The organism is Paenibacillus sp. FSL F4-0236 (genome assembly GCF_038000135.1).
Lineage (GTDB): Bacteria > Bacillota > Bacilli > Paenibacillales > Paenibacillaceae > Paenibacillus_AQ.
The window spans coordinates 5131977-5189647 of record NZ_JBBOBK010000001.1 but is presented as its reverse complement, the minus strand read 5'-3'; the positions used below and the strand labels follow the sequence as shown (position 1 = coordinate 5189647).

Genomic DNA, 57671 nt, shown 5'->3' with positions numbered 1-57671 from the left:
CGCTGCTCGTGTGAATCTGTGATTGCAAGTGATCAAACTCCTTATACGATAGAAATTCGTTTATATTCATTGGGTGTAACGCCGACTACACGTTTAAAAAGCTTATTGAAATAGGCAGGATCACCATATCCAACTTCTGCTCCAATCTCGTGAATCTTTAGGTCAGGGGCATTCTTAAGCAGATGCTTGGCTTTACGTAGCCGGATTTCCGTGATGTAGTCCGTTAATGTAAGTCCAGTCTCTTGTTTGAACAGCTTACTTAAATAGCTTGGTGTCAAAAAAACCATATTCGCTAAGGTGTTCAGATCCGCATGTTGATTATAGTTGGCTGATATCCAGCGCTTTATGGTTTCTACAGCTGTACCGGACATCTCTAGGCGATGGGCTCTGATCTCAAATAGAATGCTTGAGAAATGGTTGGTAAAACTACGCTCGATTTCACTGAAGCTCATACTGGACGCGATGCTTTCATCCAGCCCATGATAGGGTGCACCTTTGTAGAGGGCCTCAAATTCTTGCAATTCTTTCTGCGCAGATTCAATAACCCATCGACAGACACGGAGAATTTGATCGGGCACAGCTTGTTGTGATTTCAGCACTGAGAATAAGTTATGCACGCGTTCTAAAGCACCCTCCATATTCAGGATCTGCAGATCATGGATTAATGGTTCCTTGATCGCATTAAAAGGCTCAAGGATATTTATCTCAGACTGCTGAATGTTCTGAATATTTGCATAGTGCAGTCGGTCAGGATTATAGATGCCGACGCTGCAGGCTAACTTAGCATCTAGATATGCTTGTCTAAGCTTGGCGGTATCATTATAGGAACTGCTAGTACCTACATGCAGTATCATACCATTGGCAGAGATACGGATTCTGTCGCCGATTTCATTCCTATCGCTGTCTGAGAGTTGCTTTGTAGAATACAGGATACAGACATGCAGTCCATTTTGAATCTCTAAGCTGTCGATACTAAATGCCATCACTTGCCGCAGACTGTCTACACAAAAACAGACGGGTTCTCTTGATCTTCCTTTGAACACAAAGACTGAGAAATAAGGCTGGGGCAAAGTAAGGCTCGACAAAAGCAAGGGTGAAGGGGGCTCGTCGCCTTGAAGAAGGGTCAGTAAGAGACCAGAACGGTGACGTACCTCCTTGTCACGAGAGAACTGCTGCTCTTCCTCTAATTGATAAAGCAGCTCGAATAATTGCTCCTTATCGATTGGCTTTAATAAATAGTCTACTGCAGAGCTGCGTATGGCTTCTCTGGCATAATTAAATTCAACAAATCCACTCATTAGAATGGAGCGGATTTGTGGGTGACTGGCTTTTAATTGTTTAATTAATTCCAAGCCGTTAATTTGCGGCATACGAATATCAGTAATCACAACATCAAGTTGAAGTGAAGGTAACTCGTCAAGTAGATGTTTCCCATCGGAGTAGGTGCCGATGACCAGAAATTCAGTGTTTTCTTTGCTGATCATTCGGGCCAGACCTTCGCGGATCAGGATTTCATCGTCAACAATTGCAATATGCAGCAATCAGAGCATCTCCTCTCCGTAATTCATATCATCTTCACTATGAGTAGTGAAGGTAATGTCCTCAATGCGCAGCGTAACACGAGTACCCACTCCGAGCTTACTCTCTACAAGGAGCCCGAATGAGCTGCCGTAATGCAGACGGATCCTTTCATTCACATTTCGTAGGCCAATACCAAACATTTCACTTTCAGTCCCATTTTGCAGACTATTATTTAAGGAACGAAGGGTAGCTGCATCCATACCGATGCCATCATCTTCTACACAGAATACGACTTTTCCATGCTCACTCCATGCGGTGATGCTTAAGGTACCGAGACCTATTTTTTGATCTAAGCCATGAAAAACTGCGTTCTCCACAATGGGTTGGAAGACAAGCTTGATTACAGGAAGATGTAGAAATTTCTCTGGCACATCAATGTGTAGATTGAACTTATCTGGAAACCGGATTTGTAGCAGATGATAATAATTTCGTACATGATCCAGCTCTTGTCTGATCGTAACGGCTTCTTCGCTTCGGACAATACTGTAACGCATCTGAAGTCCAAGCAAATAGGTGAGTTTCGCTACACGGGGGTCATCATTGCTCTCTGCCAGCATACGGATAGACTCCAACGTATTATAAATAAAATGGGGATTGATCTGATTCTGAAGTGCCTTCATATCAGCCTTCTGCTTACGCTTCTCAGTGAGGGATACTTCCTGTAGCAGATCCTTGACCCTTATGATCATTCGATTAAAATGACTGCCAAGCATTCCAATCTCATCATTATATTTGGAGTGCTGCCAGACATCTAGATTACCGTGCTGTACCCGTTTCATTAGACGGACTAAAGATTTAAGGGGTTTGGTCAGCGCATGTGAGATGAACGTCGCAACACAAAGTGCAAAAGCAATAATGATCAGTGTAGTTAATATAAGAGCATTGCGATTCTTCTGTACAGGTGACAGGATCCGGGCCAAAGGAATCGTAACCATAGTCGTCCAACCTGTCTGTTTCGAGACAGTGTACACTGCAAGATAAGACTGGCCATTCATTTCTATTTGAAAATGATCCTGTTGCTGATTCACATGCTGCAGCAAAAGCTGCGTGTTCAGACTTTGCCCCTCGCCAGTTTGTATCGAGTCTGAGGCGTCTTCGCCGTCATAGATCAGTTCTCCGGTATTATCTACAATTAGTGTGTTGCCTTGTGTAACTGCGTTTACGGGATCAATGATCCCCTTAAACAAATTGATGTCTACATCAAATACGAGAATTCCTATATTATCTAGCGTGCTTACAGAATTAATGGTGCGAAGTACACTGAAAACCTCTCTATGGACATTGGAGTTTATACGTATTGTATGTCTGCCTTGAATGACAGGAGCGGACCCGGCTTCTTCACTTAAGGTCCTCCATTCGGCTAGTCGTTCTTCAGGATACAGCTCGTGGATCCCGGGGACTCTATCATAAAAAACAGAGCCATACTGATCCACCATGTACACGGCGATGATCTCTTCCTTCGTATGCTTCAAGTAGCTCAGGAACATCGCCATGCCAGTACTTTTATCCCAGTCGGTATTTTGCTGAGTTAGGTAGAACTGTACATCGGTGTTATACAGCGGTAGGGCTGTGTATCTTTTTAGATCGGCAACATAACGGTCAATGGTATCAGAGGCATTCGATGTCATTTGGTTCGCGCCTTCCGTTGCATTCACAAGAACAGAGTTGAACATGGAGCGGGAGGACAAATAACTAACATAAGTGATTGGAAGCGAGATCAGAAAGACAAATACGACGATCAGTTTTCGCTCCATCGGAAGATTGGCAAGGAACAACCACATTTTTCTTAAGGCTAGCCGGATGAATGATACCATTTGCGTTGTCCTTTCTTAAAGTGAACTGCCTTATTTAACTGCGCCGCTGGTTACGCCTTCAAAGATGTAACGTTGTAGGAAGAAATATAGAATTATTGTGGGGAGCAGGATAAGCAGAATGGCCGCACAGATTAAATTCCATTCGCCCGAATTGACCCCTTGAAAACGCATCAGGATCGTCGTAACTACGCCCAGGCTTTGTTTTGGCATATATAGATAAGGGATGTACATGTCATTATAGATACTAATCGTCTTCAAGATAATCAAAGTAGCCGTAGCCGGCGTCAATAATGGAAAAATAATCGAGCGATAGATTTTAAAAAGAGATGCACCTTCTACCATCGCGTTCTCATCTAGATCCACGGGAATGTTACGGATAAATTGCAAATAAAGAATAATTTGAATCACATCTGCTCCGATATATAGCACGATAGGGGCGCCGAGTGTATTATAAAGCCCCATGCTTTTGATGATACCAAAAGTGGCTACTTGCGTCGTGATGCTAGGAATGATAGTGGCTATTAGATAAGCACCAAAGACAACAGGCTTTAATTTAAAAGAGAAGCGTCCCAGTACAAATGCTACCATAGTTCCAAATAGAATGTTCAGAATTAAAGTAATAGCTATAATAATTAATACGTTACCAAATCCGTTAAGTAAACCTCCACGTTGGAACACCGCAATGAAATTATCGAAATTAAAAAAGCTTTTTGGCAGTGCCATGGAGCTACTACTGTTAAATTCATCAGTCGATTTGAAGGCATTTACGATAACTACATAAGGAGGGAAAAGCACGACAAATACGCCGATGATTAGCGAGAAGTATTTAATAACATCTGTAAAGCGGAATTTGGAGTTTGTCATGTCTATTTGTCTCCTCCCCGGCTAAGAACTAGTTGCTGTACTAATAGTACGATGACGACAAAGAAGAGCAAGATAATACTCATGGCAGAAGCGAGACCATAGTTGTTGTAAGCAAATGCAGTGTCTACAACTTTCTGTACGTAAGTTTCGCTGGCGCCTGCAGGACCACCCTTGGTCAATACGAATGGGAGATCAAAGACTTCCAGTGCTCCTGTGACGGTAAGAAATAAGTTAAGCTGAATGACTGGCTTCATATTCGGTAAAGTAATTCTCCAAAGGGTTTGGAAAGGTCCAGCACCATCAATCTTTGAAGCCTCATAGATATCGTTTGGTATGGCCTGCAAGGAGGCGATGTAGATGACCATGTTATAACCCATGAAACGCCAAAATCCTGTGGATGCCAGAGAATAGTTGACCAGTCCTTCTGTTCCAAGCCAGCTGGTCTGTCCTAGTCCGGTTAGACCGATGCTATTCAGGAACATATTCAGAGATCCGTTAGTAGTGTCAAAGACATAACCAAACATAAAAGCAACGGCAACTCCGTTCATGATGTAAGGAAGGAAAAGTAAGATTCGGAATGCGTTTTTCCCTTTGAGCTTACTATTCAGAACAACCGCAAAATAAATGGCGACTATGTTCTGAACAATTCCCATAGCGAAGTAAGCAAAGTTATGTGTAAATACTTTGAAAATATCAGGATTAGAGAAGACCTCGCGGTAATTAGCAAGTCCGACCCATGGTTTCTCAGGGCTATAGCCATCCCAATTGGTGAAACTGTAATAGATCAGCTTAAGCGCTGGATAATACGTGAATGTCGCAAGGAGCAACAATGGGATCGTAAGGAATGATACAATGATTATCATTTTTTGTTTGTTATAGGAAAGTGTTCCGAACATCGCTAGCCCTTCTTTCATAAAAGCTTGGTATGGAAAGGCAAAATGGACTATCCGTAAGGGCGATAATCCATTTTGCACCGTGTTGTACTTCTGGTCAAAAGTTTGTATTAATAGCCGAGATCTTTCTTAGCTTTAGCCCAGGCTTTATTCCATTTGTCTAATACAGTTTGCGGATCTTTGGCAAGCACAAATTCCTGTACAACAGCAGGGAGATCTAATTGTGCCTTGTTGCCGATTTCTGTAACCTTCGCATCGTCAACAGTTCCTTCTACTAACTCTACTCCGGTAGCTTGGAATTCTTTTAGCTGAGCCAGATTAGATTCTTTTCCTTTTAGTGGGGAGATAAAGCCCGCGAAGTCCTCATAGCCGGAATCCTCAATCATCCATTTTACGAAATCTTTGGCAGCTTCTAAATTTTTGCTGTTTTTAGCAACAGCATAGAAGAAGTCAGGGCTAAGAGTAGCGGATGGTTTACCTGAATTGTCATAAGGGAACGGGAAGAAGCCAACATCGTCTGAAGGAGCTCCTACTCCAATAACTTGGTTAATGACCCAGTTGCCGAGATAGTACATGGCGAACTTACCAGAAGCGATGTCTTTTTTCGATTGCTCCCAGTTGGTGGAGTTGATGTCTTTTTCCAGATACCCTTTTTCGTTGAGCTCCTTGAGCAGGCTAAAGGCTTTACCATAGCCGTTGTCCATGGTAAATGGTGTTTCAGAGTTCAGCTTCTCATTAGGGAAGTCGGGGGTGCCTGCAATTAGGCGCGGAGTATCATAAGCCCATGTACCCAGTGGCCATTTATCTTTGAAGTTAGAGGACAGTGGAATGACACCTTTTGCTTTCAGCTTTTCGCAGGCAGCCAGGAATTCATCCCAAGTCTTAGGGGTTTCTGTGATGCCAGCATCCGTAAATGCTTTTTTGTTATAAACAATCCCGGATGTAGAGTTCCCTGTGGTAATTCCGTACAGCTTGCCATCAAAGGATTTGAAGTCTTTAAAGGTGATTTGATCGTTCAGGCCGAGATCATCCAGTGAAGCGAAGTATTTTGGTAAGTCGGAGTTAGGAATGGTAGGAATGAACATAACGTCAGGAAGCTCGCCGCTGGCCATTCTGACTTTAGCCTGTTGATTATAGTCGGTCTGGGAAGCCTCGAATTCGACTTTAACGTTCGGGTATTTTTCATTAAAGCGCTTTAAATATTCATCGTATTCTTTGCCAATCATGTCTGTTCTGTTAGTCAGGAAGGTGATTTTGCCGCTAATGTCAGCTCCTGCTGCAGGTTCGGCTGTTGCGTTGCTTGTCGTGTCACCGCCGGTAGTCTCTGTGTTAGTCGCTGCGGGCTTATCGGTTGCAGAAGCCCCGTTATTGGTGCTGTTGCCATTGTTCGAGCCGCAGCCAGCAAGCGTTGATGATAAAATCATAACCATAACAAAAGATAACGAAAATAACTTATTTCTCATAACTTAATCCCCTTTTCATTATTTTGTTAGCGTTTACATGAACATTATAGCTTTAAATAAAGCGTTTAGAAATGTATTGTATTATTATTTATTGTCTTTATTTGTTTTGTTTGAACGATTATAATTAGTGTATACCTAACGAATGGATAACAAAATACCAAGAATAACAAGTGGATTCAATGAAATGCTAGAAGAGGTATGTTATTTTGAAAGATGAATAGGCTTACAAAACTTAAGCGAACGCTTCCGAAGTGAGTTTTGTACGAAGTCACTTGGAGAAGCATATGCTCTACAAAACTTTTAGCAATTAGGAGGATATTATGAAACATCTAGAGATGAATCTTGCGAAGTGGGAATTTAGAAGCTGTGGTGACGAGGAGTGGCTTCCGGCTACTGTGCCAGGCACGGTCCATACGGATTTACTGAAGAACGGAAAGATTGAAGATCCCTTCTATGGAACAAATGAACATAACCTACAATGGATTGATAAGAAAGATTGGGAATATCAAACCACTTTGCAGCTTGGTGAAGAGTGGTTGGAGCTTACTTGCACAGAACTTATTTTTGAAGGTCTTGATACATATGCTGACGTGTATGTGAATAATGTACATGTGCTCGCTGCAGACAATATGTTTTTGGCGTGGAGAGTGGATGTTAAAGATCAGTTGAAGATTGGTGAAAACCATATACTAGTGAGATTCCGCTCTGTAGTTAAAGAGGATCTACCTAAGCTAGAGAAGCTGGGGTATGCGTTACCTGCACCGAATGATCAATCCGAGCTTGGGGGACTAGAGGACCAGCGGATTAGTGTTTTTGCCCGCAAAGCACCTTATCATTACGGCTGGGATTGGGGTCCGCGTTTCTTGACCAGTGGAATATGGCGTAAGGCGGCCCTTAAGGGACGTGATTCAGTTCAAATCATAGATCTCTATATCCGCCAAAATGTGATCACAAAGGAAGAGGCTCAATTAACCGCAATTATTGAAGTAGATGCTCCTGCGGCATGGCAGGGAATGCTGCGAATGAGTGCTGATGGTTTAGAGTCGATGCAAGCGGTTTCCTTAAAGAGTGGCAAGCAACAAATAGAGATGGATATCGTGGTAGATCAGCCGCAGCTCTGGTGGTGTAGAGGGCTGGGCGAGCCTCATTTATATACATTCCAAGCGGATTTGGTGAAAGGTAAGGAAGTTGAAGTTAGCAAAAGCGTAAGAACTGGACTCCGGAGCATTCAATTGATTCGGGAGCATGATGCGAAAGGGGCTTCATTTTCTTTTGTACTGAATGGTGTGTCGGTCTTCGCCAAAGGTGCCAATCATATTCCGAATGACAGCTTCATCACAGAAGTTACCGAAGAGCGGTATCGGCATGAAATTGCCACGGCCGCAGAATCAAACATGAATATGCTGCGAGTGTGGGGTGGCGGTTTTTATGAAGAGGAGATATTTTACAAGCTCTGTGATGAATACGGGCTGTTGGTCTGGCAGGACTTCATGTTCGCTTGCAGCATGTATCCGGGGGATGAAGAGTTTCTTGCGAATGTGAAGAAAGAGGCTGAGTATAACGTCAAAAGATTGCGCAATCATCCCTGCATCGCCTTATGGTGTGGCAATAACGAGATTGATTCGGCCTGGTCACAGTTCGAGGAAAATATGGGCTGGGGCTGGAAAGAAAAACTCAGCGCGGAGCAAAGAGCTACAATGTGGGCTGATTATGAGGAAATATTCCACCGGATTCTACCGGAGGCTGTAGCCGCGCTCCATCCAGGTGTGGACTACTGGCCGTCTTCACCGATGCGGAATTTGACTGGAGATATGAATCAACACGCGACGCGGATTGTGGGCGATGGGGATGTGCATTACTGGGGCGTGTGGCACGGGATTGAGCCTTTTGAGAATTATAATACCAAGGTTGGCCGCTTTATGAGTGAATACGGATTCCAGTCGTTCCCGGAACTAAAGACCGTAATGAGCTATGCTGAAGAGCAGGATTTGGAGCTTACCTCAGAGGTGATGCTGGCGCATCAGAAGAATGGACGCGGAAACCTGCTGATCAAGGAATACATGGATATGTATCTGCCGCAGCCGAAGGATTTTAAAGCATTTCTGTATATGAGTCAAATCCTCCAGGCCGAAGCGATTCGAATCGCGATTGAAAGTCACAGAAGAAATAAACCTTATTGTATGGGTACTTTATACTGGCAGATGAATGATTGCTGGCCAGTCGCTTCTTGGGCGGGGATGGATTACAACGGACGCTGGAAAGCATTGCAATATACCGTGCGCTCAAGCTTTCAAGATGTTCTGTTGTCTATTGACGGTACCGACCACGAGCGGATTGACGTTCATGTCGTATCTGATTTAAGAACAGCAGTCACCGCTGATTTGGGGCTTAAATTGTATCAGTTTAACGGTTCGGTACTGCGAGAGTGGACATATCCCGTTGAGCTGGGAGCCGATTCAGCGGCTATCGTATTCTCGTCTCCAGTGACGGAACTGTTAGAAGGTCATGGATCGAACGATGTATTGCTTGAGATCAGCTTGCAGGCTAATGGTGAGATGATAGATCGTAAGGTGCACTATTTTATCCCGGAAAAAGAAATTCGGTTGCAGCGTTCAGTAATTAACATAATGGAAACTCCAGATAGCGGAGGTCTAAGCTTCACTGTGACAAGCGATGTATTAGCTAGAGGCGTATACCTGACCTCAGAAGATGAAGGAATATTCTCTGACAATTACTTTGATCTTCTCCCAGGGCAACCCAAGACGATAACGTTCTCGGAACGCGGGAACGATGGAAGGGACTGGATTCCAGGCGCTCCTAAGGGATTGAAGGTTCAATCGATGGTTGATTTTGTGAGCGAAGATTTACTGTAAATCTTAAGGAGAGATAATTTATTTCAAAAGGAAACAAGCCATGAGCTCGGCTCTTGGTTTGTTTTTTTGTGTGCTGGTATAAATGTTGTTTTTCCTATTCATACTCCGTTCATGTTAACGTCATAGAGAGTACATCTTCATTGGTTAATCTTAGCTTAGCAGTTAGTTATGGTAGTCCAAAACACAGCTGATGACAGGAGAAGATACGAGTGGAAATAAAAGAAAGAATGAAAATGAAGGCGGGCACGAGAACGAGTAGAATACTAAACATACTACTTAAAGTAGTAGGAGCAATAATCATCGCAATCGTGCTTTTTCTCGCTATTGTCTATACAGTTAATTTGATCAGCAATAAATCGGAACAAAATAAAATAGAACCCTATGGTCAGTTAGTACCCGTAGATGGGAAAAACATGAATGTTTATATTCAAGGAAAAGGTGAAGAAACAGTCGTGCTACTACCGGGTTATGGCACAGCAGCGCCAGCTCTTGATTTTAAAGCATTAATAGATGAACTGTCGCCGTTTTACAAAGTTGTCATGATTGAGCCTTTTGGGTATGGATTAAGTGATCTGACCAAAAAGGAGCGCAGCACGGAGAATATTGTAAGTGAAATTCATGAAGCTTTACAGGCTCTTAATATTGACCGTTATATTCTAATGGGCCACTCTATTTCAGGCATATATGGACTAGATTATGTTAACAAGTATGAAAATGAAGTGAGTGCATTTGTCGGGCTTGATAGTAGTGTTCCATCGATAAGCGAGAGGAAGATCGAAGCTTCGGAATTAAGAACTATAAATCTGCTCAAAAAATCCGGTTTAATCAGATTGCAAATGAAATTTAGTGCTGACCCCATTGCTGAACTACCATTTGATGATAAAACAAAAGAACAAATGAGACTGATCAATCGCAAAAACATATTTAATCCCACCCAATTAAATGAAGCTGGAATGATGTATTCTAATTTTAAATCAGCTGAAAGCTTAACATTTCCTAAAAATCTTCCTCTTATTTTCTTTATACAAGCGAATCAACCAGCAACGGATAGATGGATACCAGAGCATGAAAAGCAAGTAAAAGACTCTGTACATGGAAAAGTGCTGACATTTGAAGAAGGACATTATTTATATCGTACTAAAGCAAAAGAGATCGTAGAAAACTTCAGAGTATTTATGGAAGAAGCTAAGTAAATGACTCTTTGAGCCGAACGAACTTCAGGGTTTTCTCTGATTGTCGTTCGGTTTTTTCTCGTTTAAGGAATTATGATCCAAAAGCCTGACGGTACTTTACGGGGGACATCCCCTCGAACGTTCTGAACACTTTAATGAAATAGCTGGACTGGGCAAAACCGGACTGAGTCGCAACCTGAGCAATGGAGAGTCCAGTAGAAACCAGTAGAAGCTTGGCTCTGGCCAGTCGACAATCCGTTAAATAACGGTTTGGTGTTTTGCCCATAACCATTCGGAACAGCCGTAGAAAATGATAGCTGCTATACCCGGTTAGTCTTGCCATCGACTCCAGTGACCAAGGACGGGCACATTCGACATGAATGATATCTGCGGCACTGCGGATAGACTGCCTGACCTCGTGCGGTACTGAGCCGTGAAGCGGTTCGGAATTCTGTAGCAATTTCACTAGAAGCTCATACAGAAGCGCGGATAGCCTTGGCTCACTACGTGTTACATAGGAAGCGCTCAGCAAGTACATTTCCTCGAATAGCTCGTCCAGCTTAGCGTCCAAATCAAAAGTGAACAGGTATGCACTAGACTGGTCCACTTCTTCTAATAAGGGGAGTACAATTTGAGTGCTAAAATGAACCCAACGAACATCCCAAGGCTCTCCGGGATCAGAGCCGTACTGCTGGTAGGCGCCTTTAGGGTAAAGAAACCCTCGTCCTCTGCTCATTGGAATACGTTCGCCCTCATGGAATACATAACCCTTCCCACCAAAGATTAAATGTAGGTTATAGCTTCCCAGGAATCCTTCACTTCTTCTCTCGGTATGCTGTGGAAAGTGACTGTAATGTCCCAAAAATTCAGGATAACAGACATATTTTGAAAAAGCTGGTGTCGGTAAATACCATTGTTTCTTCATGTTATATGGCACTCATTTCTGTCGCGCATCAGAGCGCTAGTTGGATTAAGGTAATTAACGCAAGATAGTTATATGATCGCAATATTTTGTTATATAAGCCTTATTAATACTGATACTACAATAGAATTATAAAATACTGAAAGCATATTTTTAATACTTTGGAGGTAATCATGAAGAAACCTGTCGCAACAGAAAAATTCGAGCTTGGCGTCTGTTATTATCCGGAACACTGGCCGGAAAGCATGTGGGAGGACGATTATCGCCGGATGAGGGAACTAGGCTTTACAATCATTCGGATTGGGGAGTTTGCTTGGTCTATTTTTGAACCTGCTCAGGGTGAATTTCAGTTCGGGCTCTTTGATCGGGCGATTGATTTAGCTCATAAACATGGTCTTCAGGTTGTGCTCGGTACGCCGACGGCAACACCTCCAGCTTGGCTGACCCATAAGTATCCAGAAGTATTAAACGTGACGTATGAAGGTGTTACCCTACAGCATGGCATGCGCCGTCATTATAATTACAGTAGCCCCAAATACCGTGAGCTGTGTGCTCGGATTACGGAACAGATGGCTGAACATTATGGCAATCATCCAGGTGTGGTCGGTTGGCAAATTGATAACGAGCTCAACTGCGAGATCAGTGAATTTTATTCAGAGAGTGACCATAAGGCTTTCCGGGAATGGCTGCAGCAGAAATATGTCACGCTTGAGCGGCTAAACGAGGCTTGGGGGGCTGTTTTTTGGAATCAGAGTTATAGTGATTGGTCTCAAGTGTATCTTCCGCGTCCTACCCCGTCACCCAAGCAGCCCAATCCCCATCAGGCTTTGGATGAAAAGCGGTTTATATCGGATAATACGATTTCTTTTGCCGAAAACCAAGCGGACATCATCCGTAAACTTGCCCCTAAGCAGTGGGTAACAACGAACGGTCTGTTCGGGCATCTCGACAGCCATGAATTGACGGATGAATTACTGGATTTCTTCAGCTATGATTCCTATCCGCAGTTCTCGACTATTTTTTATGATCCGAATGAGCGGAATCCGCTGAATGACAGAGGCTGGGGACTTTCATTATCTGTTGTCCGTTCTATTTCCCCTAATTTCTGTATTATGGAGCAGCAGTCGGGACCGGGTGGCTGGGTGAACCGGATGGATATGCCATCTCCGAAGCCGGGACAGATGCGGTTATGGACCTATCAATCGATCGCTCATGGCGCAGATATGGTGCTGTATTTCCGCTGGCGGACAGCCACGATGGGCAATGAAATTTATTGGCATGGCATTAACGACTACCATAACCAGCCGAACCGAAGAGTACGGGAAGCGGGACAGATTGGTCAAGAGCTGGCGGGGGCAGGGCAAGCACTTATCGGCACCCGTAATCAGGCTAACGTTGCTATTGTTCGTGATTATGCTAATGAGTGGGATGGAGAGTATGATGTGTGGCATGGTCCATTTATGTGGAAGAGCAATAAGGAGTGGTACAAGGCACTCCAGCGGAAGCATATCCCGAATGACGTACTCTATTTACGCAAAAAGACGACGCTGGAAGAGCTCGCACGGTACGATGTGCTTATCTATCCTCACCCGGCAATTATGACAGATGAGACAGCGTCGCTTCTGGATGAATACGTTCAGCAAGGTGGAAAACTGATCTTCGGATGCAGAACCGGCTATAAGGATGAACGCGGTCAATGTTATATGCGTCCTTTCCCAGGTGCTGCTAGAGATCTATGCGGGATCACAGTCGAAGAATTCACAATGGTTAAAGGTAGTCGTCAGCCAACGACGATTAGCTGGTCGGGTGCGGCAGAAGGGGTTACTGGGGCAGATGATTTTAATGATATTCTCCGGATTGAGGATGATTCGGTCGAAGTCATGGCGGTCTATGCCTCGGACTATTATGCGGGAAAACCGGCGGTTACAAGAAATCGTCGCGGCAAAGGCGAGGTTTGGTATTACGGAGCAGTCTTTAATGAACAAGCAGCGTCCATAATCATAGATCAAGTCAGCCTGCAGTCGCCAGTAGATTGGCTGGTGCTCCCTGAAGATGTAGAGCTGCAAGTTCGTAACGGGACTTCTTCCAGTTATACTTTTTTGCTTAATTATAGTGAAGCTCCTGTCGCGATCCATCTTCATGAGACCAAAATGGATTTACTGAGCGGGACAACGTTATCGGGTGAGGTTACTATGGAAGGCTTTGGTGTATTGATATTACATTAACGCTATGAATAAATAATGATATTAATGGAGTTGCGTATTAGAGAACTAATATGTAACTCTATTTTTTTATAGAAGATATTCAAAAGGATACTTTTTAAATATAGTTATTAATTCCAACAAAATACAACGAGCAACAGGTACAATATAAAGAATATTCTAGATTTGAAGGAGGGAAGTCTTATGATCATTGAAGCTGAGAAAGTATTGTTGCAGTATTCGTTCATCGATCCCATCATTGAATTCATTAGACATAATGAGAATATTACATTTAAAGTGACCGACAAAACGGATAACAAGAATTATTTGTTGCGTATACATAAACCAATATCGGAAGGGTTCTCAGGCTTACAACATACTCGAGATGGATTACAGGCAGAAATGTTTTTTCTGCGAGAAATCGATCAGAAGAACATACTAAAAGTTCAAAGACCTGTTCTAAATCAAAAAGGGGAACTGGTTACTGAATATAGTTCGGAGCAATTTGGGGCTAGTTTGGCCACTCTTTTAGAATGGATCGAAGGCTCGACGCTAACCCAAGATGAAGATAACATTGAACAGATTGTTTATAGATTGGGTAGAAATCTTGCTAGTTTACATGAATTCTCACGAATGCTAATGCCCTTGGAGTTACATAGACCTGTATACAATGTCACAAAGATTGATGAAACTTTAATAGAACTTGGAAAGGGAACAGACAATGGAGCCCTTATTCAGGAGGATTACGAAGTTATTAGTAGCGTTCTACTCGTAGTAAAAGAACAAATTGCAGAACTAGACGCTAGGGACAACTCATGGGGATTCATTCATGCTGATTTTCAACTGGGCAATGTCGTTGTGTCAGAACAAAATCCTATCTTAATAGATTATTGTTTATTTGGTTATGGTTACTACCTGTTTGATTTGGGCTCTGCATCTTCCATGTTGAAAAGTGAGCTCCGCAAAACGCTTTTGGAGGGTTATGCTTCTAAATCAAGCTTTTCGCTTGATGAGATTCGGTACATTGAAGGACAAATATTTATGGATATTTTTATTAGTTACGTATTTTTTATTCATGACTCTGAGAGGAACGGTTGGATAAAAGAGCACGCCTCCAAAATATGCAGTACCCTATGCCTCGATTTTCTTGAGGGAAAAGAGGTATATTATTCGTTTTAACGATGGTGTGATATTCTAATGGGGAATGAAAAATGAAGGGACTGAACTATGCGCAGAGATCATTATTTTTAAACCAACTATTAAAATTTAATGGAGGTAAAAATAATGTTAACTACAGAGTTGCACACAGAACGATTACATTTAAGAAAAATGAAGGTATCGGATTCGCCAAGTTTGTTTAAAATTTGGTCTGATCCAGAGGTTACCAAGTTCATGAATATTGATAGTTTTACTGATGGAAATCAGGCAAAAGATATGATAAAACTTCTTGATGAATTTTCTCTAGATAATAAAGCTATTCGTTTCTCTATCATTGAAATGGAATCCAATGAAATCATAGGTTCTTGTGGTTTTAATTCCTTAGACTTTGAAAATGAGAAAGCGGAGATTGGATATGACATTGCTAGAGCATTTTGGGGAAGAGGCTATGCTTCAGAAGCTATAAGTGCTTTGTTAGATTACGCATTCTCAACTTTGAAGCTGAATCGAATCGAAGCAAAAGTGGAACCCGAAAACGTGAATTCAGTAAAAGTCTTGCAAAAGCTGAACTTTATGTTTGAGGGAACCTTAAGAAGGTATGAAAGAGTAAACGGAAAGTTTATAGATCTCAATATGTATTCAAAATTAATAACAGATTGATTATTTAATCCCAGAGGTTATATAGGTCTCCATAAGGAATAAAAACTTATTCACTATAAATATAGGAGTTGACCAGATGGAGACAATATTAACAGAGGAAATGATCTTGGATGACCTACTAAAAACATTTCATCGTTTATTCGGTATGAATGTAATTGAAACTACTTCGATAAAACGAGGCTGGTTAAACTTAAAGTGGAAAGTTACGACGGATGCAGGGGAATTGTTACTTAAACAATACAACAAAGAAAGATATAAATTATATAAGTCAGAGGAGATATTGTTAGCACTCTCTCAACAGATTAGATTGTATGACCAAGATCTAGCGTGCCCCAAAGTGTTATCACAGAATGAAAGTATTTTGCTTGAATCTGATAATGGAGAACGCTTCCTGGTGATGGAGTATTGCCAGGGAAAATTAATTTCACCAGGTAAAATCAATGTCCATCAAATATATGATTTAGGTCGAGCAACAGGAAAAATGCATCGATTGTTAAATGACGGGACACTTGGCATTAAAAATAGTCCGCAATTTATTCCTCCAAGTCGTGAGGAGCGTTTAGCACATTGGAACTCCGTTTGGGAAAAGACTAAGGGACTTGGTAAACCTCAGCTGCTTGCTGATATAGAAACTCAATTTAAAGCTACTGAAGAAATGAATATAGAACTACTCGACTTACTTCAAACAGGCTGGGCACATCGTGACCTTTGGGTAGATAATCTTTTATTTAATGATAACGGTTTATCTGCAATTCTAGATTTTGATCGACTAAAATATGACTATCCGCAACTTGATGTAGCTCGTGCTGTGATGTCATGTGCCTTAGATGATAATTTAGATGTCTCCCTGGCTTCGGCGTTTATGGAAGGGTACAGTGAGGAACGCGACGTGGTAGAGGGCTATTTAACACATTCATTACAGTTGTTGTGGTATATGGAAAGCACATGGTGGATTAATGCTAACATGGATCAACATAGTGTACCGCCAGCTCGCTTTGCGAAGGAAATGATTTGGCTTGCAGAAAATCAAAAAAATATGTCCGCTTTGTTAGGAAATCTTTAGAATCTCCATAATTAGCAGCGACAGTTTAGGGCTTGCTTTTCCACGTCCATGACTGCCGCTGTTTCTATTATTGAGGTAATTCGATAAGAACATGACCTTTTTCCCCATAATCTACATTGACTTGGGTTTGTCTCACCCCTATGATGATTATTAATATAAAATAAATGGCACGAAGAGGAGCGAAACATCATGGCTTTGGAGATCGAACGCAAGTTTCTGCTGCCGGAATTTCCGGAGCAGCTTATTCAAGAAGGCGAATTGAAGATTGTGACCCGGCATAATATCGATCAGACCTATCTGGCGATAGACGGCGGACAAGAGCTGCGTGTGCGTAAAATTACGGATCTGGACTCAGGTGAGGTAACGTATACACACACGTTTAAGGATGGCAAAGGGATCAAGCGCGAAGAGATCGAATATTTTATCTCAGAGGGTTTATATAATCAGATGATTGAGGCGGTTAATGCGGTAGCATTGGTCAAAGAGCGGATTACGGCGGTGTGGAATGGCACAACGGTTGAGATCGACGTCTATTCTCAGTTGAAATTGTCCGTTCTGGAGGTTGAATTTGAATCTTTGGAGGAAGCGGAAAGCTTCAAGGCGCCGGAATGGTTCGGCAAGGATGTCAGCACGGAACGGCAGTACAGCAACAAAACCGTCTGGAAAGAGCTGCAAAATAAGACAAAGAATTAACGGACTTTAGCGCGTAAACGTGGTAGTATATAGGGAAAACAGGCAACGATTAAGTGAAACTTATATTTATATATAGTATATAGAGGGGTTCAGGAGGATGAGCATGAAGTATATAAGCACAAGAGGCAATGTGGAACCTAAAGGCTTTATCGATACGGTGTTGATGGGACTTGCCGATGACGGCGGATTGATGGTTCCTTCCGAGATTCCTGTCGTTTCAGCAGCTACTTTAGAAGAGTGGAGAAGTCTTAGCTACCAGGAATTGTTCCTGAAGATTTTCGCCTATTACATTAATGATGAGATTCCTTTAGAAGATTTGCAGGAAATGGTCAATACTAGTTATGGCAATTTCCGCACGCCGGAAGTAACGCCTATTCACCAAGTGAATGATTCCCTGTATGTACTGGAATTGTTCCATGGCCCTACATTTGCCTTCAAAGATGTAGCACTGCAGTTTATGGGTGAGCTGTACTCGTATATTTCCAAAAAGCAGAACAAGATCATCCACATCCTCGGAGCAACCTCGGGGGATACTGGGGCGGCTGCGATTCAGGGTGTCCGCGGCAAAGAAGGAATCAAGATCTGTATTCTTCATCCGCATGGTAAGGTTAGTAAAGTGCAGGAGCTACAGATGACTACGGTTGATGACAGCAATGTACTGAACCTGTCTGTTCATGGTAACTTTGATGATTGCCAAAAGGTGATTAAGGATCTGTTCGCGGATCTCGACTTTAAGAGTCGCTATCATCTGCGTGCGATCAACTCCATTAACTTTGTACGTATTCTGGCGCAGACTGTCTATTATTTCTATGCATATTTGCATGTCGATGGCAGCAGTGAGAAGAAGATTAACATCAGCGTGCCTTCCGGCAACTTCGGTAATATTTTCTCCGGATATTTGGCGAAGCAAATGGGATTACCAATTAACAAACTGATTATTGCTACGAATGAAAATAACATCTTGGAGCGTTTCGTGAACACGGGTGAATACAAACCGGGCAGCTTCACAAGCACATACAGTCCTTCGATGGATATCCAAGTGGCGAGCAATTTTGAGCGTTATCTATATTATTTGGTAGGCGAGGATTCCGAGAAACTATCCGCGTATATGTCCAAACTGCAAACCGAGGGCAAGATTACGGTTGAAGGCGAGGCGCTTCAGCAGGTGCAGAAGGATTTTGCAGCGCTTGGCGTGAAGAATGACCAATGCTTGAATACAATTGCTAAGTTTCAAAAAGAATATAGATACCTACTTGATCCGCATACTGCATGTGGAATCGCAGCTTACGAAGCTTTTAATGGCTCGGATGAGATTGGGATTACCTTTGCGACCGCACATCCAGCTAAGTTTGATGAGGCGATTACTCTGATTGACATTAAGCAGGAATTCCCGGCACAAATTAAAGCGTTGTTCGAGATGCCACAACACCAAACCGTAGTGGATCATGACAAGGATGAAATTGTGCTTCAATTGCAGGCTTTTTATGAATAATTTGTAAATCCATATGGCTCAGCAGGCTCCTGTTCTTAAGTTAAGAATGGGAGCCTCTTTACTGCATCTTTCGACAAATAATGTCGCTGTTTACTATGAATAGTTTGATATCGACAAAAGATGAAGGAGTGGTGCTTTTTTTCACAAAGTGGATCTATCGGAATTTGTCGGAAATTTGTCCTGAAAAGTAGACATGACTACCCTGAGAGTGAGAAAATAGCATATAGAGCTTTAGTAAGAACTAAAAAGGACGGGATTATCATGACAATTCGTTTCGGGGTCATTGGAACAAACTTTATTACAGACCGCTTCGTGCAAGCCGGCTTGGAGAATGAGGAGTTTATCCTGACAGCCGTGTACTCCCGCACAATGGAGAAGGGTCAGGCCTTTGCTGCAAAATATGCTGGAGCTACAATTTATACGAATTTGGAAGATATGGTTTCCAGTAAAGATGTCGATGCTATTTACATTGCAAGCCCGAACTCCATGCATGCTGAGCAGGCGATTATGTGCTTAAATCATGGCAAACATGTGCTCTGTGAGAAACCAGCTGCCTCAAACAGTGCGGAGCTTAGAGCAATGATTGAAGCCGCTCAGAACAATGATGTGTTGTTGGTAGAAGCAATGAAATCGACCTTCATGCCGAATTTCGGAGTGATCAGAGACAATTTGTATAAGATTGGTCAAGTACGTCGTTATTTTGCGAGCTATTGTCAATACTCATCGAGATATGACGCCTATAGACAGGGAACGGTATTAAATGCTTTTAACCCAGCCTTCTCTAATGGCTCGTTGATGGATCTTGGTGTTTACTGTCTGTATCCTATGGTAGTGTTGTTCGGGAAACCGAAGTCTGTAAAGGCCGTGGGTCTAATGCTCTCTTCTGGAGTGGATGGAGAAGGAAGTATTGTCATGCAATATGATGATATGGATGCAGTTGTGATGCATTCCAAGATCGCTGATTCCTATTTGCCAGCCGAGATTCAAGGGGAAAGTGGTACAATGGTGATCGATAAGATCAACCAACCTTACCAAGTGAAGATTCATTATCGCGACGGAACCGTTGAGGAACTTACGCAGCCTCAGGTATTCGAGTCTATGTATTATGAGGTTGAGGAATTTATCAACTTAATTAAGAATGGTGAACGGGAAAGCAGAGTTAATACACATGCGAATTCCTTGGCAGTAGCAGAAGTTATGGAGGAAGCCAGAGCACAGATCGGCCTCCGCTATGCCGCAGATCTATAAATAGAATGGGGAGCAGCACTTGAAGACTTTTAAAAAGGTATACATTGAGATAACAAGCGTCTGCAACCTGGCCTGCAGCTTTTGTCCACCAACCGCCCGAACGAAGAACTTTATGAAGCTCGATACTTTTAATACGATATTAGATGAAATTAAGCCACATAGTAATCATATTTACCTTCACGTAAAAGGTGAGCCATTGCTGCATCCCAAGATTGGTGAGCTGCTGGATGCGGCACATGCCAAAGGGTTCAAGGTCAATATTACTACCAATGGTACGTTAATTCATAAGGCTGGCCCTAAGATTCTCGGCAAACCTGCACTTCGACAGATGAACTTCTCTCTGCATAGCTTTGATGGGCATGAAGGATCTGAGAACCGCGAAGGGTATTTGTCGGAGATTATTTCTTTTGTACGGGAAGCCTCCGCGCAAGGGGTCATTATTTCCTTCCGGCTGTGGAATTTGACGGAGGATAATCTGACCAATCTGGAGAAGAATCGGAACCGTGAGACCCTTGCTGTGCTGGAGGAAGCCTTTAACCTTGATTTCAAGATCGAAGAAAAGGTTGTACCTGGCAGCGGCGTCAAGGTTGCTCCACGGGTATATCTCAATCAGGACCATGAGTTCCGATGGCCTGCACTGAATGAGCCGGAAGATGACGGAAAAGGGTTCTGTCATGCACTACGCAGCCAAGCGGCAATCCTTGTGGATGGTACCGTTGTACCGTGCTGTCTGGATGGTGAAGGAGTCATTAACCTCGGAAACATTCATGAGACTCCTTTCTCAGAAATCGTAGAGGGTGAGCGAGCGAACAATCTGTTTTACGGGTTCTCTCGTAGAGAGGCAGTAGAAGAGCTGTGCCGCAAGTGCGGATATCGGCAACGGTTCGGAACTTGAGGATTGGAATATAAACAGAACCGGGACATGGCAATTTCATGAATCCTGGTTCTGTTTTTTAATTAACGGGAGTGTATATATAATAATAAGTCTTTATAGTCTCCACTTTGGAGCGAAGGAGGAGTATATGCTGAAATCGTTGGAAGCCATCACCTTATACCGTGAAGGAATACAAGATCATTTGGAGGATAACCTCTGGCTGAAGCTTATTGTCCAAGCCGAGGAGCAGATTGTAAATTTGGAGCGAGTGGAATCTCTGGAGGAGTTGGACCGCAGGAATCCCGTGCTGGATTATGTGGAACGCAGTTTGCAGCTGCTAGACCAGCTTCCCCGTTCGATTTGGATCAAAGAGCTTGTGGAAGAAACATTAATCTGGTCAGAAGCAGCTAAGGGTGGCACATTGAAGGAGCGTTTACTTTGGCAGGAGGAAGGCATTAACTGTTTTGTACATAACATTGGCTCCGCACAGTTATACGGGAAATATTTGAGCGGTACGGTCTCTGACAAAAGCGCACTGGTTCATCGGCTTATTGAAACCCATGGACTGATAGGACAGCAAATCCGTGGGGAGGTGCCTCCGGAAGTAAATAAGCCGCTTCGTGATCTTGTGGAGGAACAGTTACTGACTGCCGAGGAACTTGAACGTTTGCTAACCGTACTCAATCATTGCATCATCGGAGCTGTATCTCCCGAGCTATGGCTGAATGTAGAGCATGAAGTGAAACAGCTTATCGCTCTGATTTCATCCGGTGAACTTGCTAGTCCAATGCCGATGAAAGAAAGACTGCGCAGAATGCGGCTAGGTCCGATCTCTAGAGGAGAGGATTTCACTACGGAGTGGGCAAAGCTGACACAGGAAGGCTTCCATGCGGAACGGTTGGAGTCTTTAAGTAACACTATCTTCTGGTATGTGGAATCTGCAATGCAGACTTTCTCGTTGGAGCAATTTCTGAAGGTGATGTTGCTTGCAGCTCAAAGGGCTCAGAATGAACCCCTACGTCATATCAGCTTCGAGCAGGTTATGAACAGCATTTACTATGACTACAAGGGTGTTAAGAAGATCAATGTTTATAAGAAGCGGATTATAGAAAAATATTTATCGGAGCTTAGATGGGAGGATATCGAAAAAGGGATTTTACCTGATGAGAATCCTCATCTAATGCCTCGTCCATATGCTAAGGAACATCTGCCAGACACGGTGTTTTTTCAGTTTCAATTCTCGGCAGCGGCAGAGAAGCTGATCGAATTCTGTATGGAAGCTGAAAAATCGCCCTTGTATGAACGTGCTGTGTTGCTGTTATTCGACTTGTTCGAGCTACGCAGAGACGCCTTCGACCGTTTTCATAATGAAGATACCTACTTAAGTCAAATGAATAATACCGCAGATTATAAGGCTGTGATTCTGGAGCATGTCATTGGGAAAAAAGTGCTGGATATCGGCCCGGGCGGCGGTGTGCTGCTGGATTTGCTGGAAGAGCGGATGCCAGAGGTTACCCCTATCGGCATTGATATATCGAGCAATGTAGTGGAAGCTCTGCGGCAGCGCAAGCAACGGGAAGGTCGTCAGTGGGAGGTCCTGCAGGGAGATGCGTTGAACCTTGAAGATTTCGTGGAGGCTGGAACGGTGGGTACGGTAATTTTTTCTTCGATTTTGCATGAGCTATATTCTTATGTGCCGCTTAATGGTAAAAAGTTCAATCATGACACCGTCTCGGCCGCCCTGCGAAGTGCTTTTGATGTATTGTCAGTGGGCGGGGTTATCATTATCCGCGATGGGATAATGACCGAACCCACAGCATTGCTGCGGAAAGTTCGTTTTCTGGAGGAGGACGGTATGGCGTGGCTGGAGCGTTATGCGAAGGATTTTGCCGGACGTCAGCTTCAGTATCAGAGATTAGGGGAAGAAGAAGTACTCATGCCTGTTAATGATGCCATGGAGTTTTTATATACGTATACCTGGGGCGAAGAGGCTTACATTCATGAAGTACAGGAACAGTTTGGTTATTTTACCCCTACGGAGTTTGCCTCATTTATTGAACAGACTTTAGGAAAGCAAGCGAAGATTGAAGTCTTCCGGCATTACTTGCAAGAAGGTTATACCGAAGCGCTGCGCGATAGAGTAAGGTTCATGGATGAGAGCGGACAGGAAGTGGCCTTGCCAGACAGCACCTGCTTTATCGTGATTCGGAAGGAATAGTTGTTGAAAGATAACATCATCTGCATATAAAAAAGCAATCGGCAACCCCTTTGATGTGGTAGAGGTCCGATTGCTTTTTCTATATAGAGAATTTTGTCTTTGTTAGATTAGTATTTCTAGCTGCGACTTATCAGAATCTTCGGCTAAACGCTGAATTTCTTGGTAGGTGGCTAATTTCTCAGTCCGTTCCTGATCTTTAATTTTATCTCCGGTGTCTTTTATGGTATCGCCTAACGTTTCATTCATTTCCGATATTCTATCTTCGATTTTGGATAACTGCTCACGTTTGGCTGTTGCAGAATGAGTAGAACGAGCTTCATCCGATTCGATTTCCTTGGTCAGAACTCTTGCCTCGCCATGCATCTTAGAATGGGTAGAAGAAACTACCTCCATTTGTGAAACATTTTGGCTTATAGCAACAATCGTATTCAATCTTTCGTTTTGTATCTCTTGCTCGGTTTTAGGTTTATCCGATAGATCTTCTTTTTGAGCTTTTTCTAAGTTCTTTTGTTGCTCTTCAAAGGTGTACTTCGCAATTTGTTGGTCAATCGTTTGGAGCTGTTTATCGAATTCCTTAAGTTGATCTTGAATAGAATCAAGGTTATGTGAGCTTTTGGTGGTTCTTTCAATTAGGCTGTTCTTGCTATCGATGATACTCTGTTTTTGTTTAAGTAGAGAATCAACCATTCCGCTCATTTTAGATTGATTATGAAAAGCTGCTTTTGCAGATTTGCTTATCGATAAGTGGTCTCCGCTACCACTTGTCTTGCTGTTTGAATTTATGGTTTTATCGTTAGTTTGGTGACTAACAGCTACATTAAGTCTCGTTCCCATAGCAGAGGTCATATTCGTTATATGCATAGCTCATTCTCCTCCTACGACGATAAGATCTATCTATAATATATCGGTAGATGAACAGGAAGAATTAATAAAGAAATTGTGGTTGGAAATTTTAAAAAAGTAGTTCAATATCTTGATATTCATTCCACACTGATGTTGTTAATATTAGTTATATAGCGCTTACTTGTAGGTTGTAATTGTTTAAGTAGTGGAACTAATCAACATAACTAAAGACGAGAGAGAGTGATGACCATGTCGAAAAAGGCCAAGATGACCATAGAAAAGGAATTCAAACTGGCTGAGGTAGATCCTAGAATTTATAGCTCGTTCATTGAGCATTTGGGCCGTGCGGTATATGGAGGGATATATGATCCGGGCCATCCTTCAGCAGATGAACACGGATTTCGGCAAGATGTAGCTTCAATGATCGGAGAGATTGGTGTGCCGATGATTCGTTATCCTGGAGGTAATTTTGTATCCGGTTACAATTGGGAGGATGGAGTAGGACCAGTAGCAGATCGTCCTCGAAGACTGGAATTAGCGTGGCGAACGACAGAACCCAATGAAGTAGGCACGAATGAATTTATTCGCTGGGCAAAAGGAATCCGTTCGGATGTTATGATGGCGGTCAATCTAGGGACGAGAGGCGTAGATGCGGCACGAAATCTGCTTGAATATTGCAATCATTCCTCTGGCTCTTATTATAGCGATTTGAGAAGATCTCATGGCTTCGAGGAGCCGCATGGCATTAAGACTTGGTGTCTTGGCAACGAGATGGACGGTCCTTGGCAAATTGGCCAGAAGACAGCAACCGAATATGGGAGACTAGCAAGCGAAACCGCTAAAGCGATGAGACTGGTTGATCCGAGCATAGAGCTGGTGGCTTGCGGAAGTTCATTCCGTTCCATGCCTACCTATGCTGAGTGGGAGGCTACTGTGCTGGATCATACTTATGAGCAGGTTGATTATCTGTCCCTGCATACCTATTACGGAAATGCAGAGAACGATACGGCAAACTATCTTGCTAAATCACTGGATATGGATCTTTTTATAAAAGAAATCGTCGCTGTATGTGATTATATCAAGGCAAAAAAACGCAGCAAGAAGACGATGTATCTTTCCTTCGATGAATGGAATGTCTGGTTTCATACCCTGGAGTCAGACAAGCAGATTGACCCTTGGCAAGTAGCACCAGCTCAACTGGAGGACCAGTATACATTTGAAGATGCACTGATGGTCGGAAGTATGTTGATCACGCTACTGAACAATGCCGACCGAGTAAAGATTGCTTGCTTGGCTCAGTTGGTTAATGTGATTGCACCTATAATGACCGTAAGTGGAGGCTTAGCTTGGCGTCAAAGTATTTTCTATCCCTATATGCATACGTCCTTGTATGGCCGGGGAACGGTGCTGCATCCTATCGTGTCTTCACCTTTATATGACAGTAAGGATTATACGGATGTACCGCTGCTAGATTCCAGTGTAGTTTATAACGAAGAGAATGAGGAACTGGTTATTTTTGCGGTAAATAAAAGTCTGGAAGACATGTTGCTGCTGGAATGTGATATTCGAGGATTTGAGGGATATCGTGTGATTCAGCATACCGTGCTGGAGAACGCGGATGTAAAAGCAGTAAATACAGTAGCACAGCAAGCTATGGTAACACCACATGATCGTGGGGATGCAAAAGCGGTCGACGGGCACCTCACGGCGTCCTTATCTAAATTATCTTGGAATGTTATTCGCTTGCAACGTGCTTAAGTGAATAATTGAAGAAACGGTTCACGTCCTTTTAAGGGCGTCAACCGTTTCTTCTTGTCTATTTACAGGTGAATTTTCGTCTGAAATTTGAGGGAGAGATCCCTTCTTTCTTGGAGAAGCAGGAAGAGTAATAAGTAATATGATGAAAGCCAACCTCTTCAGCAATACGTGCAATGGACCAGGAGGTCTGGATTAACAGTCTTTTGGATTGCTCCAGGCGATAGGACAGAAGGTATCCCATAGGCGTTACACCGTATATTTTCAGCATATTTTTGGCGAGGTAGTTGGGATGATAGTTGAGCTCCTTTTGAAGGAGGGAGTTGGTCACCTCACGTGTGTAGTTTTGCCGAATGAACAGCTCAATCTTCTCAGCCAGTTGAATGGCGGTTGCATCTGACGCCTCTGCAAGATCACGGTCTAAGAATTGCAGGAACTGTTGGAAGGAGGCTTGACGCTTCCAGTTACGCATCGACTGGGGCTCCTGTTCCAGCTGAAAAAAGAACTCCAGCACCTCCATTGCTTTTTGTGAGATCTCCATATGTTTCGGAATAAAGATCGAACATACATCACAGTGATTCAAATATGCTTTCTGTTTATGGTTCTCGATGAGCTCGCTCTGATTATCCAGACATTCGTTCATATCCTGACACTCTTTCCAGCTACCAAAGGTCTGAAAATGAATCCAAATGATTTCGGTTTCTATAGGACAGGGGGCGAAGCCATAATGATGTGCGTCTGGACGAAGGATGAGAAATTGGCCTTCTTTTAATTCCCACTGCAAATCGTTCTCTGCGATTGGCAGGATGCCCTTCTTAACGATGATGAGATCAAACACACCGATGCAGTTTCGACTGATATGATAGTCTCCAGCATCGTAATGGGCACGGCCACAGTCTATGAAATAAGGAATAGGTGGTGTGATAAAGTGGAGAATCGGGGAGCTCATCTTACACCTCCAAAAGGTTGTAATTTTTAAAAATCAGGTTGTAATCGATCGTTTATTTTCATGATATAACATGTATTATTATAAATAAAGCGTTTCCTTTTAATGTTGTAATAATGTAATCCAATGCACAATGTTGAAGCGGTACTTTGGTACAAGCTACGTTGTGTAAGCGCTACCCAACTTACTCCCTAAGGGGTTAAGTATATAAATCATTCAAGGAGGAAGCTGAATGAAAAAGGCATCACTTTTCACGATGGTTATATTGTTGATTGTAGTTATGGGGCTCAGCGGTTGCGGTGGAGGAAATAAAGAAAAAACTTCAAACAACCAGCCAGCAAAAACGAACGAAAGCAAGGGGAGTACAGATACCGCCACTAAGACGGAACCGAAAAAAGTCATCTTCTGGACCTTTGTGGATGCGCACCAAAAATTCTATGAGAGTATGGCGGACAGCTGGAATGAAAGTCATCCGGATGAACAGATTGCTCTAGAAGCTACAACCATTCCTTATGATGACATGCATACCAAGCTACTGTTGGCACTGCAATCAGGCGTGGGTGCACCGGATTTAGTTGATATTGAGCAAAGTAAATTTCCGAATTTCATGAAAGGGAAACCGCAGCTTGTATCTCTGAACGACATACTGGAGCCTGAGCTCGGAAATATCGTCAAATCGAGAGTAGACATATACAGTAAAGACGGCACTTATTACGGGATTGATTATCATGTAGGCGCAACTGTAATGTACTACAACAAGGAAATCCTGGATCAAGCCGGTGTGAACGCAGATGATATTAAGCTGTGGAGTGATATGGAAACTGCAGGTAAACAGGTGCTTGAGAAAACAGGCAAGCCGATGATTACTTTTGAAGGGAACGGAAACTGGTCTTGGTGGCCAGCGATTAGTCAACAGAGTTCAGACCAAGTGGATGCGGACGGAAATGTAACCGTTGACAATCCGATTAATGTGAAGACGATGGAGTTCTTTCAAAAGCTAGTGAAGGAGGGTGTTGCTGCTGTAGCTCCGGGCGCGGGTCACGATACTGAGGAGTATTTTGGATACATGGATTCCGGCAGTGCAGCTTCGGTATTTATGCCTTTCTGGTTTATGAATCGCTTTACAGACCATATTCCTGATCTGAAGGGAAAAGTGATTATTCGTCCAATGCCAGCATGGGAAGAAGGCGGTAATCGTTCAGCAGGGATGGGCGGTACAGCAACTTCTATTACGAACCAAACCAAAGAAGAGGCTTTACTAAAGAAATTCTTGTCTTATGCCAAATTGTCTAAAGAAGGCAACATTCAAATTTGGAAGCAGCTCGGGTTTGACCCGATTCGTACGGATGTATGGACAGATCCGGCGATGAAAGAAGCGAATAAATTCACTGATTATTTTGGGACTGATATTTTTGATACGCTCATTAGCGTTAAAGATGAGATCGCTCCAGTCAATATCCGTGAGAAATCACCTGAAGTATTTGATGCCGTTCGCAATAAGGCGATGCCAGAAATTTTTAAAGATCTGAAAGATCCGGCCCAAGTACTTAAAGACGTGCAGGCCAGTCTGAAGTAGGAATCATAAAGCATCATGTTCTATTGGTTGTCTGTCATCCCCTGCACGATAAAGAGTACCGTTATAAGTGAGCGAGTACGAGACCCGGGGTGACAGACAATAAGTAGACGAAAGAACCCGCGGATGTGGGGGGATTTAACCCGACTGGAGGTAACGTTATGCAAATAGAAAGGGAGATCGTTCGCACTACAAAGCGAAGATATCAACTGGGCAATTCGCAAAAAATAGCGCCTTATGTATTCGTGTTGCCCTTTATTTTGTCTTTTCTTATTTTCTTTGCTTATCCACTGGTTAACGCTGTCATCATGAGCTTTCAGGAAGTATTACCCGGAGAAACATCCTTCGTGGGTTTAGATAATTATGAAAAGCTATGGAATGAAAATTTCGGGGCAGCGTTGTTTAACAGCACGAGGTATACACTCTGGACGTTGCTTCTTCTGATACCAGTTCCGATGGTGCTGGCTGTATTTTTGAATTCGAAGAAAATGGTAGCAAGTAATTTTTTTAGATCGACTATATTTATTCCTGCTTTGACTTCCGTAGTTGTTGCAGGTGTGATCTTCCGTCTCATTTTCGGTGAACTGGATGGGGCTTTGATGAACACGATTCTTCATTTGTTTAAGCTCGAGAGCAAGCAGTGGTTGTACAGTTCGAATCTAGCAATGTTTGCACTGCTTGTGCTGGCGGGCTGGCGATGGATCGGCATTAATGTACTGTACTTCTTATCTGCACTGCAGAGTATTCCCGGTGAACTCTATGAGGCAGCTGAAATCGATGGTGCAGGTAAAATGCGTAAATTCATGAGGATTACGGTTCCACTTTTGAAACCGATCACGGTGTATGTCGTGACGATTACTATATATGGCGGTTACGCCATGTTTACAGAAAGCTATATGCTATGGGCGGGTAAGCCATCGCCGCAAAATATCGGGCTTACAATGGTAGGTTACATCTATCAACAAGGTTTCCAGTATTTCGATCTCGGTTTTGGGGCGGCAATTGGCATTACACTGCTGGCGATTACACTGGTGGTCAGCTTGGTGCAATTAACACTTACCGGCTTGTTTAAGAAGGAGGAATAAGATGATGCAGGATAACAAAAAAAATAAATTTTCTGCGGCCTCCATACTACTATTACTCTTGTTCCTTATTCTTGCAGTGTTCATGCTGTTTCCATTGTATGCATTATTTCTAGCATCCCTTAAACCGGCTACAGAATTATTCCGCTATGGATTGAATGTCAGGCTAGATTTCAATCTGATGAGTTTGGATAACTATAAGAGTATTTTTTCAGGTGTGGGTGCGGCAGGTAATTATTTTGCATGGTATAAGAATAGTGCAGTGATTACAACACTCTTTACATTGTTGAGCTTGCTGCTCTCCTCCATGGTAGGTTACGGGCTAGGAATGTACCGATTCAAAGGCCGGAGCCTGATCTTTACGCTCGTTCTTGTTGTAATGATGATTCCGGTGGAGATTATTATTCTTCCACTTTATAAATTGACCATCTCACTGAAGCTGATTAACACCATTTGGGGCGTTATCTTGCCGTTTGTGGTGGCGCCGCTGCCGATATTCTTCTTTCGCCAGTTTGCACTGGGTCTACCGCGAGACTTCATGGATGCTGGTCGAATAGACGGATGCACAGAATACGGGATCTTCTTCAGAATCATGGTGCCGCTGATGGCTCCGGCCTTTGGTGCAATTACGATTCTGCAAGCGATGAACAGCTGGAATAACTTCTTGTGGCCACTTATTGTGCTACGGACAACCGAACAATTCACTCTGCCCATTGGGCTCGCTTCATTTGTGTCCCCACTAGGTAACAATTATGATGCGCTGATTGCGGGTGCGGTGCTAGCCATCCTGCCTATTTTACTTCTGTTTCTGTTCTTCCAGCGTTTCTTTATTGAAGGATTGACGGTTGGCGGAGTCAAGGGATAGACCAGATGTAGTGTGAATTTACACCCTACAGAGAAGAGAGGAGATTCTAACATGAGTCAGTCAGTTGCAACACACGAGGTAAGAAAAAATCAAATTCAGGACCCGTTCTGGTCAGAATATATTCGTCTAGTGCGTGAGGTTATGGTTCCCTATCAATGGGAGGCGCTGAACGATCGTATACCAGGTGCAGAGCCAAGTCATGCCATTCACAATTTTAAAATCGCCGCTGGACTTGAGCAGGGCGAATTCTACGGCATGGTGTTTCAGGACAGCGATGTGGCCAAGTGGTTAGAAGCAGCAGCCTATTTAATAGAGGAAAAACGTGATCCTGTGCTGGAGAAGGTCGTAGACGGTGTTATTGATATTATCGTCAAGGCTCAGCGGGAGGATGGGTATCTTAATACTTATTTCACGCTTAAGGAACCAGGTCGTGAGTGGAGTAATTTGGCGGAATGCCATGAGCTATACTGTGCAGGGCATATGATTGAAGCTGGGACAGCCTATTATAAGGCAACGGGTAAAAGAAAGCTGCTGGATGCCGTTTCGCGGTTTGCGGATTACATAGATACGGTATTTGGACAGGAGCCAGGGAAGCTGAAGGGTTATGATGGGCATCAGGAAATTGAACTGGCTCTCGTCAAACTGTACCATGCCACAGGTAATGAGAAGTATTTGAACCTGAGTCGCTATTTCTTGGATCAGCGGGGGGAGAAACCTCATTATTTTGAGCAGGAGTGGGAGAAGAGGGGAAGAGGATTACATTTTCCTCAATTGTCGATGGTTCACGATCATCAGTACAGTCAGTCTCATCTGCCTGTGAGAGAACAGGGCAAGGCTGAAGGACATGCGGTACGCTTGGTTTATATGTGTACAGCGATGGCAGATATCGCTGCTGAAACCGGGGATGCTGGAATGCTGGCAGCTTGCTGCGAATTATGGGATAACATCGTCAATAAACGAATGTATATCACCGGCGGCATTGGCTCAATGGAGCAAGGAGAATCTTTTACTGCCGATTATGACTTACCAGGTGACTTAGCTTACGCTGAGACTTGTGCATCAGTTGGACTGATATTTTTCGCCAAGCGTATGCTGCGTCTGCACCAAGACTCCAAATATGCAGATGTGATGGAGAGGGCGTTATACAATACCGTAATCAGCGGGATGTCACTGGACGGGACGAAATTCTTCTACGTGAATCCGCTGGAGGTCTATCCAGAGGTACTTGGTAAAAATAAAAATTATAACCATGTGAAGGCCGAACGTCAGGGGTGGTTCAGCTGTGCTTGTTGCCCTCCGAACGTCTCTCGTCTACTGGCTTCGCTCGGACAGTATGTTTATACCGTTCAAGATGCTTCTATTTATGTGCAGCTTTACATTGGCGGGCAGATGGAAGCCGTAATAAACGGGGCATCGGTTAGAATTGAGCAACAGTCTCTATACATCTCTGAAGGAAAATCCAGATTTATTATCACTCCTGAACAGACCAGTGAGTTCACGCTCGCACTTCGTCTGCCGGAATGGTGCGACCAAGCTGAGGTTACAGTGGATGGAGGGAACAAGACTTATTTTACAGGAGAGAAGAATGGTTATATCGAGCTGACTCGTGAATGGAAACCTGGAGAAGAGGTTGAAATCTCATTCTCTATGCCGGTCCAGATCATGAAGAGTCATCCGCAAGTCAGACAGACGTTTAGCAAAGTCGCACTGCAGCGTGGGCCATTCGTATATTGCATGGAGCAGGTGGATAACGGTAAAGGTTTGTATCAGCTTCAGCTTCCACGGAAGACGGAGTTTACGATCTCAGAACAGATGGGCTCCCCAGGAGGCGTGAAAGTGATTCGGGCAGCCGGACAGCGTATGAAACCCACGGAGGAATGGGCGGATGAACTATACCGCAGTGATTCTCTCTGGAGCATGGAACCTGCGGAGTTGAAATTCATCCCATACTTTACCTGGGCAAACCGCGGGATTGGTGAGATGACAGTTTGGATTCAAGAAGCGACCGATGAATAGAAGTCGAACAATAAGATGTCAACGGGACCCCTTCCTAAACTCCGAAGGCGAGCATTTCATCGCTCTGCGAAACACTTTAATAAAATAGCTCACATTATCAAATCCGACCTCGAATGCGATGTCGGATATTTTTCTGTTGCTTTGTTGAAGTAGATCGGCGGCTTGGCGAATTCGGTAAGAGTTAATGTAATCTACTGGAGTCTTACGGGTCATTTCTTTGAAAAAGCGGCAGAACTGTCCTTCACTCATGGGGATAAGGTCGGAGAGGTCCCGAGTTCGAATCGGCTCCTGATAGTTATCCTGAATATAGAGAATAATCTTCTTAAGTCGATTGATCTTAGTAGTATCAGCGTCATCCAACTGGCTGCGGTTTACAAAACGATCCTCTGGAGCAATCAGCGAGAGCATGATGAGTAACGTGCCTTTAATAAAAGCTTCAAACCCGGGAGATTGCGCAGCGTAGGCGTCCATCATGCGTTCTAAGTGCCCGAGAAGTTCATGCTGCCATTTCACAGCCGGTGTTAGGTGGCGAGGAAAGCTTTGTCTTTTCTCCTGAAGGGGTAAGATGGTGTTCTGCTGGATCGTATCATATTGGGCACTAGCGAGAAGATCAGGAAGAAACACGAGCGCACAAAATTTGCAGGGCGTATCTTCGTTCAGTACATAGGCAGCGTGAATATCACCAGACTCGATAAATACAGCCTCACCGGCTTTAAGTGGGAAATATTCGGTATCCACCTGAAACAGAATTTCTCCTTCGAGCAGCATAAAAAACTCCGCTTCTTCATGCCAATGGGTATCGAGGACATGTGTTCCAGCTGGTAATTCTATCCAATAAGCTGCAAGCGGAAACATGCTATCGCCATGCACTCTGTCTTCTTTTAGCAAACTCTGGGTTGTACGGTCCATAAATGCCACTCCTTTCGGATAAAACATCAAAATAGTGTTATAAATGAGCTATATAGTATTAGTTTTGTTTATTTTTTATCGGTATAATGCAACTATAAACACCAAATTGAAAGGTGGCAAGTACACAATGAAATTTACTGATGGTCTCTGGCTGGTGCGTGATGGTATCACGATTAACGGTGCAGTTCAAAATTATGTTGTAGAAAAGACTCCAGATGGATTAACAGCAATTACTCAAACAACTCCAATCACAGGGCGTTCAGCGACGCTGAATTCAACCCTGCTTACTGTAAAATTTCATTCCCCGCTTCCAGGTGTGGTAGGGGTTAAGATTATTCATCATGATGGCGTACAAGAACGCGGTCCAGTCTTCGAACTCACGAAAGGTACTGGAGATCACGTTAAGATTGAAGAAAACGATTCCGAGACTGTGCTGATCAGCGGCGGACTGCGTGTAGTGATTCGCAAAGGCCAACAATGGGCTGTGGATTTCTATCGTGGAGACGAGAGAATTACAGGCAGCGGTTTCAAGTCCATGGCTTATATCACGGATCAAGACGGCAACACGTATATGCGTGAAGAGCTGGATCTCGGTGTAGGTGAATTCGTTTACGGTTTGGGCGAGCGTTTTACCGCTTTTGTAAAGAATGGACAGACCGTAGATCTTTGGAACAAAGACGGTGGTACTAGCTCCGAGCAAGCTTATAAGAATGTTCCTTTCTATGTAAGCAGCAAAGGCTATGGCGTATTTGTTAACCACCCTGAGTTGGTTTCTTATGAGATCGCTTCGGAAAAAGTGAAAAAAGCGCAATTCAGCGTTGCTGGAGAAAGCTTAGAATACTTCGTGATTGATGGTCCTACCATCAAAGAAGTTATCAGCAACTACACATCACTTACTGGCAAACCTGCACTTCCTCCGGCTTGGACATTCGGCCTGTGGCTGACGACTTCTTTCACTACCGACTACGATGAAGCAACCGTAAACTCCTTCGTAGATGGTATGGCAGAGCGCGATCTGCCACTGAGCGTATTCCACTTCGATTGTTTCTGGATGCGTGAATATCAATGGACCGATTTCCAGTGGGATGAGCGCGTATTCCCTGACCCAGTAGGCATGCTGAAACGACTGAAAGATAAAGGGCTGAAGATCTGCGTATGGATCAACTCTTATATCGGGCAACGTTCCCGCTTGTTTGAAGAAGGCAAGAAAAATGGTTATCTGCTCAAAAAACCTAATGGTGACGTTTATCAATGTGATTTGTGGCAAGCAGGTATGGCACTGGTGGACTTCACCAACCCTGCGGCTTGTGAATGGTATGCCGGCTACCTGCGTGATTTGGTAGATATGGGCGTAGATAGCTTCAAGACAGACTTCGGCGAGCGTATTCCTACAGATGTAGTTTACTTCGATGGATCTGATCCGATGAAAATGCACAACTACTACACTCAATTGTACAACAAGGTTGTATTTGAAGTGCTAGAAGAGAAGCTTGGTAAAAATGAAGCGGCATTGTTCGCACGTTCTGCAACTGCCGGTGGCCAACAGTTCCCAGTTCACTGGGGCGGTGACTGCTACGCAGATTATGAATCCATGGCAGAGAGCCTTCGCGGTGGATTATCTCTAGGATTGTCTGGTTTCGGTTTCTGGAGTCATGATATCGGTGGCTTTGAGAACACGGCTCCGGCACATGTATTCAAACGCTGGTTGGCGTTTGGACTATTGTCCAGTCACAGCCGTTTGCATGGTAGCACTTCGTACCGTGTGCCTTGGGCTTATGATGATGAAGCTTGTGATGTTACCCGTTTCTTCACCAAACTCAAATGTAGCTTGATGCCTTATCTGTATGATGTAGCAGGACAGGCTCATGAACATGGGTGGGCTTCTATGCGGGCTATGGTTATGGAATTCCCGGAAGATCCTACTTGCGAAGTGTTGGATCGTCAATACATGCTAGGTGAATCCTTGCTTGTAGCCCCAATCTTCCAAGAAAACGGCGAAGCGAAGTACTACTTGCCGGCTGGTCGCTGGACTCACTTGCTTACTGGTGAAACCGTACAAGGTGGATCATGGCGCAAAGAGAAATATGATTTCTTTAGCCTGCCACTATTCGTTCGTCAGAATTCCTTGCTGGCAATCGGCAGTGTGGATAACAAACCGGATTACGACTATGCGAATGGCGTTAAATTCGGCTTATATTCACTTGAAGATGGCACTACGACTTCTGCAACCGTTCGTGATCTCAAAGGTGCTCCTGAATTGACTGTGAAGGCTGACCGTAAAGGCAGTACGGTAACAGTTACTGCGGAAGGTAGCGGTAAAGAATTCTCGCTTTCACTTAAAGATCTGGGAGCTATCGCTTCTGTAAAAGGTGCAGAGCAAGTAGATGAAACTACAGTAAAAGTAAACGCAGGTGCAAAAACCGTATCGTTTACGATTACATTGAAATAAGATTGTTTCTTAAAGCATATTGATATAGCCATTACCTCTCTTGTAAACTGGGTGGACGATCTGTTCCCTTGGTTTATTGGAGAGGTTTTAGTGTTACAATCTTACTGAATAACGGGGGAACGTTATGGATACTAATTTAACAAAGGGAAGTGGAGTATTGAACCAGACGGAATATACCTCAGCAACGGTTCTTTCAACAGCAGCGAATTTTATAATGAATAGGCAAGAACCATTTACGCATACCTTCCGGACTTATATTCGTTTAAGGGAAAATGGTACGTTGAAGTTAAAGTTCTGGCATAGCAACGCGGTGGATTCTACATGGGATCAAGGGCAAGAAGCTGTAGGCAGTGAACCTGGAGGCGACTGGGTTATCGAGACAGCTTATATCGCTGACGGAGGAACAGAACCAGACGGAACAATAGCTGAGAATACACAGCATGAGCTTACCTTTGAGGGCAAAGCCTCAAAAACCGTTGCGGCTGGCGAATGTTTCTGGAGTGATGAGACAAGCATTGTTCTGCCGGAGGGTCATTACTTGGCGTTTACGTGGACGATTAAGACACTCACTGCAGGTAAATCGATTCCTTTCAATGTTGAAGGGATGCTGGTTTCAGCTTATGACGCGCCCGGAAATCTTGCCGCACAACAATCAGCGGATGGTTTTACAGCGTCTGATAATCTTTTGGTACTGCCAAGCTTCATTGGGTATAAGAAATCTGTTACCAAGAAACTAGTATTCTTGGGGGATTCGATTACTCAAGGTGTGCGGACATTAAAGGATGAGTACGAATATTGGGTCGCGAGAATTGCGGATGGCCTTGGCACGGATATTGGTGTATGGAATCTTGGCTCTGGCTGGGCTAGAGCTTATGATGTCGCCGCGGATGGTCCATGGCTAAACAAAACTAAGCAAAGTGATGAAGTGATGATCGTACTCGGAGTAAATGATATTGATATTGGCTGCCGTTCGGCGGACGAGCTTCTTGGTGACTTGCAGACCATTATTTCTAAGATCAAGGGGGCAAATGCTGAAGCTAATATTATTCTAAGTACGGTGCCACCGTTCAATTTTCAGGGTGAAAGAGAAGAAACTTGGCGCAAGGTGAATCGTGAGATTTTGTCTAATCCGCGTATAGGTGTGAGCCGGGTGTTTGATATAGCAAGCCTATTGTCATTGCCTGCACCAGACGATCACCGGATCAGACCAGAGTTTATGAGTGGAACAGACGACCCGCATCCGAACGGCATAGCCGGTAAGACGGTCGCGGACGCCTTTTTAAAAATATAAGAAAATATAAGTTTCACGCTATACATTATCTTTATATTTCTACGAGAAAACGGTTGTCTTCCATAAAGGAGACAACCGTTTTCTCGTAGCGTGGTATTAATTAAATTTTAAACTGGTTTCGATAGTCCTTGGGTGATACACCAACCTGTTTCTTGAATACCTTGCTAAAATACTTCACATCATGAAACCCCACCATTTCGGAAATTTGCGACAGCTTTAGACGAGGGTTCTGCATAAGCAATTTAGCTTTATCTATCCGGACGTTAACGATGAAATCGGAGAAATTAATGCCGTATTCCTGTTTGAATCGGCGTGAAATATATTCGCGGCTAACAAAGAACTTTCCGGCAATCTCCTGCAAGGATAGATCAGAGGCATAATTAAGTTCGATATATTTCACGATATCATGCATAGGATTGCTTTCTTTAGCTTGTTTAGCGGCTATCACTTCTGATATTCGCTCCATCAGATCAAATGACCAGTCACGCCAAGCAAATAAGGAGAACGAGTACCCATTCGTATAAGGAGCTGGGTGAAGCTGGTCGGCCTGTTCTAACTCGGCAAGTGCGCTATCGGCATCAGGACCTAACGTTTCCCGTACCAACTGGGAACGAAATAAGAGTGCATCATTCTTCCACGAGTTTAGAATCTCCGGTGTAACAATTCCGCATCGGCTAAGCTCGTCCACCCAGTGCTGTGCTGCCGCGGACAATACATCAGAGCTTCCGCTGATGACCGCCATTTTCCAATCTTCCTTCACATGTGCGAAGATCGTCGGCGATGCATGTCCTTGAATTTCTGTCTTTGCGGTTTCATTGCGCTCTTTAAACTCTTCGGAGGAAGTAGAAAAATGGCAGTAATCCTCATGAATTAATAAATTTCTACGCTGTAAGGCCTCAGCCACCTCTGCACGCTGATAAGATAATTGCTTAGGCAGGCTGCCGATGCAGCTAATTCCGAAATGCATTCGGACCTGCAAAGTAGAGTAGATCCCCTGATTAATTCTCCCTATAAGCTCGACAACAGACGTTTGGATATCCCATAGAATGATGGCAATCTCAGAAGGACCTCCCCAGTAACGAAAAGCCACACCCTTACGCTGACCTTGCAAAAATTCATTACAAATATTGACGATAGCGTAGTTCAGGAGACCGGTGTCTCCTCCAAAACGGTTAAGTAGGAGATTATTTCCTGTATCTGTCTGCACCAGTATTAGGCGCGAAGAGAGGACGTTGTCCGGAATAATGCCATCGCTTCGCAACCTTCGAAGAGATAATTCCGAGTTGATCGGATCATCGATTAGCGCGGATAGCAGTTTTTCTCCGTAGATGGGCTTGAACTCATTAAGCTGAATGTTCTGCTTCTGTCGTTCTCTACGGTCAGCTTCCTCTGAACGCCAAGCAGTCACTGCCTTAGCGATTGCTACATTGATTGCCTCCGCTTCAATGGGCTTAAGGATATAATCAATTCCACCATGACGAACAGTCTGGCGCACGAACTCGAAATCATTATGTCCGCTGACCACAATGAATTTGATGTTGCCGGCAAATTCGTTAACCCATGTCATTAATTCTACGCCATTACCGGATTCCATCATCATGTCCATAATGACCAAGGCTGGTTTCGCTTGCCGAATGATCTCAATAGCTTCATTTCCGTTTCCGGCTTCCAGAATTTCATTGATTTGATGTGCGTCCCAGTCGACAAGAAGTCTAACAGCTTTTCTAACTCTCGCCTCGTCATCAACAATTAACGCCTTCATATCGTCTCACGCTCCGCTATAATGTCTATTTCCAGTCTTACAACCACTCCACCTGCTCGGAGGTTGTCCACCGTCAAGATGGCGCTATCTCCGCATACGAGCTTGAGCCGAGCCAGAACGTTCGGCAGACCAATACCAGATCCTGTAGCTTCCTTGTCTTGCTCTGTATTTCTTAATAAATCTATATCTGTTCTAGTGGAATGTTGAAGCTTCTGCCGCAAAAGATCCAGTTTCGCTGAAGGGATAGCATTTCCATTGTTTTGAATACAGATTTCCATTCGCTTGTCGCCCAATTTGGCCGCGGTGATCTCAACAAATCCGTCTGAGCGGGAATGGTTAAAACCGTGTTTGAAATAGTTTTCTACAATAGGCTGCAGAATCATCTTAGGCATAAATGTCTCTAAAAGAACTTCCTCCATATCGTAACGGAAACTGAATTTATTTTCAAAACGTTCCTTCTGTAGTTCGATGTAAGCTTTGACATGATCCAGTTCATCCTTAACCGTGACAACCTTCTCCTCATTGTACATGCTGTAGCGCATCATTTTCGCTAGTGCAGAAAGAAGAGAGTAGATTTGGGGTACTTTAAGTTCCAAGGCAAGCGTACCGATGATCTGCAAGGTGTTGTTAAGGAAATGCGGATTGATTTGCGCTTGCAAAGCCCGCAATTCATTCGTTTTATTAGTTAATTCCAGCTTGTATTCTCTTAGGATCAGATTGTTGATCGTATCCATCATACTGCGGAACCGTTCTGTAACGACACCGATCTCGTCTTTGCCCATGGGACGGATATCTATATCAAGCTTCCCGGTCTGGACCTGATTCATATAGCGGGTCAACTGCTTAATCGGGGCGGTGATTCGAAAAGAGATTAGGATCGTTAGCGTTGTAATTGTAATCAGCAGCAGGACCATCAGTGCTATATTGATCGTTGCCGCCTCATTGGCTTCTCGGAAAAGATAAGATACGGGAATCTGCTTCACCAGCGTCCAATTTAACCCTGGACCTTCGATATTCTGGTAAATAAACATAGCTTTATCCTCTTCAAAGTATCCTTGTGAGCTTTGCTTGTCCCTGATATTCGTATCGTACCAAGCTGCATTCAGTTTCTTGCCGAATTCTTCACTATTGTCCCCGTAGACAATGTTTCCGTTGCCATCCAGCAGCCAGATTTTCTCCTGCTTCTGATCATATAACTGACTGATGATGTCGGTTAGAGCCGTTAGCTTGACATCAATCGACAGGTAGCCAAGCGCTTTTGTGGTAGGGACTCTTTCGATTCTTCTGTGTAAGGTAAACACTGGCTCCGGTATAAATTGCGGGATCGGTGCCGTTAGGCCGTAGCTATGACTTAAATGCGTACTCTGTAAGGATACCGCAGAATCGGTAGTGATCTTGGAATCAGGATAAGGTGGAACACCCTGCCAACGTTTCGGTGTATTTTGGGTGAGCAGAGTGGCTTTGCTGTCCTTGACACCGTATAAATAGACCTGAGATATGTCAGGCATAGATGATGAAATGTAATTCAGAGAAGAATAAATTCGTGCATTTGCTAGCATATCCTCGTATCCAGCTTCGAGAGATCTGTAGAATTCTGAATCTGAATAGACGATAAGGGAGAGTCGATTGATTTCCTGAATCAGACTTTCAATGTTTCTAGTACCTTGAAAGAGAAGGTTCGTATTCTCATCTACTGCTCTTGTTCTTAAGGATTGAGTACTAAAGTGGTAGCTTATAAACATCGTGGCCATAATACAAATTAGTGTTGGAAGTAGGATGAAAACGATCATTTTTGTGCGAATCGTGTTCCATTTCATCGAAATTTGTCACATCCGATCAATATTTTACACCTGAAAGATCACTTCCGTAGGTGTGAGGTGCGCTCAAAAAAACAGATAATATGTGTATAAAGCATAAACAAGTAAGTGAGCAAAAGAAAGGGGGGGACAATAAATGCGCGGCACTAAGTTGTCCCAGTTAGGTCAACAGGTATTCTTCGTTGGTCCTGCAGTTTTGTTTTTTACCTTAATAACGATTATCCCATTTATCATGGGGATGTATTACTCCTTCACAGACTGGAACGGTGTATCCGGTAATGTAAGTTGGGTAGGATTTCAAAACTTCACCACTATATTTACGAATGACCCCGACTTCTGGTCTTCCTTTTGGTTTACCGTAAGATTTACTGTGTTAGGTGTAATTTTGACTAATGTGGTAGGGTTTTTCCTAGCTTATCTGTTAACGAAACCATTAAAGACACGTAACATGCTTCGGACGATCTTCTTTATGCCGAACGTTATTGGGGGATTGTTGCTCGGGTTCATCTGGCAATTTATCTTCATCAAAGGGTTCGCAACAATGGGAGAACTCACAGGCTGGTCGTTCTTTAATCTTCCTTGGCTGGGTGATGCAACAACCGGCTTCTGGGCGATTGTAATGGTTTTTGTTTGGCAGTCTTCCGGTTATCTAATGGTTATCTACATCGCTTCTCTCAGTAACGTATCGAAAGAAGTCCTGGAAGCGGCTGATATTGATGGTGCCTCCCGTTGGCAGGTACTACGCAGCATTGTAGTTCCGTTGATTATGCCGGCTGTAACCATTGGTTTGTTCTTGGCCATTTCTTGGTCCTTCAAAATGTTTGACCTTAACCTTTCCTTGACGAAAGGCGGACCGTTCAAATCTACAGAATCAGTTGCTATGAATATTTACAATGAAGCCTTCCTGAACAATCGTTACGGTCTGGGTACTGCTAAAGCGCTGCTGTTCTTCGTTATCGTGGCGATTATCACTCTGATTCAAGTCCGTATTACGAAGAGCAAGGAGGTAGAAGCTTAATGAACGCCAAGACAAAAAGCAGATGGAATATCGGCGTGGAAGTGTTGATGATTCTTCTGGCCCTGCTCTTCCTGTCTCCATTTTATTTCTTGCTAGCAAACTCAGTGAAATCGTTCGGTGAAATTCTGAGTGATGCTGCAAGCTGGCCACAGACATTTATGTGGTCGAACTATACAAGTGCTTGGAAATTGGCACGTTTCGGTGAAGCTTTCCGAAATTCGGTTATCATAACTGTTATCAGTGTTATTCTAATCTCTCTGTTTAGTGCGATGGCTTCTTATCGTATGGTTCGGGCGAATACGAAATTTAATCAGTTTTTGTTACTGTTGTTCGTAGCCGCAATGGTTGTTCCGTTTCAAACGATCATGATTCCAATCTTGAAAGTTGTAAATGTAATGGGAGTAAACAACTCCTTCCTGGGTTTGATTATCACGAATCTAGGGATCAGTGTTCCAATGGCAATCTTTCTATTCCACGGCTTTATCAAGTCCGTTCCGCTTGAAATTGAAGAGGCGGCTACAGTTGATGGATGTAATCCAATTACCGTATTCTTCCGCATAGTACTTCCTTTGCTGAAGCCAATGGTAATGACAACGATCGTGCTTAATGCACTTGGGATATGGAATGACTATCTGCTGCCTTCCTTGATTCTTCAGGCACCAGAACTTCGGACCATTCCGCTGGCGACCTTCTCCTTCTTTGGTCAATACACCAAACAATGGGATATGGCGCTTCCGGCTCTCGTAATCGGGATTGCTCCAATTATCATTTTCTATCTGTTCATGCAGCGTTACATTGTTGAGGGAATAGCGGCTGGCTCGGTGAAAGGTTAACACCGAGCCCTCCGTTCCAAATATTTCATAAGTAGTCCACTATCTTAAGGGGGAAAATATAATGAATAAGAAACGCTCGGCAGTTGCACTTTCGGCAGTAATGGCTATGAGTTTAGCATTAACAGCATGCGGTGGAGGCAATAACGCTTCTAGTAACTCACAAAATGGAAGCGCTGGCACAGATAAAGGTGAAGTAAAGACAGTTAAGATCTTTCAATTCAAAACTGAAATCGTTGAAGGTCTTAATGAGCTTAAGGTTGAATTTGAAAAAGAACACCCTAACATCAAGCTGGATATTCAAACCGTTGGTGGTGGTGCCGATTACGCTGCAGCACTGAAGACTAAGTTTGCTTCCGGCGACGCGCCTGACATTTTCTCAAATGGTGGATATGCTGAAATGGAGCTTTGGGGAGATAAGATGGAAGATCTGTCCGATCAACCTTGGGTGAAAGATCTGATTCCTATGGCAGCAGAGCCAATGACTAAAGACGGTAAAGTGTACGGTATGCCAATGAACCTTGAAGGAATTGGTTTTGTATATAACAAAGACCTGTTCGAAAAAGCAGGCATCACTGAAACTCCTAAAACATTGTCACAACTAGAAGATGCAGCTAAGAAATTGCAAGCGATTGGCGTAACTCCTTTTGGTAATGCGTATCAAGAATGGTGGCTCCTTGGTAACCAAGGGATCAGCGTAGCATTCGCTCAACAAGATGATGTAAATGGCTTCATTAAGAGCTTGAATGACGGTACGGGTACAATCGTAGGTAACAAAGTGTTTGAAGATTGGAGCAACTTGCTCAACTTGACTTTGAAATACGGACAAAAAAATCCGTTGACTACAGATGCTAACACTCACTTGGCTATGTTTGCTAAAGGTGAAACTGCAATGATGCAAGAAGGTAACTGGGCACAAACCCTTGTTGATAACATTACACCTGACATGAACATCGGTATGTTCCCTATGCCAATCAATGAAGATGCTGCAAAGAATGACAAAATGACTGTAGGTATTCCTGCAAACCTTGTTATCAACAAAGATTCCGGATCTAAAGAAGAAGCTAAAACATTCTTGAACTGGTTGGTAACTTCAGATATGGGTAAAGAGTACATCGTTAAAAAATGGAAATTCATCCCTGCGTTGTCCACCATCGAAGCAACTCCTGAAGATATCGGTAAGCTTGGATCTGACGTATGGAACTATGTAAAAGAAGACAAAGTGTATGGTTTGCAATCCTCTAAATTCCCTGACGGTGTAACTCAAGAATTTGCTAGTGTGATTCAACAGATGATCGCTGGCAAGGTTGATGTGAATGGCTGGATGACAGGCATGCAAGCAGCTTGGGACAAGCTTAAGAAATAAGTGAAGCTCGTTCATAAAGAAGTTTAAAATGGACTAGTGGTTAACAAAGGCGTTCTCCGTATACCTCATCATTATGAGACGGGGAGCGCCTTTTATTTTGGTGATAACAAGATAGGGGGAGAGGACGCCGGTGAAGCGATATGATCTTATTCAGATAGGTGTGGACTATTACCCGGAGCATTGGGAAGAATCCATGTGGGAACCAGATATCAAATTAATGAAGGAAACAGGTGTCAAGGTAGTTCGAGTCGCCGAGTTTGCATGGAGCCGGTTAGAGATAGCGGAGGGCAATTACCAGTTCGGTTGGCTGGACCGCGCGCTGGATCTTTTTCATAAGTATGGATTACAGGTTGTGATTGGTACGCCCACAGCTACACCTCCTAGATGGTTAACTACGAAATTTCCGGACGTTTTGCCGCTATTTGCGAAGGGAGAGACCTTTCATCCGGGGGTACGCGGACACCGCTGCTATAATAGTACATCTTTGCGCGAATACGGAAGTCGTATCACGCAGCGACTTGCAGAGCACTATAGTGAACACCCTGCCGTTATTGGTTGGCAGACTGATAATGAATTCGGGATGTTAGATTGTCATTGTGATGCTTGTAATATAGCTTTTCGCACTTGGGTGAAAGCCAAGTATGGCAGCCTTGATCGAATGAATGCAGAGTGGGGAACGGTTGTGTGGAGTGGAGAATATAGCGATTGGAATGAGCTTACTGTTCCACTGGGCGGATCACCACATCAGAATCCATCATTCCTGCTAGATTATCAGCGGTTTCAGTGGGATTCGGTGGTAGCATTCCAGAAGACCCAGATTGATATTTTGCGGTCTGTTTGTCCGCAGCATTTTATCACTCATAACTTTCATAGCTATCCGCAGCGTCTGGATATGTACGCAGTCGGTGCTGATCTGGATGTCGCTGCATTTGACTATTATCCGAATACTTCGCCAACCAAGCAAGCGACAACACCATATAGCGGAGCACTTTCACTAGATGTAACCCGTGGTATTAAACGTCAAAACTTCTGGATCATGGAGCAGCTAAGTGGTTCACCAGGTTGTTGGATGCCGATGTGGAGAACGCCGTATCCTGGGATGATTCGTGCTTATGCGTGGCAGACGATAGCCAGAGGTGCGGATACCGTCGTTCATTTCCGCTGGCGTAGTGCAGTCGCGGGAGCAGAGCAATTCTGGCACGGACTGATTGATCACAGCAATGTCCCAGGACGCAGGTTTGCGGAGTTCACTCAGTTATGCCATGAGGTTAATACACTAGGGGAGAAGCTGACTGGAACGACGCTAAAGAATGAAGTAGCTATACTCCATTCTCATGAAGAAAAAGCAGCGCTGGATATTCAGCCTCAGGCTGAAGGATTCGATTATTATGAGAATATTAAACAGATACACCGTGCGGTGACGAAGCTCGGTATGGGTTGCGATGTTATCGATCTTAGACAATCGCTGGATGGTTATAAAGTAGTGATTGCTCCGAATTTATATTTGCTGGATGAGGAGATCGTACGTAGTTTGGAGGATTTTGCACTAGCTGGCGGAACTTTGCTTATTACCAATCGAAGTGGCGTGAAAACTACAAATAACATCGCAGTCATGCAGCCACTACCGGGGCTACTGAGCAATTGCACAGGGGTTGAAGTGCTGGAGTATGATCCAATAGGTGCTGAAACCCATAAGGTCGTTGATGCTGAGGGGAACCAATATGAATGCACGCAGTGGTGCGACATCCTGAGACCTGTTGTGGCATGGCCGATTGCATGGTATGGCGATGATTTCTATAGTGGAACTCCGGCTGTAACCGTCAATGCTTTTGGAAAAGGTCAGGTTTATTACTTTGGGACTCATATGGAAGAGAGATTCTGGTCAGTTTTATTGGAGCGCCTTTCCAAACAGCAGGGGCTGTTTAGATTTGAGGGTTTGCCGGATGGAGTACAGGCCTCTGTGCGCTCGGGAGATCAAGGAAGCTTCTTATTCTTGCTTAATTTGAACCGGGAGTCTGTGACGATCCCGTTGCCGCAGGAGTATAACAGTCTGCTGAACCACTCGATTTGTTCAGGAGAGCTGCAGCTTGAGCCGTATGGTGTGGAAATTCTGGAAATGTAAAAGATTTTAAGTAATTGCTGATGGGGAGAGGGCTTTATCTCCTTGGGGGTTAACCCTTGTGATTGAGATGAGATTGAGATTTGTGATATGTGATTGCACGAAGTGCAATTAAATGAACTCCTTGGGTCGGGAGAGCTGTCGAGACAAGCCAGTTTGTGCAGTGAAGAATGATGCGTTTGGAGTAGAGGGTGAGTTTGTACGGTGCGGAATAGCTGCACTTTCTACACTTATTTTATGCTCTCGGCCTATGAAATGGATTTAGTTGTATTTAGTGCAGCTATAATGCGAAGTATCGCGGTTCACAGCCAAATGCTGAGAATATAACTGCACAGAATACACTTATATGGATATTTTGTGCTGAACAGGCTGATTTAAGTGTACAAAATGCAGTTACTCTGACACACATGCCCATACTAATGAGATCTACACAGCGATGAGCTCTATCATACGAAACCTTATGTAATATTTCACTACGCAGGAGGCGATTAAGCTGTACACCTTAGAGTATTAGTGAAGTCGTCTAAACTGCTCCGGTGTAGTCCCCGACTGCTTGCGAAAGGTGGCAACATAATGGCTAACATCACGGAAGCCTACTCTCTGCGAGATGATTCTTACAGTAAGATCCGGCTGGCTTACGAGCATTTCTTTGCTTTTACGGATACGTAGCCGTACGAAATAGGCATAAGGAGATAGCCCAAAGGTTTGTATGAATAGATTGTTGAGATATCGCCCTGAGACGCCAAGCTGATCGGCTAGATCGTTAAGTCCGAGATCAGGATCACCATAATGGCTGTCCATCCATTTCAGTAGCGGCTGCAGCTTATCCACATTGCGGGATATCGTTGTATTGTTATGCAGTTGCCCATATTTGCTTAAAGTAAGCAGAAAGCGATAAGCATCAGTGGAGGCAGTCAGACCAAACATGTCCTGTGAGGCATCATACTGATCAAGTATTTCTCTTAGCAGCTTGGAGAGAGGCGCCTCTTTTTCCCAGCGGTAAAAAGAATTCATATTCATCCCCAGCGTCTCCAAAATAGACCCTGCAGAGCTGCCTCCGAACGTTAAATAAGAGGTGCTCCAGTTAGCAGCCGAAGCTTCATAGCGATGTGGAGTATAGGGGAGGAGTAATACACCACTGCCTGCGGGAAGGGAGAAGCTTTTATTCTCAAAATGAATCACCCCTTCACCAGACGCCGTTTGGAGCCAATGATAGGTTTCGTAGCCATCTAAGCGGGATACTTTTTCCTGTTGATGATTGTGACCGATACTGTCTAATGTAATAGGTAGATCCTGTCCACCCTCATGGGGGAACACAATTCTACGATGCACGATTCCCTTCAATGACTCCATCTCCTCTTAGTTCCATATTCTTATATTCTGGGAAGATTATTTTATATTTATAGCGTAAGGTTAACCGATTACAATATATATATAATTATACTATAAAGGATGTGCGAAGTGTGATTAACGATAAATTACCTAAGATTTGGTATGGTGGAGATTACAATCCAGAGCAATGGGATGCGCCTGTATGGGCAGAGGATGAGCGTATGTTTAAGCTGGCAGGAGTTGATGTTGCCACAATTAATGTGTTTTCCTGGGCGCTGATCCAACCTTCCGAAGACACTTATGATTTCTCATCACTAGATGAATTAATGGATAGACTATATAAAAATGGTACTTACGTATGTCTGGCAACAGGTACAGGAGCGCACCCAGCTTGGATGGCTCATCGTTATCCTGAAGTTACTCGTGTTGATGTGAAGGGCAGAAAACGCAAGTTCGGTGGACGTCATAACTCGAATCCAAACAGTCCGGTTTACCGCAAGTTTGCAGCGAAGCTGGCAGGAAAGCTGGCTGAACGTTATAAGGATCATCCGGCGCTTGTAGCTTGGCACGTTTCGAATGAGTTCAGTAATTATGATTATTCTGATTTATCTGAAGCGGCGTTCCGTGTCTGGTTGAAGGATCGTTATGGTTCTCTGGATGCATTAAACAAAGCGTGGAATACACGTTTTTGGGGACATACGTTTTATGATTGGGAAGAAATTGTACTGCCTAGTGAGCTGAGTGAAGAATGGGATGGCAACCGCACCAACTTCCAAGGCATTTCATTAGACTTCCGTAGATTTATGTCTCATAGCTTGCTGGAATGCTACAAAATTGAGAGCGATGCGATTAAGGAGCACAGTCCTAACGTACCTGTTACCACTAACTTGATGGGCTTTTATGATGAATTGGACTATTTTGAGTGGGCTAAACATATGGACGTCATTTCTTGGGACAACTATCCTTCGCTGGATACACCGGTCAGCTTCACAGCCATGGCGCATGATCTCATGCGTGGATTGAAGAATGGACAACCGTTCATGCTGATGGAGCAAACGCCAAGCCAGCAGAACTGGCAGCCCTATAACTCTTTGAAACGTCCAGGGGTTATGCGCTTGTGGAGTTATCAGGCTGTTGCGCGTGGTGCAGACACTGTTCTGTTCTTCCAACTGCGTCGTTCAATTGGTGCATGTGAGAAGTATCATGGAGCTGTTATTGAGCATGTGGGGCATGAGCATACGCGTGTATTCCGTGAATGCGCTGAGCTAGGTAAAGAGCTGGGACAGCTTGGAGATCAGCTATTGGATGCGCGGAGTGCAGCTAAAGTAGGGATTATTTATGACTGGGAAAACCGCTGGGCCATCAACCTTTCAAGCGGACCATCCGTAGCTTTGGATTATGTGAATGAGATTCATAAATATTATGATGCACTCTACCAACAAAATATCGAAGCCGATATGATCGGTGTAGAAGAGAATCTGTTCAAATATGAGATTGTAATCGCACCTGTGATGTATATGGTTAAGCCGGGTTTTGCTGAGAAGGTTGAAGCTTTTGTAAAAGCAGGCGGTACATTCATTACGACTTATTTCAGTGGGATTGTTAATGAGAACGACCTCGTAACCGTAGGTGGCTACCCTGGGGAACTGCGCAACGTACTAGGGATCTGGGCTGAGGAAATTGATGCACTGCTGCCAGGGATGAGTAATGAGATTGTGATGGACAAAGCGTGGGGTAATTTGAGTGGTTCTTACAAATGTGATCTGCTCTGCGATCTGATTCATGCCGAAGGTGCTGAGGTTTTGGCAGAGTACGGATCTGATTTCTATAAAGGAATGCCAGCCTTGACTGTGAATAACTTTGGTGAAGGTAAAGCGTATTACGTGGCTACCAGCCCAGAAGCGGGATTCTTGAAAGGATTCTTAGCCAATCTGTGTGCCGACAAGAACATTCAGCCGCTAGTAACTGCACCGGAAGGTATCGAATCTGTGCAACGTGTGAAGGAAGGTGTATCCTACCTATTCTTGCTGAACCACACCACTGGTGATTTGAGTGCGGATATTGGTGCTACTGAGCGTACGGATCTTCTGACTGGCAATAAAGTTAGCGGTTCTGCTGTTGTGCCAGCCCGTGGAGTATTGATTTTGTCGGATAAGAACTAATTCGTAGTATATATAAAAAGATCTCCGGGGAACCAGCTTGTCCCCGGAGATCTTTTTTTGTGGTGCAGCATTTCATTAGCTGCTGCTGCTCGCGCTGTCATCTGGAGTAGCTCCACCCGGATTGCTATTACTTAATGTAATGCTCTCCGCCACGGTGGAATCTGATTTAAGTGTGTATTGGATAATATCATCAGCCTTCAGTTCTGCTAAGGTGATCGCATTTTCTTGACGCGTGCCATTGTCGAAGGTAACCGCTACGATTTTAGTATCCGCATCAATCGTAATGTCTGTGGTTTCATCGGAGAAGCTTTGCTGCATTCTACCTCCCTGTGGCCCACCGCCTTGTCCTCCGCCACCTTCCGGCATTTCCCCTTGTGGCATCCCACCCTCGGGCGCAGCGCCATGTCCTGTACTTTGATCGCCATCAGGTCTTTCCGGTGGGGTACCGCCTTGACTGTTCTGCCCGTCACCTTCTCCAGCACCTTGTCGGGGCATAGACATGTCCGATTTATAGATGGTAAGGGTAGTATCGCTTACACTCTTAATCTTACCGTAATTCATGGACATATTAGGTCCGCCATTCTGTTGATCGCCGTTTGCTTGTGGTTGTTTGGCTGCTGAACCCCTGTCTGCTTGGTTATTTGCAGCAGTTGCTCCTTCAGCCTCCGAATTCGCGCTGCAGCCAGCCAATAATAGAGAAGCGAGTAGGGCTCCAGATATTAGAATAGGGACGAACTTTCTCATTTTTTATTCCTCCTTAGTAGGTTAAAGATAGATTAGGAGAAATATAACAAACAGTTCTGAAAGTTTGCTTAATTTCTACTGAGAGTTTGCCTAAAGAAATGAAATATGCAAATGTTATATAATGAACAAATATGTAGACTTAAAGGATAAGCTAACGACCAGGAAAGAGGCAGCACATGAAGACTTTACTAGTAACGGGGTATCGTGCGCACGAGCTCGGTATTTTTGACAATAAGCATCTAGGGATTCCTTATATCAAAAAGGCACTAGCTAACCGATTAAAACCTTTGATCGAAGAAGGCGTGGAATGGGTGATTACGCCCGGCCAGTATGGTGTGGATCTGTGGGCATGCGAAGTGGTGAGCGAACTTAAGCTGCAATATCCGGACTTAAAGCTTGGGATCATTACAGCGCATACTGGACAGGAAGAGAAATGGAAAGAAGAAAAGCAGAACGAGTATCGGCGTATTATTGCGGGTGCGGATTTCTTCGGGGCGGTCAGTAATGCTCCTTATGACGGTAGCTGGCAGTTTCGGGCTAGAGACGATTTGTTGTTCCGCAAAAGTGACGGAATATTGCTCTTTTATGATGAGGATGCGGCGGAGGGGAGTCCGAAGTTTTTTAAAGAGCGGGCGCTGAAGCTGCATGCTGAAGGAGAGTATGAGTTGTTTCTAATTCACTCTGATGAAATTCAGAATATTGCCGATGAAGAGAATCAACGTGACTATGAGTAAGTATATGTAGATTTTGGAAAAGTAAAGGCCCGTAAACAGTGAATGAGACCATCACCGTTTACGGGCTTTTTGATATAAGAAGTGATCAGATAAAACTCTTTAGTGATGGTGCTTTTCGCACCTTGTAGTTTTGTTCATATGCATAGGCGAGCTTGATGAGTGTAGGCTCCTGATAAGCTTTCGCTGAGAAAGTTACACCGAAGGGGGCGCCGGCTGATGTATAACCGGAAGGCACAACGATGGACGGATATCCTGCTCTGGAGGTAATTCTGGCGCCGAAATCGGCGGGGAACAGCAGGGCATCCAGATTGTGCTCCTTCATGGTGGCGTCGATGCCTTCTTCCTTACATAGTTTTAGGTCAGTCGCACGGTGCAGCAAATACTTTGGTTCGGTTTGTGTGCCGGAAGAGGTATATTCCGCATCTATTAACGTAGCTTGACCATATCTCAAAGTCTCCACAGGATGTGCATGATTAAAATCAATAATATCCTTCAACGTTCGCATCGGTGCCCCAGGGCCCAAACGAGATAAATAAGCGTTCAAAGCTGTTTTGAATTCATTCAATACCACAGAAGAATAACTAATTTCCCGGGCGGTCTTAATATCCGCAGGATCAATAATAGTAGCTCCAAGCTCTTTCATTCTATCTACAGAAGCATTGAACAGTGCAAGTTGTTCTTCTGTCAGCTCCTCGAAATAATAATCACGCGGGATACCTATTCGGGCGCCTTGCAAGCCATTCTCGTCTAGGAATACAGTGTAATCCTTGTGGATTCTACCTATATTCGTTCCCATTGCTGCATCTTGAGTATCATTGCCGAGCATAGCGTTTAGCAGCAGAACGGCATCACGAACGGTTCTGGCCATAGGGCCAGCAGTATCTTGTGTATTGGATAGCGGAAGGATTCCCGAACGGCTGAGCAGTCCAACGGTTGGCTTAATGCCAATAATGGAGCCCAAGTTGCCAGGGTTAAGGATCGATCCCGAGGTTTCTGTGCCGACAGAGACTGTACAAAAGTTACAAGCGACAGCTACCGCGGAACCAGCACTGGAGCCACCTGTTGGTGTAGATATATTGTAGGGGTTAAGGACCTGCCCGCCGCGGGAGCTGTATCCGGAGGGCATGCCGGTTGTCATAAAATTGGCGAATTCGGTCATATTGGCTTTACCCATAATGATTGCTCCGGCTTCACGCAGTTTGGTAACTATAAATGCATCTTCCCCGGCAAAAGAATTCGCCAAAGCCAGCGAGCCCGCGCTAGTATGCATTTTATCCCCTGTATTGATGTTATCCTTCAATAACACAGGTATGCCGTGCAGGGGTCCCCGGGAGCCTTTGATCGTACGTTCAACATCTAGAGATTCTGCGATAAATAATGCATCAGGATTGATCTCCAGCACAGAGTTAATCGTCAGGCCATTTTTGTCATGATCAGCTATGCGTTCATAATACATGAGAACTAGTTGTTTTGACGTAAGTTCTCCGGCTTCTAATGCAGCTTGGATCTCCGGTATAGTGGCTTCTACGATTTCAAAACTCATGTGCGTTCACGCTTCTTTCCCTTTAGGATATAGCTTCCCCTTCATCTAACCATAATTTGGGTTTTAGTGGTAGTATTCTTTTTATACTACAAATTATTGAATGATGGTCTCGGTAGTTAGAGGGGATATTAATGTTTTTTATTAGCGAAGTTTTGGGTAGAGCTTGCAAGCGCGCAACTGAAAAAAGGTGTCCAAATGGCCAAAATAAATGGCTGTTAGGACACCTCTTTTTATTTTTTTCTGATAGGAGTTATTATTACCCCTGCTTACTCCTGTGCTGTAAATCCCTCTTCTGCTAAATATTCTTTAGCTTCCTCAAGGGTCTCAAAGGCCATTTCTAGATTAAGGTCGGCATAGACATACCATAAATCATCCTCAAGCTTTAGAGTCAGTGTATGGCCCTCATCATTAGTCCAGAGTGAGTCGGCGGCTGCCGCAGCCTTTTTCTTTCTTTTGCTGGCTACAGGGGCGTCTGGAATGTAAATAGAAAGTGAGGTGATGGAGGCATCCAACAGACTCCGCAGCTCGGATTCCGAGTAGTCGCGAATGTTCACAAAGCCCTTATCATCTGCCTCATAGCCCCGCAATAAGCCTGCGAACACATAACCATTCCCATTAGGATGCAGATGGTAAGCAACGGTTTTCTTATCATGCTGGCTTTCCTCGTAGTGATAGTTCACGCGCCCAAGGGATACGTTTTTACGTTCCAGTTGGGGGTAAGAGTCGAGAATCGCTAATTTTTGTTCAAAAGTAAGCATATACAGCCTCCGGTTTTCGGTGTGATTGTGCACATGATTATACCATGACGATGGCCCGCAGACTATTTTTTAGTGATCAAGCGGCAGAGACAGCACGAAGGTACAGCCTTCCTGGGAGTGCTTCTCAAGCACGAGGCTTCCGTTCATAGATTCGGCCAAAAGACGGCTGAAGGTGAGACCGAGTCCCAGACCACGTAGTGTGCTCTGTTTGTCGCTACCTCGGAAAAAAGCCTCGAAGACGTGTTCACTATGATTCGATGAGATGCCCAGCCCATTATCCTGAACACGAATCTCCGCCATGCCATGACCTTGCTGTTCAAGCAACTCTACTGTAAGCTGCACCATTCGGTCTGGGGCTTTGGCTTGTACACTGTTATTAAGTAAATTGACGATGATTTGTTGGATACGTAGCGGGTCCCCACACAAAAATAAGGGAGTTCTTGGCATATGGAGCATAGGCTCCGCAACTTCATCCGCTTGTGTCAGCTTCCATTGATACACGATTTCTGATAACAGTGGCACGGCATCCAGTCGATCGTGACGGACAGAGACGATTCCTGCAGTCAGTGCGTTGTAATCCAGAAGATCGGCAACCATCCGTTGCAATCGTCCAGCTTCCTGCAAAGCAATATCTAGAAATTCCACAGCTTCATCGTCTTCGACAACCCCTTCACGAACGGCATGGATTAGGCCTTTAATAGAGGTTACTGGTGTCTTTAGTTCATGGGATACACCGGCTAACATAACCGCACGGGACTGCTCAAATTGTTGTAACTTGCCTGCCATCTCTTCAAAAGACAACATCAGTTCATGGATTTCTCGTTCTTTAGCGTCCTTATCCAGAACGATATCATAACGGCCATGACTGATTTGAGCGGCTGCTTTGGCTACTTTCTGGATCGGTTTTGCCAGTTTACGAGACAAGAGGTAAATGGTTAGCCAACTTAATATGATTAGAAATAGCAACAGGATGGAGAAAAAAATGATCTCCTCCTGAGGGATATGCCTCAGCGATTTCTTGGATTGAAGGACAATCACCTGTCCAAGCGTTTTGCCATCCGATTGTATGGACGCTACTGCAGCTTTGAACTCCGGACTGCGAGAGTCGTTAAGGCTATCATTAAGTTTATGCCTCATCTCATCTTCAGTTAGTGGTGGCATAGAGAACAGCATCTGATCTTGCTGATCCGTAATGATTACACACATTTCTACGGTTAACTTGAAGAATCGTTTTCGGTCTTCAATGAGCATTCCAAGATTTTGGCTGATCTCTATTGAACCCTCACGATTTACGCTCCGGTCGGCAATCTCCTGTGCTAATAATCCAGTAGTCTGCATCCGGTTACTCATAGCTTCTTGTTGGATCCACCAGAACGTCGTTAGTGCAGTTAGCAGGAGGCCAACACTAATGATGAGCAGGTAACGAATCGTCCAATAGGAGAGAATCGAAGTGCGTTTGGGGCTGCTTTTCTTTAGGTTGTCCATAATTGATATCCTGTCCCTCTCAGGGTACGGATTTCCCCCTCATCTACTGGCCAATGCGACAGCGCTTGGCGAAGTCTTTTGATTGACAAGTCCACGGCCCGGTCACTTCCTTCGTAATCCATCTCCCAGACATGTTCTATTAATTGCTCGCGAGTACATATTTGATTAGGTCTTTCAGCCAGAAATAACATGACCGACATATCACGTGGACTAAGACTCAGCTCAACCCCATTTAAAAAGACAGCTCGTGCAGTAAAGTCGATAAACAAACTGCCATAATGCCGTTTGCGGCTACCATCGGACCACTGCGAAGGACGGCGTAACACAGCATTCACGCGTGCCACCACTTCCTCAGGAATAAAGGGTTTAGACATATAATCATCCGCACCACCGTCGAGACCGGCTAGTCGGTCATTGATCCCGTCCCTTGCGGTGAGCATGATCACGGGACAGCTGCTTTTTTCACGGATCAGCTTTAGCAGTTCAAAGCCGTCCATGTTTGGCAGCATGATGTCGAGTAATACTAATGAGGGAGGTGTTATAGCAAAAGACTCCAGCGCAGCACGTCCGTCGGCTACACGGGTGACATGGAAGCCTGCTTTTTTCAGATAGGCACTGAGGACCCTGGAGATAGCTTCCTCATCTTCAACAATTAGAATGGATCTCATCATGTGGTGGTCCTCCAATCTATAAAATTACGACAAGTTTAACACATCATAGCTCGCTCTGCTCTGACTTCTTCCCGACTTATTGCTTTGTTAGAATGAGGGACGAGCTTGAAAATATACAGAATATTTTGAATATTGGAGGGAACAGGATGAAGAGAAAAAGAATAGCCTTGATCGCTGCCGGAGTCATTATCGTAGGAGTAGTCACAGGTTATACATTGCTGGATAAATCGCTGGGCAATAATGTACAGATCGAGTCCGTGATTCCAGGGCAAGCCACAACAGCCGGTAATGGAGAAAGCACGACTAACACTGGAGCACCAGTAGGTATGGCGGTCACAGCCGACCAATTAAACGGTGATTGGACGGTTACGGATGCTTCTAAAGTATATTGGTCAGTAACCACCTCTAAAGAAACAGTAAACTTCGTGGATAACAAAGTTCAAGGTACCTGGAAAATTAATATAGAAGATTCTACTTCGATGGTTGGAGAAGGGTCAGTAGATATGAGCGCTCTGGACTCTGGTAATGGTCAAAGAGATGAGCATGTAAAAGGGGAAGACTTTCTAGCCGTTACGGAATTTCCACAATCTACGTTTGTCGTTAAATCATTCTCGGAGCTGCCAACGGAATGGACCGAAGGAGCCACTGTGCCGGTTGAAATGCAAGGAACGCTTACAGTGAAGGGTGTAGAAAAGGATGTTACCTTCCAGTCTCAAGCAGCGTACAGTGGTGGACAGCTGATGCTGTCGGGTACAACAACAGTGGCTTTTTCTGATTTTGGCTTAAGCAATCCACACACCGTTGTGCTGGATACGGAGAACAATCTTGAGGTTCGATTAGAGCTTGTGCTGAAGAAATAGCAGCAGTCTTTCCTTAAGGAAGATGTTGCTGTCAATTTATAGAGAAACTGTACGGAAGAGACTTTCCCGGGCCTAATAGCTTTTGGGAGAGTCTCTTTGGTTTGGAATGAAATGTATGTTTTAATAGAAGTATCTGTCTAATAAAAAGCAATAAAGGAGGTGTTCCTTGTGATCCAGGTGGCGGCAGCGATTATACATAATGAAGAAGGACAGATTCTTATTGCTCGGCGCAGGCAAGGTAAATCTCAGGCAGGTCTGTGGGAATTTCCTGGCGGCAAAATAGAGCAGGATGAAAGCATCGCAGATTGTCTGCAAAGAGAGCTTCAGGAGGAGATGGGGATAACAATCCTTCCCTATGAAAGCTTTGGCGTGAACGAGCACAACTATGGAAGTGTCGAGATCAGACTGTTTGCTTGGAAAGCCCGATATCTGGGAGGTGTAATTGAACTTGTCGATCACGATGAATATAGGTGGGTGTTTCCAACTGCACTCGGTCAGTTCACTTTTGCCCCTGCAGATATTCCTTTTGTAGTACGGCTAATGGTGGGGTCAGATCAAGTGTGAGGGCAGTCTGAACATCAAGTAGAAAGGAAGAACTTAAGTGCCCGTATATGAAAAGCTAGTGCGTGATGGAATCCCTAACCTGATAGCTTCTCAAGGTAAAGACTTTAAAACAAGAATATTAGAGTCCAAAGAATACATAACTGAACTACGTAAAAAATTGAAAGAAGAGTCGGAGGAGTATTCTCGGGCAGTGAGTAATGAAGAAGCTCTAGAGGAGCTTGCCGACATGCTGGAAGTAATTCAAGCGCTGGCGGAGACCCATGGAAGTAATAGCGCAGAGCTGGAGGAGCTTCGTGCGGAGAAAGCTGAAAGTCGTGGTGGATTTAAGGAACGGATATTTTTAATTGAAGTGGAAGGAGAATAACTAGAGATTATTGTTCCGTATAAGGAGGTTATTAATGTTGTCCAAAACCAAACTGATGATGATCTTAAGCGGTGTGGTAGCCTTAATTCCTGTAGCTATTTATTTATTCCTATATTCCAAAATGCCTGATAGGGTCCCGATCCATTACGATGGGAACATGGCTGATAGATTTGTAAGTAAGTCTAGTCTGGAGGTTATTTTGCAAAGCGGGCTTGGATGTTTGGGATTAATAATTATGAAACTCCTGCAGTTCCTTTTGCAAAAAGCGTTTATTCAGAGTTCTAACGAGCATTCAGCGGCTTTGAGCAGGATCTGGAATATTGCTATTTTGGTGGTGACGGTGGTGTTTGCTGGCATCAGTTCCTATACATTTATTAGAATGGTCTGATAGAATTAAAAGAGACTTAGCAGAAGGATTAGGAGGAACATGCATATGAAAATGGATAACGCTTACAAGGTAAGATGGGGAATTCTCAGTACAGGCTGGATTGCCCATCAGTTTGTTACTGATTTAGCTCACGCCAGAAATGGCGTGGCATATGCCGTGGGTTCGCGTTCACAGGAAAGTGCAGATAAATTCGCGAGGGATCATGGAGTACCACATGCTTATGCTACTTATGAGGA

Annotated in this window: 47 protein-coding genes (2 of these 47 cut by a window edge); 29 read left to right on the top strand and 18 right to left on the bottom strand. The window is 44.0% G+C overall.

From position 1 onward, the window contains the following. From NSQ29_RS23235 to NSQ29_RS23210, 6 genes are all read right to left on the bottom strand, one after another. Nucleotides 1–70: the 5' end (the start) of a spermidine synthase gene (locus NSQ29_RS23235; RefSeq protein WP_445164903.1), read on the bottom strand. It extends 710 nt beyond the left edge of the window; 70 of the gene's 780 nt are visible here — the first part of the coding sequence; the start codon lies at nucleotides 68–70; the stop codon falls past the left edge of the window. Continuing rightward, nucleotides 42–1541 carry a response regulator transcription factor gene (locus NSQ29_RS23230; RefSeq protein ID WP_339800609.1) on the bottom strand — a complete coding sequence of 500 codons (1500 nt, stop codon included), beginning with the start codon at nucleotides 1539–1541 and terminating at the stop codon, nucleotides 42–44. Before NSQ29_RS23230 ends, NSQ29_RS23235 begins: the two co-directional genes overlap by 29 nt. Beyond that, entirely contained in the window at nucleotides 1542–3395 is a 1854-nt protein-coding gene (locus NSQ29_RS23225; RefSeq protein WP_341126189.1) for a sensor histidine kinase, read from the bottom strand. Between the two features lie 30 nt (nucleotides 3396–3425). Then, nucleotides 3426–4259 (bottom strand): carbohydrate ABC transporter permease, encoded by an 834-nt coding sequence (locus NSQ29_RS23220; RefSeq protein WP_042185023.1) that lies wholly within the window; start codon nucleotides 4257–4259, stop codon nucleotides 3426–3428. A 2-nt stretch (nucleotides 4260–4261) separates the two neighbouring features. Then, nucleotides 4262–5155, bottom strand: a complete 894-nt coding sequence (locus NSQ29_RS23215; RefSeq protein ID WP_042185025.1) for a carbohydrate ABC transporter permease — start codon at nucleotides 5153–5155, stop codon at nucleotides 4262–4264. A gap of 107 nt (nucleotides 5156–5262) precedes the next feature. Then, nucleotides 5263–6615, bottom strand: coding sequence for an ABC transporter substrate-binding protein (locus tag NSQ29_RS23210; protein WP_341126188.1), 1353 nt, complete (start codon nucleotides 6613–6615; stop codon nucleotides 5263–5265). Nucleotides 6616–6935: 320 nt separating this feature from the next. Here NSQ29_RS23210 and NSQ29_RS23205 point away from each other — a divergent pair, with 320 nt between their 5' ends. Both NSQ29_RS23205 and NSQ29_RS23200 read left to right on the top strand, forming a co-directional pair. After that, nucleotides 6936–9488: a beta-mannosidase gene (locus NSQ29_RS23205; protein WP_341126187.1), complete on the top strand. Its 2553-nt coding sequence runs from the start codon at nucleotides 6936–6938 to the stop codon at nucleotides 9486–9488. A gap of 227 nt (nucleotides 9489–9715) precedes the next feature. Beyond that, on the top strand, nucleotides 9716–10681 hold the full coding sequence (locus tag NSQ29_RS23200) for an alpha/beta fold hydrolase (protein ID WP_341126806.1): 966 nt from the start codon (nucleotides 9716–9718) through the stop codon (nucleotides 10679–10681). 70 nt (nucleotides 10682–10751) lie between these two features. On the opposite strand, the gene NSQ29_RS23195 is transcribed toward NSQ29_RS23200, so the two are convergent. Further along, nucleotides 10752–11585, bottom strand: a complete 834-nt coding sequence (locus NSQ29_RS23195) for a helix-turn-helix transcriptional regulator (RefSeq protein ID WP_339268886.1) — start codon at nucleotides 11583–11585, stop codon at nucleotides 10752–10754. A gap of 170 nt (nucleotides 11586–11755) precedes the next feature. Between NSQ29_RS23195 and NSQ29_RS23190 the strand changes: the two genes are divergently transcribed. The 9 genes from NSQ29_RS23190 to NSQ29_RS23150 all read left to right on the top strand — a co-directional run bounded on the left by NSQ29_RS23190 (nucleotide 11756) and on the right by NSQ29_RS23150 (nucleotide 23189). Continuing rightward, nucleotides 11756–13807 (top strand): beta-galactosidase, encoded by a 2052-nt coding sequence (locus NSQ29_RS23190; RefSeq protein ID WP_341126186.1) that lies wholly within the window; start codon nucleotides 11756–11758, stop codon nucleotides 13805–13807. A gap of 180 nt (nucleotides 13808–13987) precedes the next feature. Then, a complete protein-coding gene (locus tag NSQ29_RS23185) occupies nucleotides 13988–14962 on the top strand; it encodes a phosphotransferase enzyme family protein (protein ID WP_341126185.1) in 975 nt (324 codons plus the stop codon). Nucleotides 14963–15052: 90 nt separating this feature from the next. Further along, nucleotides 15053–15601 carry a GNAT family N-acetyltransferase gene (locus NSQ29_RS23180; protein ID WP_341126184.1) on the top strand — a complete coding sequence of 183 codons (549 nt, stop codon included), beginning with the start codon at nucleotides 15053–15055 and terminating at the stop codon, nucleotides 15599–15601. Between the two features lie 76 nt (nucleotides 15602–15677). Further along, a complete protein-coding gene (locus NSQ29_RS23175) occupies nucleotides 15678–16664 on the top strand; it encodes a phosphotransferase (RefSeq protein ID WP_341126183.1) in 987 nt (328 codons plus the stop codon). Between the two features lie 189 nt (nucleotides 16665–16853). Further along, nucleotides 16854–17357, top strand: coding sequence for a CYTH domain-containing protein (locus NSQ29_RS23170; RefSeq protein ID WP_076283838.1), 504 nt, complete (start codon nucleotides 16854–16856; stop codon nucleotides 17355–17357). A gap of 103 nt (nucleotides 17358–17460) precedes the next feature. After that, a complete protein-coding gene (thrC, locus tag NSQ29_RS23165) occupies nucleotides 17461–18849 on the top strand; it encodes a threonine synthase (protein ID WP_341126182.1) in 1389 nt (462 codons plus the stop codon). A 261-nt stretch (nucleotides 18850–19110) separates the two neighbouring features. Then, nucleotides 19111–20097, top strand: coding sequence for a Gfo/Idh/MocA family protein (locus NSQ29_RS23160; RefSeq protein WP_042185046.1), 987 nt, complete (start codon nucleotides 19111–19113; stop codon nucleotides 20095–20097). A gap of 19 nt (nucleotides 20098–20116) precedes the next feature. Next, on the top strand, nucleotides 20117–20992 hold the full coding sequence (locus tag NSQ29_RS23155; RefSeq protein ID WP_042124302.1) for a radical SAM/SPASM domain-containing protein: 876 nt from the start codon (nucleotides 20117–20119) through the stop codon (nucleotides 20990–20992). A 127-nt stretch (nucleotides 20993–21119) separates the two neighbouring features. Next, nucleotides 21120–23189 carry a class I SAM-dependent methyltransferase gene (locus tag NSQ29_RS23150; protein ID WP_341126181.1) on the top strand — a complete coding sequence of 690 codons (2070 nt, stop codon included), beginning with the start codon at nucleotides 21120–21122 and terminating at the stop codon, nucleotides 23187–23189. Between the two features lie 102 nt (nucleotides 23190–23291). Here the strand turns inward: NSQ29_RS23150 and NSQ29_RS23145 are convergent, their stop codons facing one another. Then, on the bottom strand, nucleotides 23292–24050 hold the full coding sequence (locus tag NSQ29_RS23145; RefSeq protein WP_341126180.1) for a hypothetical protein: 759 nt from the start codon (nucleotides 24048–24050) through the stop codon (nucleotides 23292–23294). A gap of 225 nt (nucleotides 24051–24275) precedes the next feature. Between NSQ29_RS23145 and arfA the strand changes: the two genes are divergently transcribed. Next, entirely contained in the window at nucleotides 24276–25790 is a 1515-nt protein-coding gene (gene arfA / locus NSQ29_RS23140; protein WP_445739173.1) for an arabinosylfuranosidase ArfA, read from the top strand. Nucleotides 25791–25848: 58 nt separating this feature from the next. On the opposite strand, the gene NSQ29_RS23135 is transcribed toward arfA, so the two are convergent. Further along, nucleotides 25849–26736, bottom strand: a complete 888-nt coding sequence (locus NSQ29_RS23135) for a helix-turn-helix transcriptional regulator (RefSeq protein ID WP_076299098.1) — start codon at nucleotides 26734–26736, stop codon at nucleotides 25849–25851. Between the two features lie 229 nt (nucleotides 26737–26965). Between NSQ29_RS23135 and NSQ29_RS23130 the strand changes: the two genes are divergently transcribed. From NSQ29_RS23130 to NSQ29_RS23115, 4 genes are all read left to right on the top strand, one after another. Then, a complete protein-coding gene (locus tag NSQ29_RS23130; protein ID WP_341126179.1) occupies nucleotides 26966–28309 on the top strand; it encodes an ABC transporter substrate-binding protein in 1344 nt (447 codons plus the stop codon). Nucleotides 28310–28467: 158 nt separating this feature from the next. Then, the gene (locus NSQ29_RS23125; RefSeq protein ID WP_341126178.1) at nucleotides 28468–29391 is read left to right on the top strand and encodes a carbohydrate ABC transporter permease; all 924 of its coding nucleotides are present in this window, start codon (nucleotides 28468–28470) and stop codon (nucleotides 29389–29391) included. A 1-nt stretch (nucleotide 29392) separates the two neighbouring features. Further along, nucleotides 29393–30253, top strand: coding sequence for a carbohydrate ABC transporter permease (locus NSQ29_RS23120; protein ID WP_149646412.1), 861 nt, complete (start codon nucleotides 29393–29395; stop codon nucleotides 30251–30253). 51 nt (nucleotides 30254–30304) lie between these two features. Next, a complete protein-coding gene (locus NSQ29_RS23115) occupies nucleotides 30305–32269 on the top strand; it encodes a glycoside hydrolase family 127 protein (RefSeq protein ID WP_341126177.1) in 1965 nt (654 codons plus the stop codon). Nucleotides 32270–32287: 18 nt separating this feature from the next. Here the strand turns inward: NSQ29_RS23115 and NSQ29_RS23110 are convergent, their stop codons facing one another. Further along, nucleotides 32288–33178: an AraC family transcriptional regulator gene (locus NSQ29_RS23110; protein WP_042185052.1), complete on the bottom strand. Its 891-nt coding sequence runs from the start codon at nucleotides 33176–33178 to the stop codon at nucleotides 32288–32290. A gap of 127 nt (nucleotides 33179–33305) precedes the next feature. On the opposite strand from NSQ29_RS23110, the gene yicI reads away from it, so the two are divergent. Together yicI and NSQ29_RS23100 are read left to right on the top strand one after the other, a co-directional pair. Then, nucleotides 33306–35627, top strand: coding sequence for an alpha-xylosidase (gene yicI / locus NSQ29_RS23105; protein ID WP_339800645.1), 2322 nt, complete (start codon nucleotides 33306–33308; stop codon nucleotides 35625–35627). A 124-nt stretch (nucleotides 35628–35751) separates the two neighbouring features. Continuing rightward, nucleotides 35752–36918 (top strand): SGNH/GDSL hydrolase family protein, encoded by a 1167-nt coding sequence (locus NSQ29_RS23100; protein WP_341126176.1) that lies wholly within the window; start codon nucleotides 35752–35754, stop codon nucleotides 36916–36918. A gap of 100 nt (nucleotides 36919–37018) precedes the next feature. Here NSQ29_RS23100 and NSQ29_RS23095 read toward each other — a convergent pair whose 3' ends face one another. Together NSQ29_RS23095 and NSQ29_RS23090 are read right to left on the bottom strand one after the other, a co-directional pair. Continuing rightward, nucleotides 37019–38680, bottom strand: coding sequence for a helix-turn-helix domain-containing protein (locus tag NSQ29_RS23095; RefSeq protein WP_341126175.1), 1662 nt, complete (start codon nucleotides 38678–38680; stop codon nucleotides 37019–37021). Further along, nucleotides 38677–40497, bottom strand: a complete 1821-nt coding sequence (locus NSQ29_RS23090; RefSeq protein WP_341126174.1) for a cache domain-containing sensor histidine kinase — start codon at nucleotides 40495–40497, stop codon at nucleotides 38677–38679. Before NSQ29_RS23090 ends, NSQ29_RS23095 begins: the two co-directional genes overlap by 4 nt. Nucleotides 40498–40633: 136 nt before the next feature. Between NSQ29_RS23090 and NSQ29_RS23085 the strand changes: the two genes are divergently transcribed. From NSQ29_RS23085 to NSQ29_RS23070, 4 genes are all read left to right on the top strand, one after another. Continuing rightward, nucleotides 40634–41515 carry a carbohydrate ABC transporter permease gene (locus NSQ29_RS23085; protein WP_042185061.1) on the top strand — a complete coding sequence of 294 codons (882 nt, stop codon included), beginning with the start codon at nucleotides 40634–40636 and terminating at the stop codon, nucleotides 41513–41515. Beyond that, nucleotides 41515–42348 (top strand): carbohydrate ABC transporter permease, encoded by an 834-nt coding sequence (locus NSQ29_RS23080; protein ID WP_042185063.1) that lies wholly within the window; start codon nucleotides 41515–41517, stop codon nucleotides 42346–42348. The genes NSQ29_RS23085 and NSQ29_RS23080 overlap by 1 nt, the downstream gene beginning before the upstream one ends. Nucleotides 42349–42409: 61 nt before the next feature. Further along, nucleotides 42410–43711, top strand: coding sequence for an ABC transporter substrate-binding protein (locus NSQ29_RS23075; RefSeq protein ID WP_042185065.1), 1302 nt, complete (start codon nucleotides 42410–42412; stop codon nucleotides 43709–43711). 130 nt (nucleotides 43712–43841) lie between these two features. Further along, nucleotides 43842–45833 carry a beta-galactosidase gene (locus tag NSQ29_RS23070; protein ID WP_341126173.1) on the top strand — a complete coding sequence of 664 codons (1992 nt, stop codon included), beginning with the start codon at nucleotides 43842–43844 and terminating at the stop codon, nucleotides 45831–45833. A 507-nt stretch (nucleotides 45834–46340) separates the two neighbouring features. Here the strand turns inward: NSQ29_RS23070 and NSQ29_RS23065 are convergent. Then, nucleotides 46341–47174, bottom strand: a complete 834-nt coding sequence (locus NSQ29_RS23065) for an AraC family transcriptional regulator (RefSeq protein WP_341126172.1) — start codon at nucleotides 47172–47174, stop codon at nucleotides 46341–46343. Between the two features lie 119 nt (nucleotides 47175–47293). Between NSQ29_RS23065 and NSQ29_RS23060 the strand changes: the two genes are divergently transcribed. Next, nucleotides 47294–49324, top strand: a complete 2031-nt coding sequence (locus NSQ29_RS23060; protein ID WP_341126171.1) for a beta-galactosidase — start codon at nucleotides 47294–47296, stop codon at nucleotides 49322–49324. A 75-nt stretch (nucleotides 49325–49399) separates the two neighbouring features. On the opposite strand, the gene NSQ29_RS23055 is transcribed toward NSQ29_RS23060, so the two are convergent. Then, entirely contained in the window at nucleotides 49400–50068 is a 669-nt protein-coding gene (locus NSQ29_RS23055) for a hypothetical protein (RefSeq protein ID WP_341126170.1), read from the bottom strand. 176 nt (nucleotides 50069–50244) lie between these two features. Here NSQ29_RS23055 and NSQ29_RS23050 point away from each other — a divergent pair, with 176 nt between their 5' ends. After that, nucleotides 50245–50802, top strand: coding sequence for a DUF1273 domain-containing protein (locus tag NSQ29_RS23050; protein ID WP_042185074.1), 558 nt, complete (start codon nucleotides 50245–50247; stop codon nucleotides 50800–50802). Nucleotides 50803–50887: 85 nt separating this feature from the next. On the opposite strand, the gene NSQ29_RS23045 is transcribed toward NSQ29_RS23050, so the two are convergent. From NSQ29_RS23045 to NSQ29_RS23030, 4 genes are all read right to left on the bottom strand, one after another. Beyond that, entirely contained in the window at nucleotides 50888–52345 is a 1458-nt protein-coding gene (locus NSQ29_RS23045; protein WP_341126169.1) for an amidase family protein, read from the bottom strand. Between the two features lie 266 nt (nucleotides 52346–52611). Then, the gene (locus NSQ29_RS23040) at nucleotides 52612–53103 is read right to left on the bottom strand and encodes a hypothetical protein (RefSeq protein WP_149646426.1); all 492 of its coding nucleotides are present in this window, start codon (nucleotides 53101–53103) and stop codon (nucleotides 52612–52614) included. A gap of 69 nt (nucleotides 53104–53172) precedes the next feature. After that, nucleotides 53173–54588, bottom strand: coding sequence for a HAMP domain-containing sensor histidine kinase (locus tag NSQ29_RS23035; RefSeq protein WP_076283852.1), 1416 nt, complete (start codon nucleotides 54586–54588; stop codon nucleotides 53173–53175). Continuing rightward, nucleotides 54576–55256 (bottom strand): response regulator transcription factor, encoded by a 681-nt coding sequence (locus NSQ29_RS23030; RefSeq protein WP_042193322.1) that lies wholly within the window; start codon nucleotides 55254–55256, stop codon nucleotides 54576–54578. The genes NSQ29_RS23035 and NSQ29_RS23030 overlap by 13 nt, the downstream gene beginning before the upstream one ends. 149 nt (nucleotides 55257–55405) lie before the next feature. Here NSQ29_RS23030 and NSQ29_RS23025 point away from each other — a divergent pair, with 149 nt between their 5' ends. From NSQ29_RS23025 to NSQ29_RS23005, 5 genes are all read left to right on the top strand, one after another. Further along, the gene (locus tag NSQ29_RS23025) at nucleotides 55406–56119 is read left to right on the top strand and encodes a YceI family protein (protein WP_339800673.1); all 714 of its coding nucleotides are present in this window, start codon (nucleotides 55406–55408) and stop codon (nucleotides 56117–56119) included. A gap of 168 nt (nucleotides 56120–56287) precedes the next feature. Beyond that, nucleotides 56288–56683 carry an 8-oxo-dGTP diphosphatase MutT gene (gene mutT, locus NSQ29_RS23020; RefSeq protein ID WP_149646429.1) on the top strand — a complete coding sequence of 132 codons (396 nt, stop codon included), beginning with the start codon at nucleotides 56288–56290 and terminating at the stop codon, nucleotides 56681–56683. A gap of 37 nt (nucleotides 56684–56720) precedes the next feature. Continuing rightward, on the top strand, nucleotides 56721–57047 hold the full coding sequence (locus tag NSQ29_RS23015) for a nucleoside triphosphate pyrophosphohydrolase (protein WP_341126168.1): 327 nt from the start codon (nucleotides 56721–56723) through the stop codon (nucleotides 57045–57047). A 34-nt stretch (nucleotides 57048–57081) separates the two neighbouring features. After that, nucleotides 57082–57435 (top strand): DUF1648 domain-containing protein, encoded by a 354-nt coding sequence (locus NSQ29_RS23010; protein WP_339268925.1) that lies wholly within the window; start codon nucleotides 57082–57084, stop codon nucleotides 57433–57435. Between the two features lie 45 nt (nucleotides 57436–57480). Then, a protein-coding gene (locus NSQ29_RS23005) for a Gfo/Idh/MocA family protein (protein WP_445253180.1) crosses the window boundary here: on the top strand, nucleotides 57481–57671 show its 5' portion. 808 nt of this gene lie beyond the right edge of the window; only the first 191 of its 999 coding nucleotides appear in the window; it begins with the start codon at nucleotides 57481–57483; its stop codon lies beyond the right edge, outside the window.

Bases quoted from the DNA above. Each gene is read 5' to 3' on its own strand.
- NSQ29_RS23225 (WP_341126189.1), bottom strand. From the start codon at position 3,395: ATGGTATCATTCATCCGGCTAGCCTTAAGAAAAATGTGGTTGTTCCTT.
- NSQ29_RS23220 (WP_042185023.1), bottom strand. From the start codon at position 4,259: ATGACAAACTCCAAATTCCGCTTTACAGATGTTATTAAATACTTCTCG.
- NSQ29_RS23215 (WP_042185025.1), bottom strand. From the start codon at position 5,155: ATGTTCGGAACACTTTCCTATAACAAACAAAAAATGATAATCATTGTA.
- NSQ29_RS23210 (WP_341126188.1), bottom strand. From the start codon at position 6,615: ATGAGAAATAAGTTATTTTCGTTATCTTTTGTTATGGTTATGATTTTA.
- NSQ29_RS23205 (WP_341126187.1), top strand. From the start codon at position 6,936: ATGAAACATCTAGAGATGAATCTTGCGAAGTGGGAATTTAGAAGCTGT.
- NSQ29_RS23200 (WP_341126806.1), top strand. From the start codon at position 9,716: ATGAAAATGAAGGCGGGCACGAGAACGAGTAGAATACTAAACATACTA.
- NSQ29_RS23195 (WP_339268886.1), bottom strand. From the start codon at position 11,585: ATGAAGAAACAATGGTATTTACCGACACCAGCTTTTTCAAAATATGTC.
- NSQ29_RS23190 (WP_341126186.1), top strand. From the start codon at position 11,756: ATGAAGAAACCTGTCGCAACAGAAAAATTCGAGCTTGGCGTCTGTTAT.
- NSQ29_RS23185 (WP_341126185.1), top strand. From the start codon at position 13,988: ATGATCATTGAAGCTGAGAAAGTATTGTTGCAGTATTCGTTCATCGAT.
- NSQ29_RS23180 (WP_341126184.1), top strand. From the start codon at position 15,053: ATGGAGGTAAAAATAATGTTAACTACAGAGTTGCACACAGAACGATTA.
- NSQ29_RS23175 (WP_341126183.1), top strand. From the start codon at position 15,678: ATGGAGACAATATTAACAGAGGAAATGATCTTGGATGACCTACTAAAA.
- NSQ29_RS23170 (WP_076283838.1), top strand. From the start codon at position 16,854: ATGGCTTTGGAGATCGAACGCAAGTTTCTGCTGCCGGAATTTCCGGAG.
- thrC (WP_341126182.1), top strand. From the start codon at position 17,461: ATGAAGTATATAAGCACAAGAGGCAATGTGGAACCTAAAGGCTTTATC.
- NSQ29_RS23160 (WP_042185046.1), top strand. From the start codon at position 19,111: ATGACAATTCGTTTCGGGGTCATTGGAACAAACTTTATTACAGACCGC.
- NSQ29_RS23150 (WP_341126181.1), top strand. From the start codon at position 21,120: ATGCTGAAATCGTTGGAAGCCATCACCTTATACCGTGAAGGAATACAA.
- NSQ29_RS23145 (WP_341126180.1), bottom strand. From the start codon at position 24,050: ATGCATATAACGAATATGACCTCTGCTATGGGAACGAGACTTAATGTA.
- arfA (WP_445739173.1), top strand. From the start codon at position 24,276: ATGACCATGTCGAAAAAGGCCAAGATGACCATAGAAAAGGAATTCAAA.
- NSQ29_RS23135 (WP_076299098.1), bottom strand. From the start codon at position 26,736: ATGAGCTCCCCGATTCTCCACTTTATCACACCACCTATTCCTTATTTC.
- NSQ29_RS23130 (WP_341126179.1), top strand. From the start codon at position 26,966: ATGAAAAAGGCATCACTTTTCACGATGGTTATATTGTTGATTGTAGTT.
- NSQ29_RS23125 (WP_341126178.1), top strand. From the start codon at position 28,468: ATGCAAATAGAAAGGGAGATCGTTCGCACTACAAAGCGAAGATATCAA.
- NSQ29_RS23120 (WP_149646412.1), top strand. From the start codon at position 29,393: ATGATGCAGGATAACAAAAAAAATAAATTTTCTGCGGCCTCCATACTA.
- NSQ29_RS23115 (WP_341126177.1), top strand. From the start codon at position 30,305: ATGAGTCAGTCAGTTGCAACACACGAGGTAAGAAAAAATCAAATTCAG.
- NSQ29_RS23110 (WP_042185052.1), bottom strand. From the start codon at position 33,178: ATGGACCGTACAACCCAGAGTTTGCTAAAAGAAGACAGAGTGCATGGC.
- yicI (WP_339800645.1), top strand. From the start codon at position 33,306: ATGAAATTTACTGATGGTCTCTGGCTGGTGCGTGATGGTATCACGATT.
- NSQ29_RS23100 (WP_341126176.1), top strand. From the start codon at position 35,752: ATGGATACTAATTTAACAAAGGGAAGTGGAGTATTGAACCAGACGGAA.
- NSQ29_RS23095 (WP_341126175.1), bottom strand. From the start codon at position 38,680: ATGAAGGCGTTAATTGTTGATGACGAGGCGAGAGTTAGAAAAGCTGTT.
- NSQ29_RS23090 (WP_341126174.1), bottom strand. From the start codon at position 40,497: ATGAAATGGAACACGATTCGCACAAAAATGATCGTTTTCATCCTACTT.
- NSQ29_RS23085 (WP_042185061.1), top strand. From the start codon at position 40,634: ATGCGCGGCACTAAGTTGTCCCAGTTAGGTCAACAGGTATTCTTCGTT.
- NSQ29_RS23080 (WP_042185063.1), top strand. From the start codon at position 41,515: ATGAACGCCAAGACAAAAAGCAGATGGAATATCGGCGTGGAAGTGTTG.
- NSQ29_RS23075 (WP_042185065.1), top strand. From the start codon at position 42,410: ATGAATAAGAAACGCTCGGCAGTTGCACTTTCGGCAGTAATGGCTATG.
- NSQ29_RS23055 (WP_341126170.1), bottom strand. From the start codon at position 50,068: ATGAGAAAGTTCGTCCCTATTCTAATATCTGGAGCCCTACTCGCTTCT.
- NSQ29_RS23050 (WP_042185074.1), top strand. From the start codon at position 50,245: ATGAAGACTTTACTAGTAACGGGGTATCGTGCGCACGAGCTCGGTATT.
- NSQ29_RS23045 (WP_341126169.1), bottom strand. From the start codon at position 52,345: ATGAGTTTTGAAATCGTAGAAGCCACTATACCGGAGATCCAAGCTGCA.
- NSQ29_RS23040 (WP_149646426.1), bottom strand. From the start codon at position 53,103: ATGCTTACTTTTGAACAAAAATTAGCGATTCTCGACTCTTACCCCCAA.
- NSQ29_RS23035 (WP_076283852.1), bottom strand. From the start codon at position 54,588: ATGGACAACCTAAAGAAAAGCAGCCCCAAACGCACTTCGATTCTCTCC.
- NSQ29_RS23030 (WP_042193322.1), bottom strand. From the start codon at position 55,256: ATGAGATCCATTCTAATTGTTGAAGATGAGGAAGCTATCTCCAGGGTC.
- NSQ29_RS23025 (WP_339800673.1), top strand. From the start codon at position 55,406: ATGAAGAGAAAAAGAATAGCCTTGATCGCTGCCGGAGTCATTATCGTA.
- NSQ29_RS23010 (WP_339268925.1), top strand. From the start codon at position 57,082: ATGTTGTCCAAAACCAAACTGATGATGATCTTAAGCGGTGTGGTAGCC.